Source organism: Hyunsoonleella ulvae (assembly GCF_016827605.1).
Lineage (GTDB): Bacteria > Bacteroidota > Bacteroidia > Flavobacteriales > Flavobacteriaceae > Jejuia > Jejuia ulvae.
The window spans coordinates 1-57671 of sequence record NZ_JAEPJQ010000003.1 but is presented as its reverse complement, the minus strand read 5'-3'; the positions used below and the strand labels follow the sequence as shown (position 1 = coordinate 57671).

Sequence of the window (57671 nt, the reverse complement as noted above, 5' to 3'; positions counted from 1 at the left end):
AAACTGCCATATGCTTTATAAATTTTAAATCGTTAAGCTATGTTTAATCACTTTTTTGATAAAAATTTTAATATCAAAATACCAGAATAGCTTGTGTAATTGAGATTTTACAAAAATATTGTGCGCGAAAATACCATTTTCTATCAAATAATAAAAGGAGAAACAAGCAATAATTGCATGTGCTGGCTAATATGCAATATATGTCTAATCTTCGTTTATAAGTTTTACTTCAACCAAATCAATTTTGGTATTGGATACCTCTAAAATTGTAAATTCAAAAGCATCTATTTCTATAACTTCATCCTTTTCGGGAATTCCTTCAGTATGGTATACTATCAATCCTCCTAGGGTTTCGTAATTTTCATCTTCTGGAAGGTTAATTTTATAGGTTTCATTAATATGGTCTACTTCCATTCTTGCTGAAAAACGATAGGTTTCATCATCAATCTTCTGTTCTTCCAACACTACGGTATCATGCTCGTCTTCTATTTCTCCAAATAATTCTTCTACAATATCTTCCACTGTCATAATACCTGATGTGCCTCCATATTCATCTAAAACAACTGCTATACTTTTTCGTTTTTTTGTTAAAATATTTAATACATCGCTCACTAAAACGGTACCTGGAACAAATTCCACAGGCAAGAGTATAGATTTTATAGTTTTTGGCTTCTTAAAAAGCTCAAATGAATGTACATACCCTAAAATATCATCTATGGAATCTTTATATACCAATATTTTAGAACAGCCTGTTTCGGTAAACAAACCGTTTAGGGATTTTACAGTATCATTGATATCAACAGCTATAATTTCTGTTCTGGGCACCATAACTTCCCGAGCTTTTACCTCTGAAAACTCTAGTGCATTCTGAAAAATTTGAATCTCTGAATCTACCTCATCATGTGCTTCAACTGATTCCATTTGTTCGCTAATATAATTTCCCAGTTCTACCTTTGAAAAGGCCATTTGGATATTATCGCCTTCGGTTTTAAAGAAATATTTTAGTACTAAATCTGATATCCAAATCACGAAATCTGAAACCCAGGTAAACAACACATAAAAGATGTAGGCAGGAATCGCTAGAAATTTTATAAGCGTATTGGCATAAATCTGAAAAAATACTTTTGGTAAAAATTCTGCGGTTATCAATATAACAAACGTTGAAATAACAGTTTGGGACAATAAGCTTAAATCCGTTAGTAGGTAATTCGCAAATGCAGACTGTGTTGGCAACATGGATTGAAACCATTTTACCAAAACATCTCCCATAAAAAACCCATAAATTACCAATGCGATGTTGTTCCCAATAAGCATCGTGGTAATAAATTTTGATGGCTTAGCTGTTAAGCGTCTTAAAACCGTGGCAAGCACACCTTCTTGCTTTTTCTCTAACTCTATATGAATTTTATTGGAAGATATGTAGGCAATCTCCATTCCTGAAAAGAAGGCCGAAAGCAATAAAGACACAACAATAATAACAACGTAAAGCGTCATTTACTTGCCTCTGTTTTCAAATTTTTTCATAAACTTTCTTCTAAAGAAGAACATGAAAATTGCAGTAATCCCTAATAAAATAGACGGGTATGCAATTTCGCCATTTGCAGTGTATTTAGAAATAGCATCATAAATAAATAATGCTGCAAAAACTAAGTATACAAATTGGAAGAACTTAGCGTATTTCATAAACGTATTGATAATTATTGTACAAAGATACTTAAAATAGCGGCGCTAATAAGAGAAGAGGAATCCAAAAAAAATTATTCATCAACTGTAATGAGGCCTGTAATCTCTAAAACCTCTGCATTTGTGAATTTTGAATTAGAATCGAAACCATTACCATGTATTAAATCTTGGCCTGTTCTAAAGGTAACTGGGCTATTGGTAAACAACCATTCTTTGCTTTCATCGTAATACAATTGCTCTGCAAATAATGTATCATTGCTATGGGTCGTAATTTTTACATTTCCTTGTAAATCGATGATATTAGTTTTTTTGTAAAAAACAGCATAGTCTGAGATGATCACACTTTTTTTACCGTCTTCAATAACTTCTAGATTAACACCTTCTGTAAACTCATTATAGGGAAATTTCATATTACCATAGTCGTACATTTTGGGGCTTTTCAAAATCGCTTTGATTTTACCTGAATCGGTGTATTTTAAATTAATATTCTCGGCAACACCAATGGGTTCGTTCTCTGAAATCCCTATATTCTGAACATCCTTGAGATTGTTTGTACATGAGATGAGCGTTATAAAAAATAACCCCATTGCAAATACCTGCTTATATGAATACCATGTGACCATTGAGAGGAAACTAAAAATTATCATATGAAAAAAACATAGTCATAGCAATTGCTATGACTATGTTTAATCTCTTGTATGTAAAAGGGCACTCCCGCATTAAATATTTGGTACTTTTACAGAACCTCCAATCCAACAACCAATGGTTATGGTTTGTCCGCTATTACCCTCAGTAAAAATTTCTGATTTTTGAGGTGCCTTTGCTTCATAGTTAGCTGCACTTTGCGATGCCGCTTTACTTAGAGTAGGATCTACACGAGATGCTTTTCTAGCCTCTTGTGCAGCATACCAGTACACTGCTCTTTTATTAAAGTTTGTTGATCCACAATCCTTAGCACTCGCAGCATACATCGCTGCTATAGACAAGTGTGGGCGTCCGTTTGATGGATTGAGTTTTAAAGCATTTCTAAAGTAACTTCTTGCTTGCCCATATCTTCCTTTCTTCTTTAATATCAACCCGATTCTGTTAGCTAATTTTGCTTTTTTAAAGGTATCTTCCTCTAAATCGTAAGCTTCTTTTAGATAGCCTTCAGCCTCTGATGTTTTTCCATTTTTAAGAAGAATGGTAGCTACGAAATATTTTGTATCTGCTGATGGTGCTGTTTCATCATAAGCTTTTACCAGTTTTTCGTATAATGGATCGTCTGTACATTCCTTATAAAACATTCTGCTTACTGCACGTTTTAGCCATATAGCATCGGTAGCATGTGCTTCAAAATCTTTGGTGTATAAAGGAATTAAGTTAGCACAATTTGCACGATCTCCTAATTGTGTATCTACACTACCAGATATTTGATCGAAAGCATTTAAAACCTGACCATAGTACTTTTTATATCTTGCATCTTTAGATGTAAGTGGTGTACCTGCTTCTTCTTTTTCTACAAGTTTATTTAACTTTTGGGAAGCAATTTGAACTTCCTCTTCAATCTTTTCAACTACATCATCGTATTTATTGAATAAGTCCTTTGCTGGCTTTTTACCTGCATCATATAACTTTACCATTAAATAGAAGTATGTGTAAAGACTTTTAGGGTTTTTAAAGGTTTCTTTATCAGCTGTGTAAGCAGCGTCAAAACAATCATACAATTCTTCATCTGTCTTACCTAAAACAGATTTATTATCAAACATTAATTGACAAGCTTTTGCTGCATATTCTCCTTCAGGAGTTTTAGATGCAAAATGGGTCCTTCTATCTTTCCATAACTTTATTAAGTCATTTATATAACCCACTTTTTCATCACCTGAGGTATTATCTAACTTGTAGTCTAAAATTTTCTCTCCATACACGTATATGGCACGGCTAAATTGAGGGGTATTGCTCCATAATTCTGTAAAAGGGGTATAAGCCGCCTCATAATTCTTAGCTTTGGCATATTCTGTCATTATAGACAATTTAGCCATATTCTCTTCTTGCGTCTGTCCATTCACACCGCTTACTCCTAACATTAAGAAAGCGAATAAAAAAGTTAAAAATGTAATTTTTGTTTTCATGATAATCCTGTTACTCTGTTAATCATATTTTCGTTTTTGAAACCATCTATCGTTCAAAGATAAACTAATCTGAAAATTTATAAAGTTCTCTTGAATTAGGTTGTCATTGGTGGTACCTCTTCTTCCAATCTCAAATCCTACATTTGCATTAGAACCAAATTCCCCGACTGGTATACCTACTCCAAAAGATATGCCAAACTCTTTAATTTGTTGTTTGCTTCCGTTATTGAATATAACCAGCCCTGTATCTTCTGATCTAAAACCAGCCCTGTAAACCAGTCGTTTAAAGTAGCCAGAAAAGGCATTGTACTCTGGTATGTAAAAGCCTCCAACAGAATACCGGTAACCATCATCATAGATTGTAGCCCCAGAAGTATAAAATGGATTGTTGAAGTCTCTTAGTTGCTGTGATTCATATTCTGCCCCTACAAACCATTTTCTGGGCTTCCCTACACCTGCTCCAAATGAAAATTTTGAGGGTAATACTAAATCTGTTTCTAATAAGCCTAGGGGCTCAAGATCTACTTGTATGGTATTTAATACTACTTCTTGACCTGAAGTACCAACGTTAACAGTAGAAAGCGCCCTTCTATTTTGAGAAGTGATATTGCTTTCTGGTGTATACGTGAATGCTGTTGTTAGCTCTAATGATTTGTTCAGCTTTGTTTTATAGTACACTCCAAAATCTAAGTTTAAGCCGCTTAAATCAGAACGGTTATTTTCTCTAGATTGGGAAAATAAGGGTACTCCATCATTATCAAAACGAAATTCTATGGCACTATTTTGAATGTTTCCAAAATTGTATTGCGCATTAACACCAACACTTAAATTATCTAATATACTATAACCAAACCCTAAAAAGGCTTTATTTAAACCGCCTTCTCCATTAAATCTACTTGTTGTGAGTCCCTCAGCATTCTCTGTTTCTAGCCTGTAACCTACTGCAGTATAAGGCAACAAGCCTAAGCCTACACCAAACTTTCCAACTGGTAGGTTTAATGCAAAATAATCAAAAGTTGTAGAGGATACATTTGCAGTACCAGAATCGCTTTTTAGGTTTGTAGACGAGTAAGTACCTCCAACGGTATACTTTACAGGTCTGCTTTTATTATTAAACGTTAACAAATTTGGCCCCGTGAATGTAGCTGGATTTCGTAAATTCATGTGGATACTATCCGTGTAGATACTAATCCCTCCCATACTTCTATTTTCTACAGTCCCCCTAAATTTTAAACTACCTATTCCATAAAACGAATAAGGAGAGGCTGTACCCTCTTGGGCATAAGACGAGAAAGTGAAAATAGCAACAAAAACTACTAAAAGTTTTTTTATCATTAGTTTGTATTAAATTCTAATATATAATTTAGCCCTTCCAACAGAAAATTAGAGTTGGCAAATATGCTACTTTTTAATTGTTCTGACAAGAAATTAGCATCTCCTCCTGTTAAAATAACTGTTAAATCTGGATATTTGTCTTTATAGGCACTTATAAAGCCATCTATTTCATTTACAACACCGTTAACTACTCCAGAATGTATGGAGCTGTTTGTTGATGTTCCCAAAAAATGTTTTGGTATTTTAGTTTCTAACAACGGTAAATTTGCCGTTAAATTATTTAACCCTTTATAGCGTATTCGTAATCCTGGAGAAATAGCACCTCCTAAATATTCGTTTTTATCAGTAATAAAATCATACGTTATGCAGGTTCCTGCATCAATAATCAATACATTGTTATCTGGATAGTGGTACACTGATGCACTTACCAAGGCAATTCTATCTATACCAAGGGTTTTAGGAGTATCATAACTGTTTTTAAAGGGAACTTTTGTTTTATGGGTAAGTTCTAACACATTAAAATTTTTACTAATGGCATCTATTTGTTTGCTTTTTAATCGCCCTACTGATGATACAATACCTTGCTTTAGCTCAGGATAACTTTCTTTTAGTTTATTTACTACCTCAACCACTCCTGATAGCTTTGTTGTTTCCCTAAAAACAAGTTTATCTTTTTCAAAACCAGCAAGTTTCACAAAAGTATTCCCAACATCTATAATTAAATTCATCGCCTTAGAAAAACGTAAAACTACAAAACCACATTTACTTAAATCTTAAAAAACTTATAATTGTTGGGATAAAAAATAGCACACTTTTTATTATTTTTATTTTGGTGGATAATAAAATTGAATTTATATTTGCAACCGCTTTGGCGAGGTACCTTAGCTCAGTTGGTAGAGCAAAGGACTGAAAATCCTTGTGTCCCTGGTTCGATTCCTGGAGGTACCACAACAAAATCCCGAAACATTTTTGTTTACGGGATTTTTTGTTTTTAGTAATGAACTTCAATTACAAAACCCAGCTACATAAAATTTCCATGATTAATTCTTAGCTTTGTAATTCTTACCTAAGAAGGTTAATTTAAGACTTAAAATGCCCAAACGCATTACATTAAAACATATTGCCAATACCTTTGGGGTGTCTATCGCCACAGTGTCTAAAGCATTAAGTGATAGCTATGAAATTAGCACCAGTACCAAAGAAAAAATTGTAGCCTATGCCAGGGAGAATAATTATAAGTCTAAAAGCATAGACCTTAGTTTACTGCACAAAAAAACAAAAACCATTGGGGTAATTATTCCCAATATTATGAATAGTTTTTTTGCAAAAGTATTTGTAGGTATTGAGACCAAAGCCACAGAACATGGCTACCATCTTATATCGTGTATCTCTAACGAATCTTATGAAAAAGAAGTAAAAACACTGGAATTATTAAAAAGCGATACTCTTGATGGTATTATTATCTCGTTAGCAGAAGAAACTCAAGTAAAACAACAATATGCCCATTTACAAAATGCGATAAATGAGGGTGTACCTATAGTAATGTTTGATAGAGTTTCTGATACCATTACTTGCGATAAAGTAATTGTTAACGATATGGAAAGTGCTTTTGAAGCTACCGAACACCTTATTAAAACAGGATGTAAGCGTGTAGCCTTAATTTCTGTAATTGACAATTTAAGCGTTGGGAAACTTAGGGTTGAGGGTTATAAAAAAGCTTTAGAAACATCTAACATCCCCATTGAAGAAAAGCTTATTGTGAGGATTGGAAAATTTGAAGATTTTGATACCGCCTTAAAAATTGTGCTCGCCGATAAAACTATTGATGGCTTGTTGTGTTTAGAAGAGAGTGCAGCAGTAAATGCACTGCGTATTGTAAAGCACATGCGTTATAAAATACCAGAGGAAATGGCTATTGCTTGCTTTACAAATGGAAAACTATTACAACATGTAACACCCTCTATTTCTGCCATAAGCCAACATGGTAAATTTATTGGTAAAACGGCTACAGATATTTTAATAGACCGTATTGAAAATGAAGACCAAAACAAACCTTTTGTTACCAAAGTGGTAAAAACTAGCTTAATTGCCAGAGAGAGCACAAAACCACTTTAAAACCTTAGGCTTCAGGATTTTTTTCTCGGATATTCTTATACATCTTAAAACCTAGCATAATTAAGATCCCTAGAACAACAATACCTATAACGCCCCAAATCCAATTAATTGCACTTTTTAGGATGACTAAAAAAATAACTGCAAACAGGATAAAAGTGGCGCCCTCATTCCAAATACGCATATAGCTGGATGATTTTTTTACTTCATCCCTTTGTAATTGTTTATAGTATTGATGCGTTTTTAAGTGATACGCAAATAACAAAACAATAAAACCCAATTTAACTTGCATCCATGGCATGTAAAACAATGTAGGGTTGATATAAAATAGGGTTAAACCAAAAATTAACGCTAGTATCGCTGATGGCCAAGTGATGATAAACCACAAGCGCTTAGCCATGAGTTTTAATTGCTTTCCTAAAATTTCTTTTTCGGGAGATGGCTTATGAAACGCTTCTATTTGGTACACAAAAAGTCGTGGGATATAAAACAAGCCAGCAAACCACGTAATTACAAATATGAGGTGAAATGCTTTTAGGTAGAAATATGTCATTAAAACCTAATTATTAACATTTTTGTAGAAGTCTTTTTATTTTCTAAGATGTGAACACAACGTTTGAGATTTTTTCTAGTGTCTCTTTAACACGCTTCTGATTCTCTACTTTAAACTCTTCCAAATCTTCATCAATACCATTAAATATTTTTTCAGTTATTTCGTCATCTAGAATTTTTACAGTTGCTTCAACCTCTAGTTCTTTAATCAGACTCTCGTAGTATTCTTTGATAGATTTACTCATTGATTATCTAAGATTATTACTGTAGTTTTTAAATGGTTGCAAAGGTACATTAATTTGTACAATTTCATTTAAGTTTTCTGAAAAGTAGTAATTTCCTATGAAACCTGCAATTAATCCATGATGTTTAGTTTCAGTAGCATCAACTATTAACAGTCCGTTTATCAAATTATTCTTTATTAAATCTCTATTACTTAATTCAGCAACCCAGACAAATTTCGGCATAGGTACTCTTAAAATCAATTCTTTGGGCAAACTGTCAATTAAGCTGTTCAAACTAACATAATCCTTATATGATCTAGATGAAGCAAGAAACACTTTAAGAATAACCTCTTCATCTTTTAACAAATCTAAATTATGTATATACTGCTTAATTAAAGATTTAACATATGCTCTAGCTGCATCAGCATCTAAGTATATTTTAGAATAAAGAGGAACAATAAAACTTGTAATTTCACATTCTTTAAAACCTTCATCACTATAAAAACCACCAGGATTTTCTAATTGAGTAATTTGATAAGGAGGGTAATTATCGTCAATAAAAACATATTCCAAGTTCATTTTTTCAATATCTAATAAACTCACTCCCTTCCCTATTTCTTCAGAATTATTTAATTCATCTACATCATTATCAGTAAATCTTGCTCTACCAATAATACATTGAGCATGTCCTATTGTATTTGATTGAATAGCTGAAATTACAGGGATTCCAGATTCTATATACATTCTTAATAAAATTAAAAATAAATCTTTACCATAAACTTCTCTGTGATACAATTTAACACCGAAACCTAACTCTCTTAAAGCATATGATATTTGGTCTGCTCTTAATCCTTTTGAAGGTAGTAACCTTTCAAACGAATGTTGTGAAAGAATAGCTCCAATTTTAGAGGGTAATGTAGGTGTATATTCTGGATATCTAATTCCAAAATATTCCATGACGGACCAGATGGTAGTTTCAGCACATGCGATAGTCTCCGTATTTTGAGAAGAATGGGGAAAACCAGAAACACTCAATTTTAAACCGTTAGCTGTTGTACTAGTTAACACACTACATATTTTAAAATTATTTGTAATAATCGCTTTAGGAGAAACAATTGACCTTCCCATGATATGAGGAAATGTAGGTCTAATGACCACAAAACCCAAATAAGAATTATTAATATCATCATATCTTTCAGGGTCTCTAAAATCACTTATTTTTAATTCTCTATCAAAAAAAGAGACTCTGATACAATCTCTTTTATATTCTTGATTTTTTGAAGCATAGTAGTGGTAATAGGAATCTCTATAAACCTTATCTACATAGGGAAATTCAATTAACCCAAAGATATCATTCCTAAAATGAGATATATAATTATTAAAAACACTAAGGCTTCTAGCTATTTGAACAAGAGATAAATTATACACATCTTTAAATATATCATTCAAAAATGATGATACATCCGTGATTTTTTTTATTTCTGTTTGAATAAAGTTAGGCATCAAAAATAAATGTAAGAATTTACAAAAATATTAAAAATTAATTCTTTGCAAATAGATCTATAAGTTTTACATTAGTTCTTAATATACACTACCCAAAATCAAATAAAAATGTTATCCAGCCTCTGACAATAGATTTAACTTTACTTCTCGACGCAAAAAAATAGTTGTTACAATAGTTGACAATACATCAGCAATAGGAAAAGACATCCAAACCCCATGTTCTCCATAGAAGTTAGGTAAGATTAAAATGAGTGGAATAAAGAAAAAACCTTGTCGTGTAAGTGTTAATAATAATGCTGGAATTGCTTTACCCACAGCTTGAAAATAGGCTGCACCAATAAGCTGTATTGCTATAATAGGAGTTGCAGCAAACACCCAACGCATAGCAGGAGGAGTTTCTAAAAGTACATTTGTATCTGAAGTAAATAGTCGCGTTATCTCTTCTGGAAACACCATTAACATTATAAATACTAGCGTTGCTAAACCTGATGCGTATAAAATTGCTGTAGAAATTGTTTCTTTTACTCTCTCAAACTTTGAAGCACCATAGTTAAATCCTGCAATTGGCAAAAACCCCTGTGTAATACCATACACAGGAAATAAGGCAAACATGAGCATACGACCAACTATAGCATAAGCTGTAACTGAAGTTTCTCCTCCTAAATCGAATAGAATATTATTCATAAATAAATAAGTAATACTAACCACAGCTTGCCTTGATAGCGTAACAAAACCCAATGAACCTATCTCTGACACAATACCTTTCTGTAATCCAAAATGGCATTTTAATAATTTTAATTCTGAATGTTTTGATAAGAAAAACCAAATAATAAAAGCAAAACATAAAAGGTAAGAGCCTGTTGTAGCCCATGCTGCTCCCATCATCCCCCAATCTAACACATTAATAAAAATATAATCTAGAAGTAAATTTCCAACAGAAGGTATCATCATTGCATACATTGCAAATTTAGGTTTACCTTCAGCTCTTATTACCGTATTTCCCATCATACAAAGCGCTAAAAAAGGCACTCCATATAATACAATTCTATAATATACAGTTGCTGGTTCTAAAATATTACCCTTACCACCAAAGGCTGGAATAATACTATTAATAAACCATAATCCTAGCATTACCATAGTAATGGTAACCAGTAGTGTTAGTGTAATTTGATTACCAAAAGTGATTCGCGCTTTTTTGATATTATCAGCACCTAATGCCCTTGATATTATTGAAGAACCTCCAATACCTATAGCCATTCCTAAAGCAGCAATAAAAAAAGAAACTGGGAGTACAACATTTATAGCTGCAATAGCAGTAGCGCCTATCCATTGCCCAACAAAAATAGTGTCTACTAAAATATTTAGAGACATTACTAGAATACCAATAGATGCTGGAACAGCTTGTTTTATTAAAAGTTTACCAATGGGTTGTGTGCCTAAGTCTTGTGATGAAACTTTAGCCATTAAACGGTTAAGGGTTTTTCAACAGTTTCCCACTCCTCTGCTATATTAGCTATAACTTGGGCGAAATCCTCACGATCATTCAAACAAGGAATAACCGTAAATTCTTTTCCTCCAACCTCATGGAATATTTCTTCGCCTTCCATGGCAATTTCTTCTAAGGTCTCCAAACAATCACTAACAAAGGCAGGAGTCACAATAGCCATTTTCTTTACACCTTCCTTTCCCATACGCTCTATAGTACGATCTGTATAGGGTTGTAGCCAAGGATCAAAACCTAACCTAGATTGAAACGTTGTAGAGTAAGTCCCGTTTTTTAATTTTAATTTTTTAGCAATATTTACTGTGGTAATTTCACATTGGTGTCGGTAGCAAAACTCATGCTGTTTACTTCCTTTTTTAAAGCAACATTTACCATCCATTTTACAATTGCCGTTGGTAATATCACTTTTTCGAATGTGTCGCTCCGGCACACCATGGTAGCTAAACAAAATATGTTCGTAGTCTAGCCCATCAAGCTTTTCGGCAATACTTTTAGAAAGTACATTTATATAATCCTCCCGACCATAAAATGCAGGTGTTCTCGTAATAGTTACTTGAGGAAAATAGTTTGCAACAAGCTCATCAACCTTTACATCAATAGTCTCAGTAGTAGCCATTGCAAATTGCGGATACAACGGAATTGTTTTTATTTCTGTACACCCTTTATCGACCAATTCTTGAAGCCCTTTTTTAATAGTCATACTGCCGTACCGCATGGCTAAAGCTACAGGATACTCTAACTTATCTTGTACTTTTGCTTGCAGTTTTTCAGAAAGTACAATTAACGGTGAACCTTCCTTCCACCATATTTTTTTATAGGCTTTTGCAGATGCTTTTGGTCGCGTGTTTAAAATAATGCCTTTAACCAGCAAAGTTCTGGCCCACAATGGCACATCAATAACACGTTCGTCCATTAAAAACTCGCCTAAATATTTTTTTACATCTTTGGGTTCCGGACTATCGGGAGAACCTAAATTTACCAAAAGAATACCTTTCATTTTTCTCTTTCTTTACAATTTTTACTGGATGTTACGCCTCTAATCTTTTTCTGAAAGTCTACTTCTTACTGCTTCTGGTATCATGGTATTAACTAGAGCTTCCATATTTTTTTCATTTGCTAAAAATTTCCATCCATCATATTGCGGGTCTTTAATAGCAAACATACTGGCATCATGGCTAATAACTAAAGACGTTGTTGCAGTATCAATTGTTATATTTTCAGCACCAAATTGTGTTGCCAAAGTGCTCTTCATTAGATCTAAATGAGACTTTCGCTCTTCTTCAGATTTATCTTTTTCAGTTAAAAACGTCATGCGCATCTCGCTTTTGTAGTACACTAATGCATAATTTACACCTTCAACTTCCTCTACCTGGCTTACACTTGTTACTTCATTAGAAAGAAACTCGACTTTTAGTTGTGGCGAATCAAACATCTGTAGCATTCCCGTTTTCATTTGTTCCTTTGACGCCATATCAAATACTTTCGGATACATATAATCCAAAATACCATCAAGGTCCATTTCGGTCATATAATCATAGTAAATTTGAGCTTCCTTTTTGATGTCCTCACTATGGGATTGCGAAAACGATGAAACTGTAAATAAAAACGCAAGTACTACTATTGTTAAAAATCTCATAAAGTATTTATTCACAACAAAAATACGACACAAATTTTACAATAGCCTTATGAATTACACGTTCGCTCATTGAAAAAATCTATTAACTCATTTACATTACCCGACAGGCTTTTTATTTCTATATTTAACAATTCAATAATTTAAGATGAAAAACATACCACTACTTTTATTAGTTTCTTTAATCTATTGTTTCTCCTTTTCCCAAGAAAAAAGTCTGCTTTGGGAAATCTCAGGAAATGGATTAGAACACCCATCGTACATATATGGCACTATGCATGTAAGTAGTAAAGTGGCTTTTAGATTAGATGATGTGTTTTATGAAGCATTGAATAAAAGTGAGTGTGTCGCTTTGGAATCCGACCCCACACAATGGTTAAAGTACATGCACGAAGACTTTGGGTTTAATTATGATTTTGATAGTTTTTTATATGGAAACAATTTCTACACCAACTTATTTAGGTTATCGCCATTAGACCCCATGCAAATGCGAAGCGTTATTAGGTTTGACAATTACCTGATAAATAGCTATCTATATAGAAAAAACTCTTATGTTGATGATTTTGAAGAAGAAACGTATCTAGATATGTTTATTTATCAAGCTGGCAAAAAGAACAACAAACAAGTAATAGGGCTAGAAGACTTTAGAGAATCGCGCTACCTTACCACAAAAGCGAGCTATAACATGAACAAGCGTAAACCAGATGACTGGTTTATAAAACTTATGGAGAAGAAAAACATGTTTATGTTTCAGGAAGATGTGTACCGTGATCGTGATATTGAATTATTAGACTCTATAGGAGCCGCCACAAACACGAATTATTACAGGGAACACATGCTGTTTAAACGCAACGAAAACATGGTTAATGTTCTAGACTCTTTAATGCATAAAAAAATAGTGTTTTCTGGTGTAGGTGCTGCGCATTTAGGTGGAAAAAAGGGAATGCTAAATATGTTAAAAAATAGAGGCTATACGATAAAACCCTTGGTATCCAAACAAACCAAATATGCTAGGGATGAAAAGGACAAACTTGAGCAAACGTTTACCATGCCCAAAATGGCCTTGCACTCTACCTCTGATGGCTTTATAAGTATTAAAAGCTTTGATGCTTTAAGAGAGTTTAATGCTGAAGGTATAAAATATTATGTAGCTCCAGATATGACCAACGGTGCTTACCTAACTATAAACCGATTAAACACCTTTGAGTATCTGCCAAATAAGGATAGTAAGGTTGACTTAAATTTTATTAAAAACCTCCTTTATGAAGATGTCCCGGGAACCATTATAAAGAAAGAAGAATTTAAAACACCGTATCCTGGCGTTAGCATTTTAAATAAAACTAAAAAAGGAGATTATCAAAAATACCACATATATAAAACCCCTCTAGAAATTATAGTAATAAAATTTGGAGGCAAAAAAGACTTTGTGTTATTACATGAGGCAGAAATTTTTAGCTCCCTACGTTTCAAGCCCATAAGTTACAACACGACGATATTTAAAGAACCCTATGGGAAATACACTTTTAAATGTCCTGAGAATTACATTACAGCAAATTTAGAGCATACAGGTAAAAAATTAATACAAGCACGAGGTAAAAATAATGCGTTTTACTTTTTTCAAGAATCCCCCAAACATGATGTGGAATATATTGAAGAAGATGCTTTTGAGGCGAAATACATCCATACCAGTTTTTATAAAAACTTAGACATAAAAGACGTTACAGTTGAAATGAAAAAGGATGTTTATCATAGTGCAATATCATCTGTGGTTATAGATTCCACATCAAAAGACAAGCTCTGGTTAAAATCTGTAGTAAAAGATGGCAGCTACTACATTATGGGATATTATGGAAACGAAAAGGACAAGGCTACCTCCTATTTTGAATCGTTAAAATTTGAAAAGGCTAACTATAGCAATTTTAAAAAAGTTACTGATACTTCCCTATTTTTTACGGTAAACTCCCCTGTAAAATCACCCTTAGCATTCAACGAACTTTATGATAATTTTAAACGTAAAAAAACCTATGAAGAAACGATAAAAAACACCGTTTATACCACTAAAGCCAATGAACAAATTACCATAAAAAGAACTAAGTTTCACGATTTAAAAATGTTTAAGAATACAGATAGCCTTTGGAACCAATTACACAAAAAACCTGGCTTCTTAGCACTTGCACCCAAATCATTTGATGCAAAAAATTTAAAACCTGTAGACAAAAAACGTTACAGTGAAAACGATTATAATTACTACACTTATAAACTTAGGGATTCCCTTAGCTCTAAAGAAATTCTCTTAAAGTATATTCATAAAAAAGGGGTTCTATATCAATTGGCAGCACTTACAGATTCTATAAGCAAACCTTCAAAATTCTTAACAGAATTCTATGATACATTTACACCAATGGACACCTTACTTGGAAAAGATATTTTTGAAGATAAAACCAACGTTTTTTTTAAGGCACTAAAAGCGGATGACAGTATTGCTTTAAATGGTTATAATGAGTTAGAATTTTCTAAACAACATAGTAGTGAAATTATTACCCTAATAGAACATTTTGATTTTCCTGAAAACAAAACCCAAATTAAAAACCATTTAATTCGCCAGCTTATAACAAACGATAAAAGTGAAAAAGTTACCCAGTTTGCCAAAACCTTATATTTGCAATCTTACTCACAACCAGCCATACAAAACATTATTCTCAATGCCTTTTTTCAACGAAAAGACAAAGCTTCCTTTATGTTTGTTTTGGAATTGTTAAATGACGATTTACCCTTAGGTTCTAAAACCCCTTATTTTTCTTCTTACAGTAAAACAACCGATTCTTTAAAATCAGTAAAAGTATTGTTTCCAGAATTATTAAATTTTTCAAGTATTGAAGAATACAAAGCACCTATATATAGACTTCTTGCAAATTCGCTAGACAGTAATCTTGTAAAACCAAACGTTTATAAAAAATTTAAAAAACAAATTATTAATGATGCTAAAATTCAAGTAAAACGCAGCCTGGGCAATAAACAGCGGTATTCTTACAGCTTTAAAAATATGTCGTCATTAGAAAATTATGTGAAATTATTATTCCCTTACAGGCATGAAAAAAATGTAGATGTGTTCTACCAACGCCTCTTAGAAACTGAGGATTGGGAAAGTCTTACAACATACTATGCCTTGTTAAAAAAGAACAAAGAAGTAATTTCTAATCCATTAAAAGATAAAACGCTTTTAAATGATGCTGCGCAATACAAACTAATACCAAAGCTTAAAATCTATAATGTTTTAAGTGACACAGAAATTAATGTTGTGGATTTACAAGCCTATGCAAAATCTAAGTTGTTTGCCAATAGTTTTTTTAAGCCTTCTGAAAACACCATTACACTCTTAGAAGAAAAACGTTTTAATACTGATAATGACAAACCTATTCGCTTATTTCTCTATAAACGTACCGACAAACGACAGAATGAACAAAACGAATTTTTACATGTTATTGCCTTTGAAGATCCTAAGAACAACATGTATAAACTTAAGCCCTACTACACAGGATTAAAGCGTGGGATTTCAATATCGGGTTACAAAACTGAGAAAGACATTATTGAAGATATCATGCTACAAATAAAACACAAAACGAGACAACGTATAAAAATAAATATGTACTAACTTAGATAGTGTTAGCACATATTCATTTTTTAAAGTACCTACTTTGTTTGCTATGCCGCTTTCTGTATAATATCAACTTCTTTCTGTAAATCTTCCAAACGCTTTTGCTCATCTTTAGCAGCCTGCTCTTCAGCAGGAGAAAACTTTACTAATAAACCTAAGAAACCTACGATAGCCACTACAAAACCAAAGGCAAAAAATGCCTCCTGCAAGCTAGAACCACTTCTTAGTAAATACTGCGCATATAATACCGCACCCACATTTCCACCAGCACCTACAATACCAGATACCGCCCCTAAAGCTTTTCTATTAATAAAAGGTACTACAGAATATGTGGCGCCTTCTGCCATTTGTACAAATAAAGAGAAAAACACCATAGAAGTTACAGCCAATGTTAAAGAATTCATTTGGGAGAATAATAGTAATGCTAAACCTTCAGCAACCACCACATATACTAATATTTTTACCCTTCCATTCAACCCAGAGTTTTTACCAAATTTATCAGCAATCCAACCACCTGTAGAACGGGCAAACAAATTCATAGCACCAAAAAATAGCACAATAAATCCAGCAGCCTCCTGACTTAAGCTAAACTTTTCTTGATAATACGTAGATGCTTTTCCAGTAACGAATAACTCCATTCCAAAACAACCTGCATACATTAAAAATAAAATCCACACACGCTTATCTGAAGCCGCAGTTAAGAACAAACCTTTCTCACCTTTTTTAGTTTGTGGTCTTTCATCTGGTAGATCTGCATAATTTCCTTTAGGACAATCTGTAGTGTATTTCCAATACAAAAAGGCAACGAATAACATTATAATTGCAGGGACATACATAGCAATTCTCCAAGACTCTGTAGCCTCTGCTAAACCAAATGCCGCTACTCCAGCAGCAATTAATGGCATGGTAGCATTTGTAACACCACCACCAAGATTACCCCAACCAGCTGTAGTAGCATTGGCGATACCAATCACATTAGGTGCGAACATTACAGAAGTATGATATTGCGTAATTACGAACGACGCTCCAATAACACCAATAGCAAGCCTAGAAATTAAATAAGTTTCCCACGTATTAGCGAAAGAAGAACCTGCAACAGCTATGGCTCCAAAAACCAATAAATATACGTAGCTTTTTCGAGGACCTATTTTATCACATAAAGAACCTATAAGCAATCGTGCAAAAATAGTAACCCCAACTGATGCTATAAAGGCTAAAGTGGTTTGTGCCTTAGTTAATTCCAAATCTACAGCTATGGTAGATTTCATTAAAGGTGCATGGGAAAACCAACCAAAGAAACATAAGAAGAATGCAATCCAACTTAAATGAAAGGTTCGCATTTGAACCGTTTTAAAATCTGTGAGTTTAATTTTAGTAGCCTTACTTGTACTTAGTGCATCCATGTTTTATGTTTTTAATTTAAGTATTAATACGTATTTAAATACTTAGATTTGGCAAACATAGATGTTTTTCACAGTTAAAATACTGTAATTTAACAGCTTATTTTATGTTTTTTCGCAGGTTTTAAAATAGTTACTTATTCTAGTTTAGAAAAAGAAAAATGGCAGCCCTATTTACGAGCTGTTTTCCTGTTGTAATAGCTGATTGAAGGCTTAGAATTTGGATTACAATCTTGAAAAATACCACAAGAAGTACCTAGCTTTGCGAGCGACTTAGTTTGAGTAAATTTTGATAGGGCTTCTATCTCAGGGGTTAAGAATTTCATAATATTTTAGGTTTGGGGTTTAGTCAAAAGTAATAAAAAAAACTTACACACCTCTAACTCAATGACATGACATACTTTTTAGGGGTTGTACCATACTTCTTTTTAAACGCTGCTATAAAATGACTTGAGGTGCTGTAACCTACTTTAAGCCCAACTTCATTTACATTATTTTCCCCAGTTTCCAGTAATTTCCTGGCGACTTCCATCTTATAGTCAAATAAAAAACTAAAAACAGAATCCCCATAAATTTGCTTAAATCCTTCTTTCAACTTTTTAATATTTAACCCTATTTCATCAGCCAATTCTTGTAAAGTTGGCGGCTCTGCCATTCTAGCTACTATAATATCTTTTGCTTTTCGTATTTTAATAACATTGGCTTCATCTACTAAAAACGGACACTGCTCTACGTCTGCATCTTCGCTTCTGTTAAAATATAAACTCAATAGCTCATAAGCTTTCCCTTTAAAATACAACGACTTTATTGATGTATTTAAACTAAAATTTATTAATTGATTTAGAACAATTGCCATGGATGGTGTAATAGCACCATCTTTATAATATTTCTTATCCTTATTTTCAGAATTCAAAAACGAGATATAATCTGCTTCTTGAGAAAATAAACTGTGGAATTTTTTAATAGATATTAAAATAGAAACGATCCACGAATTAGGTAAAACTTTTAAATCTATCGGTAATTCACGTTGCGGGTTATAAAGCAATAAAGAGTTTTCTTCATGTATATCTAAGCTATAACGCCCTTGATTAAATACAAATGTAGTACCACCTTTGATACAAAAATGAAATTGAATAAATGTGCTATCTATGTCTTTAGCAACGTGTTGGATCTCACTGTCGTCATTTTTGTATGTTAATATTAAAAAACCAGCTTCAACTAGTGTTTCATTAAAAGTACTTTTAGCGATACTTTTTAAGTCATTTTTTTCGTTCATTTTTTCTTTTTTATTTAGAATTGTTCTAAATTAAAACAATCGAAACTGCCAAATTCACTACTAAAATATGACATTTATCATATTTTTTGTCGAAATGAGCTCAAAAAACCACAAACGATATTAAAAGTTCTTTGAGCGTTATTTTTTCTTGAGCAATCGGTCTACTTTTGTTTAGCAATTTCAAATCAGGTAATGCAAAAATACAACATTAGTAAAGGTAGTTCTTTTTATGCTGTTGGTTTAAGTTACAAAAAAGCCGATGCAGATACAAGAGGTCGTTTTAGTTTAGATAACGATGCTAAACACGCATTGCTTAACCAAGCTAAAGCTAATGGAGTAGAAAGCCTTATTGTAACTTCTACCTGTAATAGAACTGAACTTTACGGTTTTGCGCAACATCCCTACCAACTTATAGAGTTGCTTTGTGATAACACTAACGGTACTGTAGAAGAATTTCGAGACGTAGCTTATATCTATAAAAATAAGGAAGCCATTGCACACATGTTTCGTGTAGGTTCTGGATTGGACAGTCAAATTCTAGGCGACTTTGAAATTATAAGTCAGCTAAAAACCAGTACTAAACTATCCAGAAAATATGGTTTGTTAAATCATTTTTCAGAACGTTTGGTCAATGCTGTAATCCAAGCAAGTAAACGTATAAAAACAGAAACGAATATCTCTTCTGGTGCTACATCAGTATCCTTTGCGTCTGTACAATACATCTTTAAAAATGTCCCTGATGTTTCAAACAAAGACATTCTACTCTTTGGAACTGGTAAAATAGGTAGAAACACCTGTGAGAATTTGGTAAAGCACACACAAAACGAACATATTACCTTAATAAATAGGACAAAAGATAAAGCTGAACGAATTGCTGGTAAATTTAATTTGGTAGTGAAAGATTATGCTAATCTACAAGAGGAAATCAGCACATCTGATATTCTAATTGTAGCTACAGGTGCGCACCGCCCTACGATTGATAAGCACATCATCCAAACCAAAAAACCGCTTTTAATTCTAGATTTATCTATCCCGAAAAATGTAGATGAAAATGTAAAGGAGTTAGACAATGTCTCTTTAATACATTTAGATCATTTATCGAAAATTACAGATGAAACCTTAGAAAAACGAAAAGCCCATATTCCTCTAGCAGAAGAGATTATAGAAGAAGTAAAAGCTGAATTTAATAGTTGGCTAGAAACAAGAAAGTTTGCACCTACTATAAAAGCCCTAAAACATAAACTCACAGATTTTGCATCTGCAGAATTGGATACACAACGCAAAAAAATATCTGATTTTAACGAAGAACAAGCCACGTTAATCAGTAATAAAATCATTCAAAAAATTACCAATCATTTTGCACATCATTTAAAAGATGATGCTATTTCTACAGATGATAGCCTGGATCTTATTAAAAAAGTATTTCAGTTAGAAGAACCACAAAAAACAAATGTTTGATTCTCTTTAAACCTCAAAATGACGAATATAAATCGTTTCTTTTTCGCTTACTCGTCGTTAAAAAAATTAACCGTAGCTAAGGCTATGCTTATTATTTTTGCCTTGACTAATCAAAAAATAATTCAATTTATTCATCCATAATTTTGAAATCTAAAGAGAATAGAACCATAAGAATTGGTACACGCGATAGCGAATTGGCGTTATGGCAAGCCAAAATAGTACAAAGTTTACTTGAAAATCAAGGACATAAAACCGAATTAGTTCCTGTAAAATCCACTGGAGATTTGGTGTTAGACAAACCGCTTTACGAATTAGGCATCACAGGTATTTTTACACGTACTTTAGATATCGCTATGTTAAACCATGATATAGATATTGCAGTACATTCCCTTAAAGATGTGCCTACAATATTGCCAAAGGGCATTATACAAGCTGCCGTTTTAAAACGTGGTAATGTAAATGACACACTGGTTTTTAAGGATAACGAAGAGTTTTTAAGCGCTAAAGAAGCTGTAATTGCTACAGGGAGTTTACGCCGAAAAGCGCAATGGCTAAACCGTTACCCAACACACACCATTACAGATTTACGAGGCAACGTTAATTCCCGTTTACAAAAACTTCAAGATAACGACTGGAATGGTGCTATTTTCGCCGCTGCAGGCATTGGTAGAATTGGTATTAGACCAGATGAAGCTATAAATTTAGACTGGATGATTCCTGCACCTGCACAAGGTGCTATTATGATTACAGCTTTAGATGAAGACGAATTCGTAAAAGAAGCTTGTGCCCCGTTAAACCACGAAGAAACTGAAATTTGTACTACTATAGAGCGCAAATTTTTAAATCGTTTAGAAGGCGGTTGTACCGCACCCATAGGCGCTTTAGCTAGAATCAAAGATGAAGAAGTAGTCTTTAAAGGTATTCTTTTAAGTAAAGATGGTTCAAAAAAAATACAAGTAGAGCGTTCTGAAAAATTAGGTGAACATGAGGATTTAGCTGTCTTTTGCGCTGATTATATTATAGAACGTGGCGGTAAACGTTTAATGGATGAGATTAAATACTCCAATAAAGTTACCAATGTGGTTTCTACAAAAAAGCTAACCCAAGACCAACTAAAACTGTTTCATGAAAAAGTAGTTGCAAAAAGTGATGATTTTATAAAAATAAGTCTGAACCGTATTCGTCCACAAATTTTAAAATCAGAGATTGAAAACGTTATCATCACTAGTAAAAATGCCGTAGAAGCCTTAATAACAAATTATTCCGCTACAGAATTACAGTTTAAAAACATTTATTGTGTAGGGCGACGAACCAAGCGCTTGATAGAACGTAAAATAGGTCCTGTGAAGCATGCTGCTAAAAACGCAAAAGCACTAGCAGACTATTTAGTGGAGTATATTGAAGGTACTGAAGTCACTTATTTTTGCAGTGATATTAGATTAGATGCATTACCTACTATTTTAAGCGAAAACAATATAGAAGTAAATGAAGTAGAAGCTTACCAAACTAAATATGATGGTAGTAAAGTGGAAAATTCTGTAGAGAGCGCTATGTTTTACAGTCCATCAACAGTAGAAAGTTTTGTTCGCAGTAATAAAAGTGATGTTATTGCATTTTGTATTGGAGAAACCACAGCAAAAGAAGCTAAACAGCATTTTAAAGATGTTAGGGTGGCAAAAGCACCTACTGTAGAGAGTGTAATTGAGTTGGTAAATCAGTATTACGTGTGATGGCTTTTAGCCATTGGCTCTTAGCTATTGGCACCACTGTCGCGAATAAATAATTCTGAAAGCTAAAGGCAGAGAGCCAAAAGCTAGATAAATGAGAGATTTTAAAAAACTTGAAATTTGGAAGAACGGAATTGAGCTTGTAAAACAGGTCTATCAATTATCTGAGAAATTACCTTCAGAGGAGAAGTTTGGTTTAAGAAGTCAAATCACAAGAGCTTCAATTTCAGTGCCATCTAATATTGCAGAAGGATGTAGTCGAAATAGTGAAATAGAATTTAAACGATTTTTAGAAATTGCAATGGGTTCTCTATTTGAAGTTGAAACACAATTAATAATAGCCCAAGAATTAAAATTCATAGAAGAAAAAGAACTTGAAATCAGTTTTAGCTTAATTCAAAAAGAAGCAAAAATGGTAAATAGTTTAATAAATAAAATCAAAAATAGCTGATAACCCTGAGCTAAAAGCTAAAGGCTAACAGCCAAAAGCCAGTTATGATAAAAAACGATTTATTTTTAAGAGCATTAAAAGGAGAAACAGTAGACCGTCCACCAGTGTGGATGATGCGTCAAGCGGGGCGCTACTTGCCAGAATTCATGGAAATTAAAGCAAAGTACGACTTCTTTACGCGTTGCCAAACCCCAGAATTAGCCAGTGAAATTACCGTACAACCTATTCGCAGATACGGTATGGATGCCGCCATTTTATTTAGTGACATTTTGGTTATTCCACAAGCCATGAATATCGAGGTGCAGATGAAACCTAATTTTGGTCCGTATTTACCAAACCCCGTGCGCTCTCAAAAAGATGTAGATAATGTAATTGTTCCAGATGTAACAATAGAGCTAGATTACGTATACCAAGCCATAAAAGCCACCAAAGAAAAGCTTAATAATGAAATTCCATTAATTGGTTTTGCAGGTTCGCCTTGGACGATTCTTTGTTATTGTGTGCAAGGACAAGGCAGTAAAAACTTTGATAAAGCTAAAGAGTTTTGCTTTACAAACCCTGTTGCGGCACACGAATTGCTTCAAAAAATTACAGATACTACAATTGCCTATTTAAAAGAAAAAGTAAAAGCAGGTTGTAATGCAGTACAAGTTTTCGATTCTTGGGGAGGTATGTTATCGCCTACCGATTATCAAGAATTTTCGTGGCAATATATTAATCAAATAATTGATGCTTTAAAAGACGACGCTCCAGTTATTGCTTTTGGAAAAGGCTGTTGGTTTGCATTAGGCGAAATGGCTAAATCTGGTGCTTCGGCATTGGGTGTAGACTGGACTTGTTCTGCAAGAAACGCTCGTTATTTAACAGGAGGCAACATCACATTGCAAGGTAATTTTGATCCCACACGTTTGTTCTCTCCACCCGCAGAAATTAAAAAAATGGTACACCAAATGATTAACGGATTTGGGAAGGATAAATACATTGTAAACCTAGGCCATGGTATTTTGCCAAATATAGGTTTAGATAATGCCAAAGCATTTATTGATGCTGTTAAAGAATACGGAAGCTAAAATACTTTGGGCGTTTCCACGCCACGGGCGTGGTCGGGCTTGCCTGCCGGCAGGCTTTCGGGAGTCGCTCCTCCTCTGTCGGGGAGCTTCAACAAACCCCTCAATCCCTAACGCAGAGCTTAGGTTTAATAACCTAATTTTAGTTTTAAAAGGCTTATTTTTACATAAACAACCTTAATACGTTATGCCAAATAAATTTCAGCAACTATCCAAAAAGTATACATTACTAAAAAGAGGATGGTCGCCACAGCAAAATTTATTCTATGGTTTTTCCACTTATATAATCCTAGGGTTTTTATTGCTATGTCTTCCAATAGTTCAAAAACAAAGCGCACCAGTATTAGACCATTTATTTATTTCAACATCAGCAGTATCAACAACGGGCTTAGTAACCATTTCAATTTTTGATACGTATAATTTTTTCGGTCAGTTTATCATCATGATACTCATTCAATTAGGCGGTATAGGCTATTTAAGCTTTACAACCTTTATGTTATTATCTACAACCCGGAGAATGACCATCTGGCACAAAAAAATACTCTCTACCGAATTTACATTACCAAAAACCATCAAAATAAATGACTTTTTAAAATCTGTGATACTGTTTACATTTATTATGGAACTCATTGGTGCTATTCTGTTTTTTATAGCTTTTAAAAGTGAAGGAACCCCATTTTGGGAAACATTATGGTCCTCTATATTTCATAGCGTAAGTACGTTTTGCACCGCAGGATTTAGTCTCTTCAATAGTGGATTTACAGAATATGTAGATAATCATTTTGTGAATTTTATTATTTCAATGTTGGCTATTAGTGGTTCTTTGGGTTTTATAGTGATTACCGATTTTGGCATGTTCATTAGAAAGAAATCCCATAAGCTAAGCTTCACAACAAAAATTATCCTTTATGGGTTTTTATTACTGCTAACCTTTGGAACTGTATTTTTCTACTTTCTAGAGCCATCCATAGCTAATTTACCAAACGAATCCAGGTTTCTCGCTTCATTTTTTCAAACTATGACAGCAATGACCACTGTAGGTTTTAATACTGTAGATTTTGGCATGTTTTCTCAAGCCATGATGCTTATTTGCATATTTTTAATGTACATCGGCGCATCGCCTTCAGGTACTGCAGGAGGTATAAAAATCACAACACTAACTGCCGTTTTTGCTATCTTAAAAAGCCAGTTAAAAGGCAGTAAACATATCACGTTTTTAGGGCGTATTATCCCTTACGAAAGACTGTATATTGCTACTTCGGCTTTCATCTTTTACACCATTATTATTTTACTAGGCACGTTTTTGATCACACTTACCAACGACTTAAAATTTGAGGAAATTCTATTTGAAGTAGCCTCAGCATTAGGCACAGTTGGTATAAGCACTGGTATTACAAGCGATATTAATACCTTTGGAAAAATAGTTGTAATTGTATTAATGTTTATAGGGCGACTTGGTGTACTAACTTTTGGTTTGGCCATTTGGGCACGAAGTAAAAGCGAAAAGGATTCCCCAACTTTAAAAGGCGATATTGCGGTTTAACAATGATAAAAAACATTATCTCAGGAATTAAAGCATATTTCGGTGCTTTTGGTTTAATTTCCAGACTAAGGCTTTGGAAGTACTTTGCTATTCCTATGCTAATTAGTTTTTTTACGGCTGTTGCAATTTTTACCTCAGCATATGGATTATCAGATAATATAGGAGGGTTTATTTCAAAAATCTGGATTTGGGAGTGGGGTAAAGATACCTTTTCATCTATAAGCAATTTTATTGGCGGATTAATCGTAGTAGTTATAGGTGTCATCCTTTATAAACACATCATCATGGCATTATCCGCGCCATTTATGAGTCCCGTTTCAGAAAAAATAGAAGCTCATTTTACAGGTAATCCACCACATTCTCATAGAGATACCTCATTTATGCAACAGTTGATACGTGGCATAAAAATCAATGGTAGAAACCTTCTTATGGAATTAGTTATAACCATTCCTATTTTACTCTTAAAGTTTATTCCTATAATCAACATTTTTTCAACGGTTTTGTTATTTATGGTGCAAGCCTATTATGCTGGTTTTGGTAATATGGATTACACCTTGGAGCGCCATTATCAATATAAAGAAAGTGTTCAGTTTGTCCGTAGAAATAGGGGGTTGGCTATAGGTAACGGTATTGTTTTTATACTGTTTTTATTAATTCCAGTAATTGGTGTAATTTTAGTGTTGCCATTATCGGTCACAGCAGCATCAACCAGAACGGTTGAAGTGCTTAAACTTAAAAACAAACCTGTAAATGTATCTTAATTTAGAGCAATATTATATAGCTCCAATTAACTTAAAGGACGCATGGGCTGTTTGCAACTTTTGTGTAGCTAATGAAGATCGTTTAAAGCGTTACTTTCCAAAAACTTTAGAGCAAAACCTAACCCCAGAGTTATCAAAAATTTTCGTTGAAAAAAAAACAAAGCGATTTGGCACAAAAGAAGAGTTTTTGTTTACTATCAAAGAGACTAAACATCATAAATTAGTAGGATTAGTTTATATCAAAGCTATAGATTGGATTAAAAAACAAGGCGAATTTGCTTATGCTATAGATTATAATATAGAGGGTAAAGGTTTGATGACAAAATCTATAGAAAAATTATCAGATTATGCTTTTGAAATTTTGGGTTTAGAAACTTTACAAATCATCGTTCATAAAAATAATATAGGAAGTTTAAAAGTTGCTGAAAACTGTAATTTTACACACATAAAAACACTTAAAAATGAGTATACACCTCCTAACGAAACACCTATGGATATGGAGTTGTATGAACTATATAAGGAAATTGAATAATGAATTAAGGTATATCCTGCAAGGTTTTAAAAACCTTGTAGGTATAAAAAAAATAAAATGCTAGAAAAGCTAGAAAAAGACAATTACTATCATATCTTCAACAGAGGGATAGACAGTCATGATATTTTTTTAACTGAAGATAATATGTCTTATTTTCTAAAGTTAATGGACAAGCACTTATCCTTTAAAGTCGAAATCATTGCTTACTGTTTAATGAACAATCATTTTCATTTCGTAGTTAAAATTATTCAGGATGAAAAAGAGGCTACTCAAGCTTTATCCAATCTATTTAATTCCTACGCTAAAGCTTTCAATAAACAACAAAGAAGAACGGGGAGTTTGTTTGAAAAGCATTTCAAAAGGAAAAAAATTGTCGACGAGACTTATTTGAAAAATTCAGTACTCTATGTACATAAAAACCCTGAAATTCATGGTGTAGTTAAAGACTTTAAAGAGTATTATTTCTCGTCTTATAATTCTTATTTCACTGAGTTTCCTTCAAAACTATCTCTTGAAAGAAACTATATTTTAAATCTTTTTGAAAATCTAGCAAATTTTAAGTTTGCTCATCAATCAGACCTACAAGGTTTCCAAAACCTTGCAGGTCAAGAAGAAAGCTCTAGTCACAACCTGCAAGGTCTCAAAGACCTTGTAGGTTTGAATTCTATAACATCTATGAAAGACAAATTCTACCAATACATACAAGATTTACAAGATAGCATTACCTCCAAGCTAGAAGCTATTGATGGTAAAGCTAAATTTCAGCAAGATATTTGGAAACGACCAGAAGGTGGTGGCGGACGTACACGTGTTATAGAAAACGGTACTATTTTTGAAAAAGGCGGTGTAAATATCTCAGGCGTTCATGGAAAACTGCCAAAATCTATGCAAGCCTATTTTAAGGTTGGCGATGTTGATTTTTTTGCCTGCGGGTTAAGCTTGGTAATACATCCTAAAAGTCCAATGGTGCCTACAGTACACGCCAATTGGCGTTATTTTGAAATGTATGATGCCAATGGAAAAATTATTGACCAGTGGTTTGGTGGTGGTCAAGATTTAACACCATATTATTTATTTGAAGAGGACGCAACACACTTCCATCAAACCTGTAAAACAGCTTGCGATAATCACAATCCTGAGTTTTATACAACCTATAAAAAACGTTGCGATGAGTATTTCTACAATGCCCACAGAAACGAAGGCCGAGGTATTGGGGGCCTCTTTTTTGACTATTGTAAAGCCACGAAAGGTATGACTATGGAAAATTGGTATAACTTTGTAACCGAAGTTGGTAATAGCTTTTTAGAAGCTTATGTGCCCATAGTTGAAAAACGCAAGGATTTGCCATACACTAAGACGCATCGTGATTGGCAAGAGATACGTCGTGGTCGATACGTAGAGTTTAATTTAGTGCATGATAAAGGAACGCTATTCGGACTAAAAACCAACGGGCGTATAGAAAGTATTTTAATGAGTTTACCGCCTCATGTACAATGGGTGTACGATCATCATCCTAAAGCAGGTAGCGAAGAAGAAAAATTAATAGACGTATTGAAAAACCCTAAAGAGTGGGTAGAAGCCCCCTAGCCCCAAAAGGGGAACTCTTATTGTTATGAGAACAAGTTTAGCTGACAAAATAACAACTAGTTTCAATTCTTTTAATAAAGAGGCGAAACTCTTAAACCCTATTTACCCCTAATAGGCATTCCCCCTTTGGGGGCTAGGGGGATTTTATGTATCCACTAAGAAGAAACCGAAGATTAAGAACCAACGAAGCCATTCGCGCTTTAGTTCGTGAAACCATAATAACACCAAACGATTTTTTAGTCCCACTTTTTGCGGTAGAAGGTAAGGGCGTAAAAGATGAAATTCCATCTATGCCAAATTACTTTCGGTATAGTTTAGATTTGCTAGAAAACGAAGTAAAAGAGCTCTGGAAACTAGGTTTAAAATCGGTATTGTTATTTGTAAAAGTGCCTGATAACTTAAAAGATAACGCAGGTAAAGAAGCCTTAAACCCTAACGGATTGATGCAACGCGCTATAAAAACCGTTAAAAACGCGTGCCCTGATATGTTGGTAATGACGGATGTGGCTTTAGACCCATACTCAGTTTACGGACATGATGGTATTATTGAAAACGGACAAATAGTTAATGATGAAACTGCAGAATTTCTAGCTGAAATGAGTATTTCTCATGCTACTGCTGGGGCTGATTTTGTAGCACCTAGTGATATGATGGATGGCCGTATTTTAACCATTCGTGAAGCTTTAGAAGACGAAGGCTTTACCAACACAGGAATTATGAGTTATTCGGCTAAATACGCCTCGGCATTTTATGGCCCTTTCAGGGATGCTTTAGATTCTGCGCCTGTAGATGTTCAAAATATTCCAAAGAACAAAAAAACGTATCAAATGGATTATGGTAACCGCTTTGAAGCCATCAGAGAAACCGAAATGGATATTGATGAAGGAGCTGACATTGTGATGGTAAAACCAGGAATTTCGTATTTAGATATTCTAAGAGAGATAAAAAACGAAGTGGATGTACCTGTAGCCGTATACCAAGTTTCTGGCGAATACGCCATGATTAAAGCTGCTGCCGAAAAAGGCTGGCTAGATCACGACCAAATTATGCTGGAAACCACAACAGCTTTTAAACGTGCTGGGGCAGATATTATAGCATCATATTTTGCTAAAGATGTTGTGAAATTGATCTCTTAATTGTTTTCCAATCGCTTTTCTACAGTATAGGAAGTTTCATAATGCCCTATCTTTCCGTCAGGTGTAATGGCTTCAACGATAATTAATTTATCGCCAATAGTATCATCATTATAGAATTCCAGTTGTGCTTCTCCCTTTTCGTTAGTATAGATTGAAGGCATCCAATGTATTACCGAACGTAAATCTGGAATGTCCCAATCCTCTGGTTTTAATGTTTCATATTTGGGCGCATAGAATTCGCGTTGGGTTGAAAATCCAGCTATGGTTCCTTTAAACACCCCTTTAGGGGTTCCTAGCACTGCAATGCCATTACTGCCATAGGTGTATATGCTAATAATTCCAACAAGAGCTAATGCTCTTACCTTTGCTAGCTCAACAGGGTCATGGCGAGGAAATGCCTCTTGATAATACTGTAAAACACTACCATTAGGTCGTCTTAAAATCTCAACACTTTTTATGTTTTCCACTGCTAAAAAAGGCAATAACGGATAATCTATACCTTCAACAACTTCTCCATCAATAAATACAAAAGCAACATTAGTTTCTGCAATTTTGGGGACTTCAAGAGACTTAACTATAGTATCTGCAGGAGTAACCGCTGGGTCGTGAGTCCCAATACCAAATGCTTGAGCTGGGAAACTTACATTTTCAAAATAAACATCATCAGGGAATTTAGTTCTAAGCAGGTCGTATAATCCAGACATCCAGCCTTCTTCTTCTTCAACCAGTTCTTCGTTATCAATTACTACATCTGGTGCCCCATGTAACTTAAATAATTTTTCACGCTCTGGTGTTACATTATATCCTGTTAACTCTACTGTGCCTAGCTCTATTGTATCATCAGAAAGGTTAAAACCTCCTGATGCACGTCTATCTTCTGTCTTTTTCTTCAAAAATGCTGTAACGATAGTATCAGGTAATGTTATAACTTCTTCTCTCTCATAAGCTATCTCTGGTATTGGGATGGCTTTGTCTAGCTCAAAACTAATTTGTTTAGCCTTTCCCTTCTTATTTGTAGATTGTATCAAGATATCTAGCGCATCAGCATAATGATTACCTAAATTAAATACAAAATTCCCTATGCTATCAGTAGTTAGCATATAAAGCCCTTGAGGTTCTCCTGAGGTAAGCATGGTTAAATTTACTTTTTTCTTAGGTGGTCTTTTATCATTAAAGGCAGATCTTACTTTACCCGAAACACTCAAAGCTGTCTCTGGCTGTATATCAAAATTATAACTGGTATCACTTTTACTAAATACATAATTACGCCAACCCTTTGTTAACATCAAAGCATCCAAGTCTCGCTTTCTATACATATTATTTGTATCAAAATAAATACCTGGCTTCTCTATAAAACCCTTTAACTCTGAATGTAACAAGAAATAAGATAAGATGTTGGGATGCTCACTTCCATTTGGGTTTAGTTTGGCCTTGTCTATGACTAGTGCAGAAAAATTGGTTACAATTGCCTGATTTTCCTTATCAGTAAAATCCAAATGTAATATGGTCTTATCCCGCTGCGCATAAATTGTCTTGTCTTCTTTTACTGCTATATTTAATATGCTCTTTTCATCTAAATTGAAAAATAAACGTTCACTTATTGGTACTTTACTATTGTTAAAAAGCGTAACACTTATAATACCATTGGGTAATTGTGCTTTTTTAATTAAAGCCTTATGAATCCCTTGTTCTAATATAAATTTATGTTGCTGAATTAATACTCCTTTACTTTTTACTTCAACATAAAGACTGTCCGTTGTTTTTATCTTGCTTTTTATACTTAAACTTAGGTGCTTACTGGTTTCTGAGACACTTAAAAGATAGCCAAGTGGCACTACCTTAGGTAACGGGTATTTATACACAACTCCGTTAGCTCTTATTATTTTACCATAGTAATTTTTTTGCTTATCTGGTTTAAAATATACGAATCCCATACCCAATTTATTAGTGGTAAAATGGGTAACTGTACTATCGCTTTCATCAACTATGTGCCCACTAATTACTTCGCCTAGGCCTTTGTAATTAATAGATTTGTAGGCTATCTTGTTTGTAAACCCATCTAGCATTTTTCCGCCTTCAGGGAAAAATTGAACGTCTAAAAAATCCTTATTTAGAGCAATGGTTTTGGAGTAGGTACTTTCAGTCTTACGCTTTCGGTTTTTTAATTTGGTATCTTCTAACTGTACCTTTAGTTCCACCTTAATTAAATCTTTGGGAACACTATATTCTAATGCATATTGTTTATCTACTCTTTTTACTTCTACAGAATCCTTTAGATCTCCTGATAGAATGTATATTTTTAAATCTTTATTATAACCGTCCTTAATACGTTCTGGGTGTATTTTTACAGCTATTTTTAATTGGTCATTATTTGTTTCGCTTAATACAATATCGGTTATAACATCTTGTTTCTCTATAGGTTGTATAGAAAACACATCTATATATTGCTTGAAAATAAAGTCCGCCCCAAAATTTCTATTCCATTTAGTATAGGCTCTTATCAAATACCTGCCAGAGGGTAGCTTTTCATCTAAATCAAAAAAACTTTCTGCTATACCGTTTTCTAACTTAAGCTTTTTAGTGCTCAATACATTTTCATCAAAATCTATAAGCTCTACATGTAAAATACCGCTTCGCTTTGATGGAACATTTAAGGTATTGGTAACAATAGCTTTAAACCAAACAGTCTCTCCTGTTGCACAAATAGTATTGCTAAGTTGAAGATATATTTTTTCTGCGTAGGTCTTTTTGTCAACTTGTTTATTGGCAATAGGTGTATTGGTTTGCGATTGAGATATACCAGTAAAACATAGTACAAAAATGAAAAAGAAGCACTTATATTTCCAATAAAAGGTATTGGAAATAGTGCTTTCAAGATATAACTTCATCATATAACAAACGTTCAATTAATTGTTTTCTTTACGTTCATCAACCGTATAACGACTCTTAAAATAGCCTATTTTACCATCAGGCGTAATAGCCTCTATGATGATGAGTTTATCTCCAATAGTATCATCATTATAGAACTCCAGTTGTGCTTCTCCCTTTTCGTCAGTATACATTGAAGGCACCCAATGTATTACCGAACGTAAATCTGGAATGTCCCAATCCTCTGGTTTTAATGTCTCGTATTTAGGTGCATAAAATTCGCGTTGAGTTGAAAAGCCAGCTATTGATCCTTTATAAATCCCTTTTGGAACTTCTAGAGCAGCAATACCATTACCGCCATAGGTGTATATACTAACAACCCCAATATAAGACGATGCTAATTTTTGCCTAGTTATTGGACTCATCCATGGAAATGCCTCCATAAGATGATTCATAAATGTGCCTTTTGGCCTTTTTAAGATTTCAACACTCTTTACATTTTCAACAGGTAAAATAGGTAAAAAAGAATAGTCTACTCCTGGAACCACTTCTCCATCAATGTAAAATAAAGTAAGATCCGTTCCATAGATATGAGCTATGTCAAAACTTTTTCCTTCTCGTTCTACAGTTTTCATAAAAATATCGTCACGGAATTTAAAAAAAAGAAGGTCATAAAGTCCAGACATCCATTTTTCCTCCTCTCCTACCATTTCATCGTTATCAATAACTATGTCTGGTGGTCCATGCAGCTTGAATATTTTTTCTCTTTCTGGTGTTACGTTATAACCTGTAAGTTCTACCGCATCCAGTTCCACGGTGCTTTTATCCAAATTAAAACCTGCCAATGCTTGCCTTTCCTCTGTTTTTATCTCCAAAAACGTATTTATAATACTATCTGGAAGTTCTATTATTTCACGTGTTTCATAGTCAACCTTGGGAGATGGCAATGGTGGGTCTAGTGCAATTTGATACTCTTTTGCTTTTCCTTTTTTATTTGTTGATTTTATCACTATGTCCAGTTTGTCTCCATAAGGATCAAATAAATCAAAATTAAAACAACCCGTACTATCCACTTCTTTAATATACGCTCCAGGTGGTTTACCCGATGTCAGTAAATTTAAACTTACATTATTTTTAGGGGCTTTATTTTTATTCCATATAGAACGTACTTTCCCAGAAATTCGTAATGCAGTCTCGGGTTGTACATCAAAACTCTCATTAGCGTCTTTTTTACTGAAAACGTAATTACTCCAACCCTGTGTTAACATTAAAGCTTCTAAATCACGCTTTCTATAGATATTAGATGTATCAAAATATTGATTAGGGTTTTCAATGTATCCCTTTAGCTCTGAGTTTAATAAAAAATAAGATAAAATATTACCTCTTAATTGGTCTGTTTGCTCAAACTGATTCTCATCTATTACTAAAGCAGATAAATTTGCCTCAAGTGGATGACCGTTGGCATTGGTAATACTAAGCTTAAGTTCTGTTTTATCTCTCTGACTGTAATATTGCTGTTCGGTTTCTTTGGCAATATTTAAATTGTTAGCTTCATTAAGATGAAAAAATAAACGCTCGCACAACGGTGTTTTATTCTCATTTAACAATGTAACATTAAGAATACCTTGGGGTAATTTATGTTTAGATATCGAGGTGTTATATGGTGCATCAGATAATGTTAATAGAAATTCCTTTAATATTATACCTTTGGATTTAAGCTGTATCCAATAATTATCGGTGGTTTTAACCTTGGAAGTTACATTTATATTCATGTAATTCGCTGTTTCTGTTACACCTAAAACATACCCTTCGGCATGCACGGCTGGAATTTCATATTTATGAACTACATCTTGTTTGGAATTAATTTTACAATAATATGTTTTATGTAATTTAGGTGTAAAAAACACATAACCCATACCCAGATTATTGGTTTTAATTGGCATTATAATACTATCCTTTTCATCAACAATAACTCCATTTATCTTTTTACCTAAACCTTTATAGTTTAGCGCTTTAAAAGCAAGTTTACCCGTTAAATCATCAATTAACTTTCCACCTTCTGGGAAAAATTGTAGGTCTATATAATCTCTATCAATTGCAATAGTTTTGTTGTATGTTTTCTCTACTCTGGTTTTAAAGTTTTTTAACTTAGTGTCTTCTAACTTCATCCTTAGGTTTACAGCTATAGCATCTTTTTGAAGCTGATATTGTAGCTTATAAGCACCTTTTTTTGATCTAACCTCAACGGAATCCACAAATTCATCTGCTTTAATATAAACCAATAAATCTTTCTTATAATCTGTTTTTATAAACTCTGGAAAAAATTGAGCGGAAATTTCATATTGCTCAGTGCCAATCTTTGATAGTGTTACGTTTTGAATAGGAGATGCTCCTTGCTCTCTATTGGGCCGAAAAAGGTTTATATATTGTTTAGAAATAAAATCGTCGCCAAAGTTTTTGTTCCACTCTGTATAAGCTCTTACTAAATAACGTCCTGATGGATATTTTTCATTTAGCTGAAAAAAATTATCAGCAATACCGTTTTCAAGCTTAAGCTTTTTAGTAGCTATAACATGTTTATCAAAATCGATAAGTTCCACATGCAAAACGCCACTTAGTTTAGTAGGTGTATTTTTAGCATCAGTTACAATGGCCTTAAACCAAACTGTTTCGTTAGTGGTAAAGACTGTATTATTAAGTTGAAGATAAATTTTTTCGGCAAAAGTGTTTCTAGTAACGTTTTGGAGTTTTATGGTGTCTTTTGATTGTGACCTTAGAGACGTAACCAAACAAAAAAAGAGTAGAAAAAAGATTGATTTTCGTATCAAAATAGAGGGTGTTAAGACATTTCTTTCAATATACAGCTTATTTGACAATTCAACAAGAGTGTTACATCCTTATTAGTTAAATTGATTTTGTAAATTAGCCCGAAACTAAAACTTAGCCATGGCCTTACTGATATTCTACGGCATTATTTCTATATTCTTTTCTTTTCTATGCTCTATACTAGAAGCAGTTTTATTAAGTGTTACACCAACATTTATTAATTTAAAAAAACAAGAAGGTAAAACCTATGCCATAGAACTTGAAATCCTTAAAAAAGATGTTGACCGCCCATTAATTGCAATATTAACCTTGAATACGATAGCCCATACTGTTGGTGCTATTTTAGTTGGTGTACAGGCAAAAGTGGCTTACGCTGAAATGTATGGTTCAGAAACAAAAAGTATTTTGGGATTCGAGTATACTGAAGATGTTATGGTGGGCGTCGTCTCTACAATCATGACCATATTAATCTTAGTTGCCTCTGAAATTATTCCGAAAACTATTGGAGCTACCTATTGGAAAGGTTTAGCCAATTTCACAGCAAAAGCATTAAAAATACTCATTTTTCCATTAAAATGGACAGGCATTTTATGGCTACTCCAACTCACAACTAAATTAATTGGAGGTAAGGGGCACGGTAGTGTATTAAGTCGCGAGGGATTTATGGCAATGACGGATATTGCGCATGAAGAGGGTGTTTTTCAAGAAAACGAAAGTAAAATTATTAAAAACCTTCTAACCTTTAAAGAAGTGTTTGCCAAAGATGTAATGACACCAAGAACTGTAATGCAAACCGAAGATGAAACTACGACCGTTGAAGACTTTTTTAAGCGTAATTTAAACCTGCGTTTTTCCAGAATTCCTGTATATGCCGATGATTCAGATAACATTACGGGGCTTGTTTTAAAGGATGAAATTTTTAAAGAAATGGCTTTGGGGAAGGGTTCAAAAAAACTTTCAGGTTTAAAACGTGATATTATTGTTGTTAACCGGGGTTTACCAATTCCCACATTGTTTGAAAAGTTAGTGGAAAGCAGAAACCATATGGCGCTTGTTGTAGATGAGTATGGCTCTGTTAGTGGTTTGGTAACCATGGAAGATGTTATTGAAACACTATTAGGAATGGAAATTATGGACGAGAGTGATAATGTATCAGACCTGCAACACCTGGCTAGAAAAAGTTGGGAAGCTCGCGCTAAAAAGCTTGGTATTATTGAGGAATAAAACAAGATACTAGAAATTAGCATCACCTATAAACAGAAGGGCCTACATTAAAATAAACACTGTAGACCCTTTCTGTAGGAATAAACTAAAATTAATAGCCAATATTTTAGTTACTGGTCTTTCGTTCCCTCCCAAGTACCTGTTAAATTTAAACTGGGATTTCTCCAAGTTCCTGAAGAAGTAGTTGCTCTAAATTTTCCTGTAAATGATGCGCCGTTTTCTGCTGAGCCAACAACGGCATCTAAATTACCATCGTCATCAATAGTGCCATTGAGTGCTAAATTTCGTTGTAAGTCGTTAGAAAATGCGGTGCCTGTTACTGTTCCGTCTGTACCTACAACTACCGAATAATCACCAGAATCTCCACCATCGAAAGTTCCAGACCACGAACCTGCAATAAGAATAAGACTAAACTCTTCTTCTGTATCATTATCGTCACTTCCTGAGCAACCAAAAAGGGTTAACCCTACTAGTAAGAATAGATAGAGTACTGTTTTTGTTGTCTTCATATCATGTAATATTTGTTTTATATACATCGATACATATTTAAAATGTCATCAAAAAAAATATCGTTTTTTATATTTTGTATCTTCAACAAAAAAATAATGGAAGAATGCATCATTAGTTCGCCCTTGGGTTTTACAAAAATTATGGGTAACGAATTAGGAATTTCTTCTGTTTCCATTCTTAATTCTGAAGAAGAAGTTACTGACGTTATTCCTGTAGTTCTTGAAGATTGTGTTACCCAGCTTAACGAATATTTTGATGGCTCTAGAAAAGCGTTTGATTTAAAATTAAATCCTACAGGTACTGAATTTCAGCTTAAAGTCTGGAAACAGTTAGAGAAAATTCCTTTTGGGAAAACACTATCGTATCTTGAGCTTTCTAAAGCACTGGGCGATGTTAAAGCTATTCGTGCTGTTGCCAATGCCAATGGTAAAAATCCGCTTTGGATAATTGTACCTTGTCATCGTGTTATAGGAAGCGATGGGTCGTTAACTGGTTATGCAGGCGGATTGCAACGTAAACAATGGCTTTTAGAACATGAGAGCCCTTATAAACAACAATCCCTTTTTTAAGTGACCCTTAACTTAGCAAACATCTCCTTAATTGTAATTCTGGTAATGGCTTTTACGGGCATGCCCGCGCTAAGGATAGTAGTGGAAAGCCCACAGTGAGGCACGAACGAGGACTTGCAACGGATAGCCTGACCCGACCTTAGGAGGGGTAGCGCCCAAAAAATAATATGTATTAGTATGTATAAGACTTTAAGTAATATAGCCAAACACTTTTTTACTGATGCCCAAATCTATAAATATGGCTTTAATTGGTCGCCTATGTATCGTAGGACTACTGCTAAAATTATAGAAGTTTCTGAAGATTTGCATTTTGTGAAGATTAAAATTCCTTTAAGCTGGAAAAACAGAAATTATGTTGGGACAATTTTTGGTGGAAGCATGCTTGGTGCAACAGACCCTATTTATATGATACAGCTTATGGCCATTTTGGGAAACGATTATATTGTATGGGATAAAGCCGCAACCATAAAGTATAAGAGACCTGCCAGAGAAACTGTGTTTTGTGATTTTGTATTCTCTGAGGTAGAAATTGAAACTATAAAAAAAGATATTGCTAAAAAAGGGGAAATAGATGTTGTGAAAACACCAAATATCCTAAAAAAAGACGGTGCTGTTATTGCTGAATTAAGCAAAACTATTTACGTTGCCGATAAAGGTTTTTACAAGAAAAAACGCCAGCGAAAAGCTAAGTTTAAAAACCAATAAGAATTTTCATATCTTAGTTACAACTTCAAAAACTAAATATGCGATTCCTAAGAAAATTCATAAAATGGTTAGTAATACTAATAGGCTTACTAATTGTTATCCTTTACATTACGGACACTGATTACCTTATTAAGGCTGTAAGAACTATTTATTTAAAAGGGCATACTACTGCTTATCTAGAGGATTATAAATATTTTGATAATAGATCTATTAATAATGGTACCCCGCAACCTTGGCCTTTACATAAAGACTACAATACAGCAAAAGAAACTGCAACGCTAAACCTAATAAACAAGGACAATGGTACGATTGCTTATGTAATTATAAAAAACGATAGTATTTGGTTTGAAAATTATTATGATGGGTTTAATGAAGATTCACAGTCCAACTCGTTTTCTATGGCCAAAAGCTATGTTTCTGGTCTTATGGGTAAAGCTATAGCCGAAGGGTATATAAAAGGCTTAGACCAACCAGTATGTGATTTTTTACCATCATTTAGCGAAGGTTTGGCAGCAAAAATGACGGTTGGCCACTTATCTTCTATGGCGTCTGGTACCACTTGGGATGAACGGTACTATTCGCCTTTTTCTATAGTAACACGCGCCTATTTTGATGATGATTTAGAAAAGGTAATGTTGGGATTAAAAATGGAAAAAGAACCGGGTAAAAGTTTTAAATATTCTAGTGGCGACACACAAATGTTGGCCATGGTTATTGAAAAAGCTACTGGTAAAAAACTGTATGATTATTTAACCGAAAGTTTTTGGAAACCTCTGGGTTGCGAAAACCCAACACTATGGCAGGTAGATAGCGAAGCTCATGATTTGGTAAAGGCGTATTGTTGTATTGCCAGTAATGCCAAAGATTTTGCTCGTTTTGGAAAGCTTTACAAGGACCATGGCAAGTGGAATGGTAAACAAATTTTAGATTCTACTTTTGTTGCTAAATCCTTAAAACCTGTATATCCTGATGGTGCTGTATACGGTTATGGTTGGTGGCTTAAATCTATTGGAGATAAAGACTTTTTTATGATGCGTGGCCATTTAGGGCAATATGTTATTGTTGAACCTAATGACAACCTTATAATTGTAAGATTAGGGCATTCTAAAGGTGTAAATAATGTCGTTGGGCAATTTACTTCTGATATTGATATTTATATAGAAGAAGCCTACAAAATGCTGTCTCAATGATTTCGAAATTAAACCTTGAAGACATCTTATTTCTGGACATTGAAACTGTTCCTGAAACCCAAAGTTTTTCTGATTTAGATACAACAAAACAAACACTTTGGGAACAAAAATCGCAATACCAACGTAAAGATGAATTTACTCCTGAAGCGTTCTACGATAGAGCAGGAATTTGGGCGGAATTCGGAAAAATTATTTGCATTTCGGTGGGTTATTTTAAATTTCAAGGACAAAGACGTATGTTTAGGGTAACCTCGTTTTATGGCGATGAGATTACTATTTTAAAGGATTTTAAAAACTTATTAATAACACATTTTAGTCAAAACAAGCATCTGTTATGTGCCCATAATGGTAAGGAATTCGATTTTCCTTACATTGCTCGCCGTATGATTATCAATGCCATTGAATTACCTTATAAACTCAACCTTTTTGGTAAAAAACCCTGGGAAGTACCTCACTTGGACACCTTAGAACTATGGAAATTTGGCGATTATAAAACATACACATCTTTAAAGCTTTTAACTAATGTTTTAGGTATTCCATCTCCAAAGGACGATATTGATGGTAGTGAAGTTTATGGTGTGTATTATGAGGAAGGTAATATTGACCGAATTATTGATTATTGTGAAAAGGACACCATTGCTGTAGCACAGATTTTTCTTAGATTACGAGGCGATAATCTATTAAACAGTGATGAAATTATACAGGTATAAGAAAGCCCAGATTTAAAAGATCAAATCTGGACTTTCATTAAAAAATATTAATTCTTAGGCTATTCTTTGATAAACCTCTTAATCAACAATTCATCTCCATCATTAACTTCAAGTAGATACATTCCACTCTCAATTCTATCAACATTAATTTTACCTGTGGATGTCCCTTCAATAACAATTTGTCCTAGCATATTCATAACTTTATAGCTAAAGTTAGAAACTCCGGGAACTTCAACATTTAAGAATGCGTCTTTAACCGGGTTAGGATATACTTTAAATTCCTCGAAATCTGCAATACTCTTTTCTATACCTGTTTTGGTAGTACTACCTAAATTCACAAGACTATTACCACTTCCTGTGGCAGATCCAAATCCAGTAATTGTAACTTGATCTACAAAAATTTGGTCATTGTTTCCTGAAGCATCACATTGAAATCTAAATCCAGAATTTGAAGCAAAATTATACACAGATGCTGGAATAACGACAGTTGCATTATAAAATGTATTGTTATTGATGTCTATTCCACTAGCCCAAGTCTCAACAGTGATCCATGAAGATCCATTAAAATAGCGTAACCAAAAATCCTCATTACTTTCCATACTAGTTACGTAAAAGTAAAAATCTACTTGTACCTCAGCAAATGATGTTAAATCTACATTTGAATATGTCATCGATGATGCTGTTCCAGAATTATCACGGATTCTAATCGAGAAACTACCTTCATACGACCTTGAGTCTGATACTCGCGCACAGTCAGTTCCTCCGTCGATCCAACCATCAAGCGCTGTTTCAAAAAAGCCTTGGTGTATAACCACATCTGTAGGTATACTATTTACATTTACCGTTCTGCTTACTTGTGCGGCGGCATTGCCCGCTGCATCGCTTACATCATAGGTCACTATGTACGTACCAGCAGTATTGGTGTCCACCACATCGCCACCGATGACGATGTTCGCCGTGATGTCACCATCTATATTATCGCTTGCCGTGGCGCCTTCTTCTGTATAGGTATCGCCTACATTCAAATCTATCGTGGCATTGCCGTTAAGGGTAATTACTGGAGCGGTAGTATCTGGTATCACGTTTACCGTTCTGGTTACCTGTGTGGCTGCGTTGCCCGCTGCATCGCTTACATCATAGGTCACTATATACGTGCCAGCTGTATTGGTGTCCACTACATCGCCACCGATGACGATGTTCGCCGTGATGTCCCCATCTATATTATCGCTTGCCGTGGCGCCTTCTTCTGTATAGGTATCGCCTACATTCAAATCTATCGTGGCATTGCCGTTAAGGGTAATTACTGGAGCGGTAGTATCTGGTATCACGTTTACCGTTCTGGTTACCTGTGTCGCCGTGTTGCCCGCTGCGTCGCTTACATCATAGGTTACTATGTACGTACCAGCTGTATTGGTGTCCACTACATCGCCACCAATGACGATGTTTGCGGTTATGTCCCCATCTAAATCATCTGTCGCCGTGGCGCCTTCTTCCGTGTAGGTATCGCCTACGTTTAAATCTATCGTAGCATTGCCGTTTAGGGTAATTACTGGAGCGGTGGTATCTGGTATTACGTTTACCGTTCTGGTTACTTGTGTTGCCGCGTTGCCCGCTTCATCGCTCACATCATAGGTCACTATGTACGTGCCCGCTGTATTGGTGTCCACTACATCGCCACCGATAACGATGTTTGCCGTGATGTCCCCATCTATATTATCGCTTGCTGTAGCTCCCTCCTCTGTATAAATACCGCCAATATTTAAATCTAACGTGGCACTGCCATTGAGTGTAATTACTGGAGCAGTGGTATCTGGTATCACGTTTACCGTTCTGGTTACTTGTGTTGCCGCGTTGCCCGCTTCATCGCTCACATCATAGGTCACTATGTACGTGCCCGCTGTATTGGTGTCCACTACATCGCCACCGATAACGATGTTTGCCGTGATGTCCCCATCTATATTATCGCTTGCTGTAGCTCCCTCCTCTGTATAAATACCGCCAATATTTAAATCTAACGTGGCACTGCCATTGAGTGTAATTACTGGAGCAGTGGTATCTGGTATCACGTTTACCGTTCTGGTTACCTGTGTGGCTGCGTTGCCAGCTGCATCGCTTACATCATAGGTCACTATATACGTGCCAGCAGTATTGGTGTCCACTACATCGCCGCCAATGACGATGTTCGCCGTGATGTTACCATCTATATTATCGGTTGCCGTGGCGCCTTCTTCTGTGTAGGTGTCCCCTACGTTTAAATCAACAGTGGCACTGCCATTTAGGGTTATGACCGGAGCGGTGGTATCTGGTATCACGTTTACCGTCCTGGTTACTTGTGTGGCAGCGTTGCCAGCTGCATCGCTCACATCATAGGTTACTATGTACGTGCCAGCAGTATTCGTGTCCACCACATCGCCACCGATAACGATGTTCGCTGTGATGTCCCCATCAATATTATCGCTCGCAGTCGCGCCTTCTTCTGTGTAAGTATCCCCTACGTTTAAATCTATCGTAGCATTGCCGTTTAGGGTAATTACTGGAGCGGTGGTATCTTCCTCTACTGCAGTAAGATTAACATCATCAATAGCAACATCAGCTCTCCAAGTGTCTCCTGTTAACCTATTAAATCTCAATTGAACACTTCCTCCAACATAACTACCTAGGTCTATATTTACCAACAACCACGTATCTCCTTGATTTACTGTTTGATTCCAGAGGCTTACCCAAGATACTCCATCATCATTACTTATTTCTAAATCAACACTTCCCATATCTGCAACACCAAACATATGATATTGAAAACTGAAATTTGCTGCACTAGCACTTGACAAATCAAAACAAGGGGAAGTAATGATCGCTCTCTTACTAGGGTACCCAGTATTATTACCTGATGCTTCAACATATATGTAACTACTACCTTCAACAGCCCCAGATGGTCCCGTGTTGTTCGATTGTGTATTTCCTGAATTTACCAACCAATCTAAATCATCGGCCGATGACTGACTCCAATCTCCAATACTACCTTCAAATCCCTGTGCATAAGGATACGTAGTTATACCTCCTGAACATCCTGGCACTGCTTCTATAACATTTACCGTTCTAGTTACTTGGGTTGCTGCATTTCCTGCTACGTCACTTACATCATAAGTTATTACATAGCTCCCTAAGGTATTACTATCTACAGTATCCCCTCCGACCACAATATTGCTTGTTATATCACCATCTATGTTATCTGTAGCAGTTGCTCCCTCATCATTATAGGTATTTCCTATTATAACATCAACTGCAGCATCTCCATTTAAAGTTATTACTGGAGGTGTAGTATCTACTCCGTCAAATACTGTAACGCTAATAGCATCAATGGCTATATCAGCTTGCCATGTACTACCCACAAACCTATTAAATCTTAACTGAACACTTCCTCCTACATAAGCATCTAAGTTAACATCAACAGGTAACCATGAGTTACCTTGATTTCCAGATTGGCTCCAAAGACTCGTCCAATTAGTACCATTATCGTTGCTAATCTCTAAATCTATTGTCCCCATATCTGCAGCTCCAAACATATGGTATTGAAAACTAAAAGTAGCTTGAACCATTCCTGACAGATCTAAACAAGGCGAGCTTATAATTGCGCGTTTGTCAGGGAAGCCAGTTCCTTCTGTTGAGGCTTCAACATAGATATAACTAGAGCCTTCTATTGCAGCTGATGGCCCCGTATCTGCAGATGGTGTGGTTCCTGAGTTTACTAACCAGTCTAAATCATCTGCTGATGACTGACTCCAATCCCCAATTGATCCTTCAAACCCTTCAGCATAAGGAAATACATTAATGGTTGTACCTGTACAAGCGACAAAATCATTCGTAGTAAAATTAGTAGATGCACTGTAACTTGATGTATTTGTTCCACAAAGGCTTCTTACTTGCACCTCATAATCAGTGCTCGCCACCAAACCTGTTAAATCTGTTGTGGGTACAGTTAGCCCATTAACATCTGTCCAATTAGAATTACCAATATCACGATATCTTAAATCATAAGTTGCAGAAGGAATGTTATCCCAAGTAATAGTAGCAGCTGTTACCGTAACATTATCTGCAGTAACTGAAGTTGGTACAGATAACACACAAGGAGTTTGAATGCTAATTACCCTAAAATCATCAAAAGAAAATCCATCAAAGGTGGTTGTTAAATCATCCTCTCTATTTAAGCTATCACTTTTAAGCCTAAAACGAATTTGCACATTACTCTGTCCCAACAAAAATGTGTTTTCAGTGGCATTGATATAAATCTCTTCCATTACCCATTTGTCCATAGTATCACCATCGTAAACAATATCTCCGTTTGTGGACTGGTGATTCCTAAAGGTAGAGGTGTTTTTGTTCAAATGAAAGTTTGTATCAAAACCAGCTGCTGGTTTATTATAATTACCGCATAAGGCTGTCCAACTACCTCCTCCATTGGTACTTGCCTCTATTTGTACCAAATCATAATTACGCTCCAAATCCCATTTTGCATAATACTGAACCAATGCTTGCGATGTCACTGATAAATCGATTGTTGAATTTAATGTAATGGTTTTATTCTCATTATCACTGTAAGCACCTGATGGCGAATCAGTAATTGCAGCAGAACCAGAATAGGCATCTGTTGTTGTTCCCCAGCTACCTCCTGAGGTTGTCCAATTAGAGGTTCCTGTAACATCTGGATCATCCGCAAATAACACACTTGCTTGATAATACTTAACGTAGTTAGCCTGGTAGAGCACAAAATCATTATTACTTAAGGTAACTTGAAATTCAATTTCATCATTAGGTTGTATGCCGGCATCTAAAGTGTAAGGTACTGTTAAATTTCTTTGCTCTAATTTAGTCCACCCTGTTTGTGTTGATGGCGATGTTATTGAGGTAATGTTCGAGGACACAGGTGCAACTGTTAATGTAATATCATCATAGGTTTTACCTAAGTACTCCACCCCAAAGGTTAAATCTCCAGAAGTTGAGGAAATTGCACTAAGATTAAGGTCGTGTAATTTTGCAAATTTCCCAGAATATAGCACAGAAAGGAAATTCATGCGCATGGCATTTTGAGCAATTGGTGTAATTTGTGAAGGTGCTGGCCAAAAGTCATCTCCATTTTCAGGAGCAAAAGCCAAAATATCTTTTCCTGAACCAGAACTGGTTTGTCCTCCCGAAGTCACTGCAGGGCCACCAAGCATCCAATCGTTTGCATCTCCGTTTGCAGATGTTAGTGTATTTGGTGCAGATCCATAAATATATCTATTGTAATGTGTTAAATCATGACATATTTTAGCGTATTCATCCTCGCGACCAGAATCCGCAGCTGTGAGGCTTCCATTATAAGACGATGTTACTATCGAATTTAATCCAGAATGATGATTTACCCCCACTTTAAAATCATGAAGCGCCACGAAATCTTGAACTATTTGGGTTTCAGGCTCTGAACCTGCAGACGGCCCTCTGTACGTATTACTACTCTCAGTTGGAGATGACCCAGAATTGTCGATACCCCAATAGTAGTTGAAGTTTCTATTCAAATCAATGCCCCTAACATTATTTGACGTCCCTGTTGTACCGTTATCTGCAACACCTGGCCTAAGATTTTTTCGTTGTAAACCTCCTCCGTTAGGTGCAATAACTTCATTCCAACGCAATCCATCAGGATTAATTATCGGTATAAAGTACAGCTCTTGATTATCAACCACATTCTTGATGAAAGGGTCACTGTTATAATTTTCAAGTATGTACCACATAAAGTACATAATATTCATTAAGCTATTAACTTCTCTGGCATGAATCATACCTGTTATTAAAGTTTCTGGCTCATTAGATTCATCGACATCTGGATTATCAGATATCCTAACATAATATACGGTTTGTCCTGGCCATGTAGTACCCCCGGTAGAGTTACCATGAGTAGTCTGACCAGAAGGAGAAGCATCTGTTTTTACAGATATAAGATTTGGATACAAGCTACGCATCAAATCTAATTGAGCTAGGGTTTCGCTTACTGTTAAGCAACCTCCCATACTCCCTAATTGAAAGTTTGTGGGCACTGGCCAGTTTATTTCCTCGCATTCGTCATGTTGTGTAGGATTACCAACTAAGATATTCTGTAAACTCAAACTTTTTTGAGTGGTAGAACCACCAATCTGTTTTTTTGGTTTTTTCTTTAAACTTCTTAAAGTGTTTTTTGCTATTGGTAACTCAAAGGTATTTCTATCACTATAGTATTTGGTTAAATCATCTATTAAAACTTGATAATAGATACCGCTTTTTTGTAGCTCTAATAATTCCGCATAACTAAGTTCTAATTCTAAGTTATTGTTGATAAATCTAGGGCCACATGTTAAATCTATACCTGCTTTCTGAATTTTCTGTAATGTAAATTGAGAAGGGTTGGCAATTGAAATTCTTTTTGGAGTTTGCTTTTCTTGTGAGCAAATAAAAAGCACATTGAAAAGCACTAATAAGGTAAAGGTAATTTTTCTCATAGGGGGTTGGTTAAAAATTAATTTTCATGTTTAAAGTACTATTTTTTTTCAAAAAAACAATCTCTTTATTCATTGATTTAAAGGGATTTAATCATTTTATGGGAAAGCCATATTCTTGATTAAGAAAAAACCTACATTAGCATGTCTGCTCACACAAACTATAGTATAAAACTTCTATTTAGTATATTTGAAAATACTGTTCTTGATGCATGACACCTATTTTATCTGTAAAACACCTCTCCATTGCTTTTAACAATACACACGTTATCCATAATATTTCGTATGATTTAAATGAAAATGAAATATTAGGTATTGTGGGAGAATCTGGTTCTGGAAAATCTGTTTCCTCTTTAGCTATTTTAGGGTTACTCCCTAAACGGATTTCCAAAATTTCGAATGGAAGTATTATTTATAATGCTATTGATATAACACAGCTTACCAATAAAGCGTTTCAAAATATAAGAGGCCTCAAAATAGCAATGATTTTTCAAGAGCCTATGAGTTCTTTAAATCCATCTATGACCTGTGGCAAACAAGTATTAGAAATCTTATTGCAACACACAAACCTATCTAAAAAAGAGGCTAAGATTGAAACATTGTCTTTATTTGAAAAAGTTAGACTTCCAGATATTGAACGTGTTTTTAAAGCTTATCCTCATGAGATTTCTGGAGGGCAAAAACAACGGGTAATGATTGCCATGGCCATTGCTTGTAAACCAGATATTTTAATTGCTGATGAACCCACTACAGCTTTAGATGTTACTGTTCAAAAAGAAATTATTAGTCTCTTAAAAGAGCTACAGGCAGAGACCAAAATGAGCATCATATTCATTACCCACGATTTGGCTTTGATTTCAGAGATAGCTGATAGGGTTTTGGTTATGTATAAGGGTAAGATTGTTGAAACAGGAAGTATTGAAGATATTTTTAAACATCCTAAAAACGATTACACTAGAGCACTAATCAATTCCAGACCTTCTTTAAATGAGCGCTTAAAAGTATTACCAACTATTAAAGATGTTTTGAATGATACTTTAAAGTCTGAAATTATATTACCCTCAGACCGCAAAAAAGCGCATGAGCAATTGTACAGCCAACCCCCCTTATTAGAAGTTATAGATGTAGAAAAAGAATATGTATCTAAATCAGGATGGTTTTCTAAACCAGAATCCTTTAAGGCTGTTAATGGTGTAAGCTTTAAATTGTACGAAGGGGAAACCTTAGGTTTGGTAGGCGAGTCTGGTTGTGGAAAATCTACTTTAGGTAATGCTATTTTACAATTGGATAAAGCAACATCGGGTATTATTAATTATAAAGGCGTAGATATAACCAAGCTATCTTCTACTGAAACCAGGGCGTTGAGAAAAGATATTCAAATAATATTTCAAGATCCTTTTGCTTCATTAAATCCCAGAATCTCCGTAGGCAAAGCGATACTAGAACCTATGCAGGTTCATAAACTTTACGCAACAGATGATGAGCGTAAGGCCAAAGTGATTGAAATTTTAGAACGTGTTGGTTTATCCGAAGCCCACGTTAACAGATATCCCCATGAATTTTCTGGTGGTCAGCGTCAACGTATCGGTATTGCTAGAACCATTGCTTTGCAACCAAAATTAATTGTTTGTGATGAATCTGTGTCTGCCTTGGATATTTCTGTGCAAGCACAAGTTTTAAACCTCCTTAATGAGCTTAAAACTGATTTTGGATTTACCTATATTTTCATATCACATGATTTGGCAGTGGTAAAGTACATGGCAGATCAGCTCTTGGTTATGAACAAGGGAAAAATTGAAGAACTAGGAGATGCAGATCGTATTTATGCTAACCCTAAAAAGGCTTACACAAAAAAGTTAATTGATGCGATTCCAAAAGGGATGTAAAAAGAAAATCTTGCTTAAAATCTAAATAGCAGTAGATTCTATGCAAGATTAATAACATTTAAGCTTATCCCTCTTTTTCGATTAAAGCATAAATATTTTCTTGGTTAAGTAAAGAAATCCTTTTACAAACCGTATTTGTTCGCTCAAAGTTTCCTTAAATTTACTTTCCCTTTTCGTAGGTTGTTCAGATAGATCTGTTGCCATATCATGAGAATTTTAAGTTTATGATAGATTTGAGAAAAATCTATTTTTTAATCTGGTTGATTTGGGACAACTAATATCTTATTTTTTTTCAAAAAACACGATTAAAAACATAAAAAATCGACGAAATGCAATTCTAGTTTGTCTTTTATCGATAAAACCCATATCACTAAATCTTAATCATAAATGTTTTAACTATTTATTAACTCATATAAGCTCTATATTTGAGGACGAAAATTTATTAAGATTTATATGAAAAAGCTTTGGGAAGGATCTCATTTGTTTAAAAAGGAAAGCCATGTACAACACTATTGTAATTGGCTACAAGAAAATCACAACCTAAAGTTTAAAGATTACGATGAGTTATGGGAATGGTCTACCAATAATATTGAAGACTTCTGGGAAAGTATCTGGCACTATTTTAAGATAATATCGCATACCCCATATACAAAAGTATTATCATCTTATAATATGCCAAGCTGTAAATGGTTTGAAGGTGCCTCTATAAATTACGCAGAACATATTTTTAGGACATCTAAACCAGACCAAACAGCTATTTATTTTAGTAATGAAAGTGGTCTTCAAGAAGAAATATCTTGGAAAACTCTTGAAGCTAAAGTAGCTTCTATGGTTATGTATTTTAAATCCCTAGGTGTTACCCAAGGTGATCGTGTTGTAGCTTTTCTGCCAAATGTTCCTGAAGCTACTATAGCCTTTCTTGCTGCAAATGCAATTGGTGCAGTGTGGTCTAGCACCTCTCCAGATTTCGGGACTGAAAGTGTAGTAAATCGTTTTGCCCAAATACAACCCAAAGTGCTCATTGCTGTAGATGGCTATCTTTATAATGGAAAACCTTATAGTAAAACAGACACCGTTAAAGACATAGTTTCTGAACTCCCTACATTAAAAAAGGTTATCATCTTGCCTTATTTAGATAATAATACGCTGGAGCGTTTTTCTGAAGATTACATTGACATAAATACCATCTTTAAAAAGGATGGTGGTAAACTGGAATTTCAACCTGTAGATTTTAACCACCCTATATGGGTGCTATATTCCTCAGGAACCACAGGTTTGCCTAAAGCGATTGTACACTCTCACGGTGGTATTTTATTAGAGCATTATAAGTACATGGCATTTCACAACGATACAAAATCTGGTGAACTCTATTTTTGGTTTACAACAACGGGGTGGATGATGTGGAATTTTTTACAATCGGCCTTGTTGATGGGAGCTTCTATTGTGTTATATGATGGCTCTCCAACCTATCCAAAATTTGATGCGCTTTGGAGCCTTTCAGATAAACTTAAACTTCATCATTTTGGTACTAGTGCACCTTTTTTAGTAGCTAATATGAAAAAGCAGCTAGATTTAAAAGCAGCTCATGATTTGTCGTCTATCCGTTCTATTAGTTCTACAGGTGCTCCATTACCAGCTGAAGCTTTCGATTATGTGTACAATAATATAAAATCTGATGTTTGGTTATGTTCTATGGCTGGAGGTACTGATGTATGTACCGCCTTTGTTGGAGGTACGCCTCTTAATAGTGTGCATTCTGGAGAAATTCAATGTAGAGCTTTAGGTGTATCGCTACATGCCTTAGATGATAATGGTAAACCAATTAAAGATGTTTTAGGTGAGATGGTTATTGACAAACCCATGCCCTCCATGCCTATTTACTTTTGGAATGATGAAAACAATGCAAGATACAAGTCTTCTTATTTTGAGGATTATCCGGGGAAATGGCGCCATGGCGATTTTATTAAAATAAACTCTAAAACAGGAGGTTTGGTAATTTATGGACGCTCTGACGCCACATTAAATAGGCATGGTATTAGAATTGGTACAAGTGAAATATATAGTGCTGTTAATAAAATTTCAGCTGTAGAGGACTCCTTAATTATAAATTTAGAATTGGATGAAGGCAAGCATTACATGCCTTTATTTGTTAAGCTTAAATCTGGTTTTGAATTATCAGAAAACATAAAGTCAAATATCAATAATCAACTAAAAACAGACTATTCTCCACGACATGTTCCTGATGAAATTATTGAAGTTAAAGACATCCCTTATACTATAAGTGGTAAAAAAATGGAAGCTCCTATTAAGAAGATTTTATTAAAAATGCCTATTGAAACCTCAATAAATTTAGACGCCATGCGCAACCCAGAATCTGTTAATTTCTTTATTGAGTTTGCTAAACGTATCTGATTTTTAGTGTAATATTCTTTTTTCCTTATCATCATTTCATTAAAAATACCTCAATGAGGTATTTGAAATCACTTTTCATAATATGACTTTTACAAAAAAATGTAATATGTCAAAATTTTTATTACTTCTATTTGCTCTATTTACCATTAATCAATGTGGAGATTATGCTGAGCCAGGTCAAGACGAAGAAACTTCTACAACTACAGGAAAATCAACTGGTAAACGCCAGCACAAACCATGGTAACCAGTTAACAACAACTCAAAATTAACTACTTATGAAGACATCTATTTTAAAATTTGCAATCGTACTTTTTGGCCTTATTCTATTCTCTAATTGTGAGAATGATGATAATGACAATACGAAATCAGAAATCTGTAATAACGGTATTGATGATGATAACGATGGGTTTACAGATTGTACAGATAATGATTGTGTATGCGAAATTTGCGATAACGGAATAGATGATGATGGAGATGGATTCTTAGACGATGAAGACGACGACTGTACGCCTTAGTCTCCATTTAATAACACTGAATATTCTCTTGCCAATTCATAAATGGAATGGCAATTCAATTTTTTCATTGCTGATTTTCTGTGTGTTCGTACAGTATGATAGCTGATATGCAATTCTTCAGCAATGGCTTTATTGGTTTTATTTTGAAGCAACAGATTGATGACTTGCCTTTCTCTATCTGTTAAATCATGAATATACGAATGCTTTACACCTAACTTTGGGTATACTATTATATTCTTCTTTTTATCATAAATATTGAAGCGGAATTTCCCAATGTAATTGGAGTTTTTAAGTTGTGTTTGCAATACAACAACACCAAATAATTTTCCTGAAGCATTAAACAGATGTCTAACCACTTGGTGCAGCACCCAATTTACAGGTTCTCTTTTTGATTTATAGGCAAACTCACGATTAACGATAAAGTTATTATAAAATTCTTGCGACTTATTTTTAAAAAAATTACGCTGTTTAAGTGTAGAGCTTATCAATAAAGGCACATGCTGAAGTATTGCTCTGGATAATACATACGATGCTCCCTTTTCAAAATATAAAGGTTTGGGTATACCCGTTACACGCTCTATATCTTCATCAACATATATAAACCCATTTTTCTCCATATCAAAAACAGTAAGCGCAGAAACACCGATACCGTTTTTAAACACCTCAAGGTTTTCAGTAAGTTTCTCTGTTAACTGTGTTTTAAATGATTCTGGAGTAACACCAATAATACTACTCCATATCGTTTTGAAGTTTTGAAATGAGTCTGTTTGCAAAGTATTGATTAATAAATATTTGAGTACTTTATCATTAACCAAAGTCTAAATCTTCGGGAATGTCATCATCTTTTAAATCATTACCATCTATCACTGTTTTCCCAGTAGCTTTAGAGCAATCTACTGTTATGGATAAGCTTTCTGGAGCCTCAAACTCTTCTTTGGAAATATTTAAATTTTCATCAGCATAACAGCTTTTCATATAAATACCCCAAATTGGCAGTGCCATCACACCCCCTTGACCATATCCTATACCACTAAAATGTATAGATCTTTCTTCTCCACCAACCCAAACTCCAGTTACTAAATTAGGTACCATGCCCATAAACCAACCATCACTTTGGTTTTGCGTAGTCCCTGTTTTTCCAGCAATAGAATTAGTAAACTCATAAGGATAGCCAGTTACAACTTTCTTATAGACAGCAAAATTTTTCTTGTAATTATGACGTAAGCCAGATCCTGAGCCACTTTGAGTAACACCTTCCATAAGTTTAACTGCAACATAAGCCGTTTCTTCACTTAAAACATCTCGAGTCTCTGGTTTAAATTGGTATAAAATCGTACCATTTTTATCTTCAATACTAGTAACCATTACAGGTTTGGTGTATACCCCTTTATTAGCGAAAGCAGAATATGCTCCCACCATTTCATAAACGCTAACATCTGGTGTACCTAAAGCAATTGACGGTACTGGAGGAATTTCAGACTCTACACCCAATTTCACGGCTAAATCTGCAACAGTTTGTGGCCCAACCTTATCAATTAAACGTGCAGTAACTGTATTAACAGAATTAGCTAATGCGTTTTTTAAACTGCGATTACCACCATAATTATGATTTGAATTTTTAGGACACCACTCTTCAGGATTACCATATTTATTAGCTTCTATACAAAACGGTGTGTCTGGAAACTCATCGCATGGCGAAAAATGCAATTGATCTATTGCGGAGGTATACACAAAAGGCTTAAAGGTAGACCCTATTTGTCGTTTACCCTGTTTTACCATATCGTATTGAAAATGCTTATAATCCATACCACCTACCCATGCTTTTACATGTCCTGTACGTGGATCCATAGACATCATACCTGTTCTCAAGAACGATTTGTAATAACGCATAGAATCAATGGGCTTCATAATGGTGTCTATTTCTGATGGCTTTCCATCCTTCCATGCAAAAACCGACATTGCTACTGGCTTTTGAAAAGATGCGATAATCTCTTCATTTGATTTTTTTAAATCGTATTTCATGTGTCGCCAACGCTCTGATTGACGCATAGAACGATTCATCAAATCTTTTATCTCTTTATTATCTAACTCTAAAAAAGGTGCCGTTGGATTTCGTTTTGGTGTATTCTGTGCAAAAAATTCGGCCTGCAACCTTGGCATATGTTGCTGTACTGCATCCTCTGCATACTGTTGCATACGGGAATCTATTGTGGTGTAAATGGTTAAACCATCGTTGTACAAACTCCATTTAGTGCCATCTGGTTTTGGGTTTTTCTTAATCCAGTCTTTCATAAATGTTGCTAGATATCCTCTAAAATAAGTAGCAATTCCGTCACGATGTGATTGTGGCGTATATTTTAAATCGAGTTCTGTTTTTTGAAGCGAATCTTTTAATGCTTCATTTATATAACCATACTTACACATTTGCGCTAGCACAACATTTCTTCTATCCTTGACTCTCTCAGGATACTTTCTGGGATTAAAATAAGAAGCGTTTTTAAACATCCCAACTAACATTGCCGACTCTTTTAAACTTAATTCGTTCGGTTCTTTATCAAAATAAATGCTAGAAGCACTTCTGATACCATCAGCATTATTTAAAAAATCATAGATATTAAAGTACTGAGCTATAATTTCTTTTTTAGTGTACTGACGTTCTAAACGTGTAGCTATAATCCATTCCTTAACTTTTTGAAAAACTCTTTCAAATTTACTGCTAGAGACCTTAACTGTAAAAAGTTGTTTTGCCAATTGTTGTGATATTGTGCTAGCACCACCACCTTTACCAAGCTTAGCTATAGCACGTAATGTCCCTCTAGCATCAATACCAGAATGTTCATGAAAACGTACATCTTCAGTAGCTATTAATGCATCAACTAAATGTTCTGGTAATTCTTCATAACCAACAGGTGTTCTATTATCATTAAAATAAAACTTACCTAATGTTTTACCATCAGAAGAAATAATCTCAGTAGCTAAATTAGTTTTTGGATTTTCTAAAACCGTGTGATCAGGCATTTCTCCAAGTACACCCCAAGACGCTAATAAAAACACTAGAATTAATCCAAAAATCCCCCCTAAAAACACCATCCAAAACCATCTTATATATTTTGAAAAGCTTTCTACTGGGGCTGTTTCTTTTTTTGCTTTTGCCATTTCTTTTTAAATATTAAAGACACTCTACTTTAAGCCTATAAAAACTGGGGCAAAAAACTAAGTGTGACAATTGATACTTTTATTTACTTATTGTGGCTTTTCTACTCTAAAACCAACATCAGTGATACCTTCTAAATTGGTAACGCCATTTACTTTGCCTCTCTCTCTCATGGCATGTTGAATATGAACTTCATACTCGCCAAATTCATTAAAAACAACGCTTTCTTTATACCACAATTTATTTTCTTTTATATCGGAAACACCTGTACCTAATAACTTTCCTGAGGGTTCTGCCATACGGTATTCTAGAGTGTCCTTGATGGTTTTTCCATGAGGAAATGTCATCTCCACTATTAAAAATAAATTATTGTACTTATAGGCATTGGTATTTCTAAGGTTTATAAATAAATTGTATGGGTTAATAGTATCTGGTGGGTTAATTTTAAAACTTGCTACAGAGTCTTTGTGCCATGCATTAGGTACAGATTTGTAGGCATCAAAAACTCGGTTTTTGTCACAAGACAACATACACAACAACAATAGTATTACTAAGACACTATTTTTGATTGTTCTTAGCATTTTGCGGTTTTCTTTTATTGTTTCGTCTTCTTTTATTTTTGTTTGTGTTATTATTGTTGGTAGTTTCCTTTTTATTGCCTTGACTACTTTTAGTATTCCTCTGGTTACCCTTGCGCTTATTATTTCTACGTTTTTTATTACGTTTTGGACTATCAAAACGTGTTAAACTATCTTGTCCAACAACGTTTTCAAACGATGTTTTAGTATCTTCAACAAGATCTAGAGCGTATTCTTCAAGGCTTATTACTTTTTTATTCTGCTTATTTAGCTCAATGATTTCATTGGCCTGTACTACTGTTATTTTATGCCAATTCATCCACTCTCCCTCATATGCATACCACATATGTCCCTTAAAAATATCTGTTTTCTGGCATACAGCAGTTCCTTTCTCTGTCTGAAGTTTTATATCTGTTTTAGGAAAATCTTTTAAAGCATCTAAATACGTATCCAGCTCGTAGTTTAAGCAACATTTAAGCTTTCCACATTGCCCTGCAAGTTTCTGCGGATTTAATGATAATTGCTGGTAACGCGCTGCAGAAGTGCTTACCGAACGAAAATCTGTTAACCAGGTGGAACAACATAATTCACGTCCACAAGACCCTATACCACCAAGTCTGGAGGCTTCTTGACGAAATCCTACTTGGCGCATTTCTATACGTGTTCTAAACTCCCTTGCAAATACCTTAATGAGTTCCCTAAAATCTACACGCTCTTCAGCAGTGTAATAAAATGTGGCTTTGCTACCGTCTCCTTGAAACTCAATATCAGAAATTTTCATCTCAAGTCGTAAATCAATAGCAAATTGCCTTGCCTTTACTTTCATAGGCTCCTCTCTATCACGAGATTTTTGCCATATATCTATATCTTTTTGAGATGCTTTTCTGTAGATTTTTAAAATATCGTCCCCTTCTGGAGCTATGTTTTTACGTTTCATTTGAACACGTACTAACTCTCCTGTAAGGGTTACCATGCCTATATCATGACCTGTCTGGGCCTGTGTAGCTACAATATCTCCAATGCTTAAGGTTAAATTCTCGGTGTTTTTATAATAGTGTTTCCTACCGTTTTTATAACGAACTTCAATCCAGTTAAAAGGTGTTTCACCATTGGGAAGAGACATATTTGCTAACCAGTCAAAAACCGTTAGTTTATTACAACTGTCTGTTCCACAAGTACCATTATTTTTACAGCCCTTTGGAGAGCCGTCTTTAGTTGAGCAACTTGCGCAAGCCATATTTTATATATTGAATCCGTTAATAATTAAATTATTACGAATGGAGATTCATACCTGATTATTCATTAAAATGCAAAACAGCACTTAAAAATGTAAATATAGGATTATCTGGGTACTTAAAAAAGAGAGCGTAACAATCTCTAACAGTGATTCGCATAAATTCTTCTTGAGACCAAGCAGTTGCTTAACTCTTTAAAACCCATAAAACACCAATACGTTCTGTAATTTAGTCTTTTTCTTGTTTTAATGTTTCAAAAATATTCCTCAAATCCTTTTTGTAAGGCAAATGGTCGGCACGTCCTTTCTTAAAGATATCATTACTATTTCCTTGGCCTTTACGCAGAGCTTTTTGCTCCTCATAAGGTAAAGCATGTATCTCTTTACACGATGTTGAGCAACAGTTGTTCATCTCCTCCTTACAAGAATCACATTGAATAAATAATAAGTGACATGCATCGTTAGCACAATTGGTATGTACATCACAAGGGATGCCACATTGATGACATTGCGCAATTACATCGTCACTTATCTTTTCCGCCCTACGTTCATCAAACACAAAGTTCTTACCTATAAATTTATTTTCAAGATTGCTTTCTTTTACCTGTCTAGTATACTCAATAATACCACCTTCCAATTGAAACACATTCTTAAAACCTTTATGTTTAAAATAGGCACTTGCTTTCTCACAGCGTATACCTCCCGTACAGTACATTACTAAATTCTTATCTTCTTTGTGTTCTTTCAAATCGTCCTCAATAATATCTAGAGATTCTCTAAACGTATCAACATCAGGCGTAATCGCATTTTTAAAATGCCCTATTTCACTTTCGTAATGGTTGCGCATGTCTACCAAAACGGTATTCTCATCCTCAATAAGTGTGTTAAATCTATCAGCACCAACATGTACACCCTTATTGGTTACATCAAATGTATCATCATTTAATCCATCAGCTACAATTTTATGACGCACTTTTACTTTCAATTTTAAAAAAGACATGTTATCCTGTTCTACAGCAATATTTAAACGAATATCTTTCAAAAAATCAATGGTATCTAGATGTGTTTTAAATTCTTGAAAACGATCTGCAGGAAGCGATAATTGACCATTAATACCTTCGGTAGCTACATAAATTCTACCTAAAACGTCAAGGGAATTCCAAACTATAAAAAGTTGATCTCTAAATTCTTGAGGATTCTCAATTTTGGCATATTTGTAAAAAGAGAGTGTTAATCGATCCTTACCGGCTTTTTCGATTAATTCTGCTCTTTCTTTTGCACTTAATGTATTGTACAGTTGCATGCTATACTAATTTTAAGGTTAAGAAATATTTTAAAGGACAAAAGTACAATTTATTGCCAAGTATGCTAATTTCAACACATAATTTGTGCGTTACCTCAAGGGTCGGGCCTGCCTGTATTCTAAGGTTTATCCTAATTTTTATGCTGCAAATTTAAAGGTTTCCACATAAGGTGTTTGTCTTTTTGCTACAGCAAAGATTCTGCTAACAATTTTGTTTCTAATAATATTAAG

45 protein-coding genes and 1 tRNA gene (1 of these 46 running past the window's edge) are annotated in these 57671 nt (G+C 34.6%); 21 read left to right on the top strand and 25 right to left on the bottom strand.

The features are described 5' to 3' along the window. From JS605_RS09295 to JS605_RS09265, 7 genes are all read right to left on the bottom strand, one after another. Positions 1–10, bottom strand: partial view of a peptidylprolyl isomerase gene (locus tag JS605_RS09295; protein WP_203257447.1) — the 5' portion only. 2123 nt of this gene lie to the left of the window's left edge; 10 of the gene's 2133 nt are visible here — the first part of the coding sequence; the start codon lies at positions 8–10; its stop codon lies beyond the left edge, outside the window. 194 nt (positions 11–204) lie between these two features. Then, entirely contained in the window at positions 205–1494 is a 1290-nt protein-coding gene (locus JS605_RS09290) for a hemolysin family protein (protein WP_203257446.1), read from the bottom strand. Further along, complete coding sequence (locus tag JS605_RS09285) at positions 1495–1683, bottom strand: hypothetical protein (protein ID WP_203257445.1); 189 nt, start codon at positions 1681–1683, stop codon at positions 1495–1497. A gap of 74 nt (positions 1684–1757) precedes the next feature. Next, on the bottom strand, positions 1758–2306 hold the full coding sequence (gene lptC, locus JS605_RS09280) for an LPS export ABC transporter periplasmic protein LptC (protein WP_203257444.1): 549 nt from the start codon (positions 2304–2306) through the stop codon (positions 1758–1760). Between the two features lie 96 nt (positions 2307–2402). Next, positions 2403–3794, bottom strand: coding sequence for a tetratricopeptide repeat protein (locus JS605_RS09275; RefSeq protein WP_203257443.1), 1392 nt, complete (start codon positions 3792–3794; stop codon positions 2403–2405). Positions 3795–3812: 18 nt separating this feature from the next. Continuing rightward, positions 3813–5129, bottom strand: coding sequence for a hypothetical protein (locus JS605_RS09270; protein WP_203257442.1), 1317 nt, complete (start codon positions 5127–5129; stop codon positions 3813–3815). After that, positions 5129–5857, bottom strand: coding sequence for a type III pantothenate kinase (locus JS605_RS09265; RefSeq protein ID WP_203257441.1), 729 nt, complete (start codon positions 5855–5857; stop codon positions 5129–5131). Before JS605_RS09265 ends, JS605_RS09270 begins: the two co-directional genes overlap by 1 nt. Positions 5858–6004: 147 nt before the next feature. On the opposite strand from JS605_RS09265, the gene JS605_RS09260 reads away from it, so the two are divergent. Both JS605_RS09260 and JS605_RS09255 read left to right on the top strand, forming a co-directional pair. Continuing rightward, a tRNA-Phe gene (locus tag JS605_RS09260) sits at positions 6005–6077 on the top strand. 144 nt (positions 6078–6221) lie between these two features. Further along, positions 6222–7244: a LacI family DNA-binding transcriptional regulator gene (locus JS605_RS09255; RefSeq protein ID WP_203257440.1), complete on the top strand. Its 1023-nt coding sequence runs from the start codon at positions 6222–6224 to the stop codon at positions 7242–7244. Positions 7245–7248: 4 nt separating this feature from the next. Here the strand turns inward: JS605_RS09255 and JS605_RS09250 are convergent, their stop codons facing one another. The 6 genes from JS605_RS09250 to JS605_RS09225 all read right to left on the bottom strand — a co-directional run bounded on the left by JS605_RS09250 (position 7249) and on the right by JS605_RS09225 (position 12660). Further along, a complete protein-coding gene (locus JS605_RS09250) occupies positions 7249–7794 on the bottom strand; it encodes a CopD family protein (RefSeq protein ID WP_203257439.1) in 546 nt (181 codons plus the stop codon). Positions 7795–7837: 43 nt separating this feature from the next. Beyond that, positions 7838–8038, bottom strand: coding sequence for a hypothetical protein (locus tag JS605_RS09245; RefSeq protein WP_203257438.1), 201 nt, complete (start codon positions 8036–8038; stop codon positions 7838–7840). A gap of 3 nt (positions 8039–8041) precedes the next feature. Next, a complete protein-coding gene (locus JS605_RS09240; RefSeq protein ID WP_203257437.1) occupies positions 8042–9520 on the bottom strand; it encodes a hypothetical protein in 1479 nt (492 codons plus the stop codon). A 111-nt stretch (positions 9521–9631) separates the two neighbouring features. Next, on the bottom strand, positions 9632–10984 hold the full coding sequence (locus JS605_RS09235) for an MATE family efflux transporter (RefSeq protein WP_203257436.1): 1353 nt from the start codon (positions 10982–10984) through the stop codon (positions 9632–9634). Continuing rightward, complete coding sequence (gene hemH / locus JS605_RS09230; RefSeq protein ID WP_203257435.1) at positions 10984–12021, bottom strand: ferrochelatase; 1038 nt, start codon at positions 12019–12021, stop codon at positions 10984–10986. Before hemH ends, JS605_RS09235 begins: the two co-directional genes overlap by 1 nt. Positions 12022–12060: 39 nt before the next feature. Then, positions 12061–12660: a hypothetical protein gene (locus JS605_RS09225; protein WP_203257434.1), complete on the bottom strand. Its 600-nt coding sequence runs from the start codon at positions 12658–12660 to the stop codon at positions 12061–12063. A gap of 145 nt (positions 12661–12805) precedes the next feature. Here JS605_RS09225 and JS605_RS09220 point away from each other — a divergent pair, with 145 nt between their 5' ends. Beyond that, positions 12806–16309 (top strand): TraB/GumN family protein, encoded by a 3504-nt coding sequence (locus JS605_RS09220; RefSeq protein ID WP_203257433.1) that lies wholly within the window; start codon positions 12806–12808, stop codon positions 16307–16309. A 50-nt stretch (positions 16310–16359) separates the two neighbouring features. Here the strand turns inward: JS605_RS09220 and JS605_RS09215 are convergent, their stop codons facing one another. The 3 genes from JS605_RS09215 to JS605_RS09205 all read right to left on the bottom strand — a co-directional run bounded on the left by JS605_RS09215 (position 16360) and on the right by JS605_RS09205 (position 18988). Beyond that, the gene (locus JS605_RS09215) at positions 16360–17715 is read right to left on the bottom strand and encodes an MFS transporter (protein WP_203257432.1); all 1356 of its coding nucleotides are present in this window, start codon (positions 17713–17715) and stop codon (positions 16360–16362) included. A gap of 167 nt (positions 17716–17882) precedes the next feature. Further along, positions 17883–18038, bottom strand: coding sequence for a hypothetical protein (locus JS605_RS09210; RefSeq protein WP_203257431.1), 156 nt, complete (start codon positions 18036–18038; stop codon positions 17883–17885). A 53-nt stretch (positions 18039–18091) separates the two neighbouring features. After that, on the bottom strand, positions 18092–18988 hold the full coding sequence (locus tag JS605_RS09205) for an AraC family transcriptional regulator (RefSeq protein WP_203257430.1): 897 nt from the start codon (positions 18986–18988) through the stop codon (positions 18092–18094). A 192-nt stretch (positions 18989–19180) separates the two neighbouring features. On the opposite strand from JS605_RS09205, the gene hemA reads away from it, so the two are divergent. The 9 genes from hemA (at position 19181) to hemB (ending at position 29250) form a co-directional block, all read left to right on the top strand. Continuing rightward, the gene (gene hemA, locus JS605_RS09200; RefSeq protein ID WP_203257429.1) at positions 19181–20446 is read left to right on the top strand and encodes a glutamyl-tRNA reductase; all 1266 of its coding nucleotides are present in this window, start codon (positions 19181–19183) and stop codon (positions 20444–20446) included. 143 nt (positions 20447–20589) lie between these two features. Further along, positions 20590–22176 carry a hydroxymethylbilane synthase gene (gene hemC, locus JS605_RS09195; protein WP_203257428.1) on the top strand — a complete coding sequence of 529 codons (1587 nt, stop codon included), beginning with the start codon at positions 20590–20592 and terminating at the stop codon, positions 22174–22176. A gap of 91 nt (positions 22177–22267) precedes the next feature. Further along, on the top strand, positions 22268–22624 hold the full coding sequence (locus JS605_RS09190; RefSeq protein WP_203257427.1) for a four helix bundle protein: 357 nt from the start codon (positions 22268–22270) through the stop codon (positions 22622–22624). A gap of 44 nt (positions 22625–22668) precedes the next feature. Continuing rightward, positions 22669–23694 carry a uroporphyrinogen decarboxylase gene (gene hemE / locus JS605_RS09185; RefSeq protein ID WP_203257426.1) on the top strand — a complete coding sequence of 342 codons (1026 nt, stop codon included), beginning with the start codon at positions 22669–22671 and terminating at the stop codon, positions 23692–23694. A gap of 184 nt (positions 23695–23878) precedes the next feature. Further along, a complete protein-coding gene (locus JS605_RS09180) occupies positions 23879–25234 on the top strand; it encodes a TrkH family potassium uptake protein (protein WP_203257425.1) in 1356 nt (451 codons plus the stop codon). A 2-nt stretch (positions 25235–25236) separates the two neighbouring features. Beyond that, complete coding sequence (locus tag JS605_RS09175; protein ID WP_203257424.1) at positions 25237–25995, top strand: EI24 domain-containing protein; 759 nt, start codon at positions 25237–25239, stop codon at positions 25993–25995. Then, on the top strand, positions 25985–26527 hold the full coding sequence (locus tag JS605_RS09170; protein WP_203257423.1) for a GNAT family N-acetyltransferase: 543 nt from the start codon (positions 25985–25987) through the stop codon (positions 26525–26527). The genes JS605_RS09175 and JS605_RS09170 overlap by 11 nt, the downstream gene beginning before the upstream one ends. 675 nt (positions 26528–27202) lie before the next feature. Continuing rightward, entirely contained in the window at positions 27203–28114 is a 912-nt protein-coding gene (gene hemF, locus JS605_RS17525) for an oxygen-dependent coproporphyrinogen oxidase (protein WP_239000328.1), read from the top strand. Between the two features lie 146 nt (positions 28115–28260). Next, complete coding sequence (gene hemB, locus JS605_RS09160; protein ID WP_203257421.1) at positions 28261–29250, top strand: porphobilinogen synthase; 990 nt, start codon at positions 28261–28263, stop codon at positions 29248–29250. On the opposite strand, the gene JS605_RS09155 is transcribed toward hemB, so the two are convergent. Next, positions 29247–32141 (bottom strand): hypothetical protein, encoded by a 2895-nt coding sequence (locus tag JS605_RS09155; RefSeq protein ID WP_203257420.1) that lies wholly within the window; start codon positions 32139–32141, stop codon positions 29247–29249. The two genes, hemB and JS605_RS09155, sit on opposite strands and share 4 nt — an antisense overlap. Positions 32142–32156: 15 nt before the next feature. Further along, positions 32157–34946, bottom strand: a complete 2790-nt coding sequence (locus JS605_RS09150) for a hypothetical protein (protein WP_203257419.1) — start codon at positions 34944–34946, stop codon at positions 32157–32159. Positions 34947–35064: 118 nt separating this feature from the next. On the opposite strand from JS605_RS09150, the gene JS605_RS09145 reads away from it, so the two are divergent. After that, positions 35065–36168, top strand: coding sequence for a CNNM domain-containing protein (locus JS605_RS09145; RefSeq protein ID WP_203257418.1), 1104 nt, complete (start codon positions 35065–35067; stop codon positions 36166–36168). A 110-nt stretch (positions 36169–36278) separates the two neighbouring features. Here JS605_RS09145 and JS605_RS09140 read toward each other — a convergent pair whose 3' ends face one another. Beyond that, complete coding sequence (locus JS605_RS09140) at positions 36279–36677, bottom strand: hypothetical protein (RefSeq protein WP_203257417.1); 399 nt, start codon at positions 36675–36677, stop codon at positions 36279–36281. Positions 36678–36773: 96 nt separating this feature from the next. On the opposite strand from JS605_RS09140, the gene JS605_RS09135 reads away from it, so the two are divergent. From JS605_RS09135 to JS605_RS09120, 4 genes are all read left to right on the top strand, one after another. Then, positions 36774–37247, top strand: a complete 474-nt coding sequence (locus JS605_RS09135) for a methylated-DNA--[protein]-cysteine S-methyltransferase (protein ID WP_203257416.1) — start codon at positions 36774–36776, stop codon at positions 37245–37247. A 177-nt stretch (positions 37248–37424) separates the two neighbouring features. Continuing rightward, positions 37425–37952 carry a DUF4442 domain-containing protein gene (locus JS605_RS09130; protein ID WP_203257415.1) on the top strand — a complete coding sequence of 176 codons (528 nt, stop codon included), beginning with the start codon at positions 37425–37427 and terminating at the stop codon, positions 37950–37952. 38 nt (positions 37953–37990) lie between these two features. Then, a complete protein-coding gene (locus tag JS605_RS09125; RefSeq protein WP_203257414.1) occupies positions 37991–39142 on the top strand; it encodes a serine hydrolase domain-containing protein in 1152 nt (383 codons plus the stop codon). Continuing rightward, entirely contained in the window at positions 39139–39852 is a 714-nt protein-coding gene (locus JS605_RS09120) for a 3'-5' exonuclease (protein WP_203257413.1), read from the top strand. Before JS605_RS09125 ends, JS605_RS09120 begins: the two co-directional genes overlap by 4 nt. 59 nt (positions 39853–39911) lie before the next feature. Here JS605_RS09120 and JS605_RS09115 read toward each other — a convergent pair whose 3' ends face one another. Beyond that, the gene (locus JS605_RS09115) at positions 39912–46361 is read right to left on the bottom strand and encodes an immunoglobulin-like domain-containing protein (RefSeq protein ID WP_203257412.1); all 6450 of its coding nucleotides are present in this window, start codon (positions 46359–46361) and stop codon (positions 39912–39914) included. Between the two features lie 209 nt (positions 46362–46570). Here JS605_RS09115 and JS605_RS09110 point away from each other — a divergent pair, with 209 nt between their 5' ends. The 4 genes from JS605_RS09110 (at position 46571) to JS605_RS09095 (ending at position 51171) form a co-directional block, all read left to right on the top strand. Further along, positions 46571–48244, top strand: a complete 1674-nt coding sequence (locus JS605_RS09110) for an ABC transporter ATP-binding protein (RefSeq protein ID WP_203257411.1) — start codon at positions 46571–46573, stop codon at positions 48242–48244. A gap of 453 nt (positions 48245–48697) precedes the next feature. Continuing rightward, positions 48698–50656 carry an acetoacetate--CoA ligase gene (locus JS605_RS09105; RefSeq protein ID WP_203257410.1) on the top strand — a complete coding sequence of 653 codons (1959 nt, stop codon included), beginning with the start codon at positions 48698–48700 and terminating at the stop codon, positions 50654–50656. 106 nt (positions 50657–50762) lie between these two features. Continuing rightward, complete coding sequence (locus JS605_RS09100) at positions 50763–50900, top strand: hypothetical protein (protein WP_203257409.1); 138 nt, start codon at positions 50763–50765, stop codon at positions 50898–50900. Positions 50901–50931: 31 nt separating this feature from the next. Continuing rightward, positions 50932–51171, top strand: a complete 240-nt coding sequence (locus JS605_RS09095; protein ID WP_203257408.1) for a S8/S53 family peptidase — start codon at positions 50932–50934, stop codon at positions 51169–51171. Here the strand turns inward: JS605_RS09095 and JS605_RS09090 are convergent. The 5 genes from JS605_RS09090 to trhO form a co-directional block, all read right to left on the bottom strand. Further along, positions 51168–51944 carry a helix-turn-helix transcriptional regulator gene (locus JS605_RS09090; RefSeq protein ID WP_203257407.1) on the bottom strand — a complete coding sequence of 259 codons (777 nt, stop codon included), beginning with the start codon at positions 51942–51944 and terminating at the stop codon, positions 51168–51170. The two genes, JS605_RS09095 and JS605_RS09090, sit on opposite strands and share 4 nt — an antisense overlap. Before the next feature lie 34 nt (positions 51945–51978). Beyond that, a complete protein-coding gene (locus JS605_RS09085; RefSeq protein ID WP_203257406.1) occupies positions 51979–54327 on the bottom strand; it encodes a penicillin-binding protein 1A in 2349 nt (782 codons plus the stop codon). Between the two features lie 87 nt (positions 54328–54414). Continuing rightward, the gene (locus JS605_RS09080) at positions 54415–54906 is read right to left on the bottom strand and encodes a gliding motility lipoprotein GldH (protein WP_203257405.1); all 492 of its coding nucleotides are present in this window, start codon (positions 54904–54906) and stop codon (positions 54415–54417) included. Next, entirely contained in the window at positions 54884–56140 is a 1257-nt protein-coding gene (locus JS605_RS09075; protein WP_203257404.1) for a PSP1 domain-containing protein, read from the bottom strand. Before JS605_RS09075 ends, JS605_RS09080 begins: the two co-directional genes overlap by 23 nt. A 226-nt stretch (positions 56141–56366) precedes the next feature. Next, positions 56367–57440: an oxygen-dependent tRNA uridine(34) hydroxylase TrhO gene (gene trhO / locus JS605_RS09070; RefSeq protein WP_203257403.1), complete on the bottom strand. Its 1074-nt coding sequence runs from the start codon at positions 57438–57440 to the stop codon at positions 56367–56369. Positions 57441–57671 lie beyond the last annotated feature (231 nt).

Bases quoted from the DNA above. Each gene is read 5' to 3' on its own strand.
- hemB (WP_203257421.1), top strand. From the start codon at position 28,261: ATGTATCCACTAAGAAGAAACCGAAGATTAAGAACCAACGAAGCCATT.
- JS605_RS09125 (WP_203257414.1), top strand. From the start codon at position 37,991: ATGCGATTCCTAAGAAAATTCATAAAATGGTTAGTAATACTAATAGGC.
- JS605_RS09155 (WP_203257420.1), bottom strand. From the start codon at position 32,141: ATGATGAAGTTATATCTTGAAAGCACTATTTCCAATACCTTTTATTGG.
- trhO (WP_203257403.1), bottom strand. From the start codon at position 57,440: ATGCAACTGTACAATACATTAAGTGCAAAAGAAAGAGCAGAATTAATC.
- JS605_RS09240 (WP_203257437.1), bottom strand. From the start codon at position 9,520: ATGCCTAACTTTATTCAAACAGAAATAAAAAAAATCACGGATGTATCA.
- JS605_RS09145 (WP_203257418.1), top strand. From the start codon at position 35,065: ATGGCCTTACTGATATTCTACGGCATTATTTCTATATTCTTTTCTTTT.
- JS605_RS09115 (WP_203257412.1), bottom strand. From the start codon at position 46,361: ATGAGAAAAATTACCTTTACCTTATTAGTGCTTTTCAATGTGCTTTTT.
- JS605_RS09095 (WP_203257408.1), top strand. From the start codon at position 50,932: ATGAAGACATCTATTTTAAAATTTGCAATCGTACTTTTTGGCCTTATT.
- lptC (WP_203257444.1), bottom strand. From the start codon at position 2,306: ATGGTCACATGGTATTCATATAAGCAGGTATTTGCAATGGGGTTATTT.
- hemF (WP_239000328.1), top strand. From the start codon at position 27,203: ATGAAAGACAAATTCTACCAATACATACAAGATTTACAAGATAGCATT.
- JS605_RS09245 (WP_203257438.1), bottom strand. From the start codon at position 8,038: ATGAGTAAATCTATCAAAGAATACTACGAGAGTCTGATTAAAGAACTA.
- JS605_RS09250 (WP_203257439.1), bottom strand. From the start codon at position 7,794: ATGACATATTTCTACCTAAAAGCATTTCACCTCATATTTGTAATTACG.
- JS605_RS09205 (WP_203257430.1), bottom strand. From the start codon at position 18,988: ATGAACGAAAAAAATGACTTAAAAAGTATCGCTAAAAGTACTTTTAAT.
- hemE (WP_203257426.1), top strand. From the start codon at position 22,669: ATGATAAAAAACGATTTATTTTTAAGAGCATTAAAAGGAGAAACAGTA.
- JS605_RS09135 (WP_203257416.1), top strand. From the start codon at position 36,774: ATGGAAGAATGCATCATTAGTTCGCCCTTGGGTTTTACAAAAATTATG.
- JS605_RS09210 (WP_203257431.1), bottom strand. From the start codon at position 18,038: ATGAAATTCTTAACCCCTGAGATAGAAGCCCTATCAAAATTTACTCAA.
- JS605_RS09140 (WP_203257417.1), bottom strand. From the start codon at position 36,677: ATGAAGACAACAAAAACAGTACTCTATCTATTCTTACTAGTAGGGTTA.
- JS605_RS09275 (WP_203257443.1), bottom strand. From the start codon at position 3,794: ATGAAAACAAAAATTACATTTTTAACTTTTTTATTCGCTTTCTTAATG.
- JS605_RS09225 (WP_203257434.1), bottom strand. From the start codon at position 12,660: ATGAGATTTTTAACAATAGTAGTACTTGCGTTTTTATTTACAGTTTCA.
- JS605_RS09215 (WP_203257432.1), bottom strand. From the start codon at position 17,715: ATGGATGCACTAAGTACAAGTAAGGCTACTAAAATTAAACTCACAGAT.
- JS605_RS09170 (WP_203257423.1), top strand. From the start codon at position 25,985: ATGTATCTTAATTTAGAGCAATATTATATAGCTCCAATTAACTTAAAG.
- JS605_RS09120 (WP_203257413.1), top strand. From the start codon at position 39,139: ATGATTTCGAAATTAAACCTTGAAGACATCTTATTTCTGGACATTGAA.
- JS605_RS09265 (WP_203257441.1), bottom strand. From the start codon at position 5,857: ATGAATTTAATTATAGATGTTGGGAATACTTTTGTGAAACTTGCTGGT.
- JS605_RS09105 (WP_203257410.1), top strand. From the start codon at position 48,698: ATGAAAAAGCTTTGGGAAGGATCTCATTTGTTTAAAAAGGAAAGCCAT.
- JS605_RS09085 (WP_203257406.1), bottom strand. From the start codon at position 54,327: ATGGCAAAAGCAAAAAAAGAAACAGCCCCAGTAGAAAGCTTTTCAAAA.
- JS605_RS09235 (WP_203257436.1), bottom strand. From the start codon at position 10,984: ATGGCTAAAGTTTCATCACAAGACTTAGGCACACAACCCATTGGTAAA.
- JS605_RS09100 (WP_203257409.1), top strand. From the start codon at position 50,763: ATGTCAAAATTTTTATTACTTCTATTTGCTCTATTTACCATTAATCAA.
- JS605_RS09130 (WP_203257415.1), top strand. From the start codon at position 37,425: ATGTATAAGACTTTAAGTAATATAGCCAAACACTTTTTTACTGATGCC.
- JS605_RS09255 (WP_203257440.1), top strand. From the start codon at position 6,222: ATGCCCAAACGCATTACATTAAAACATATTGCCAATACCTTTGGGGTG.
- hemA (WP_203257429.1), top strand. From the start codon at position 19,181: ATGCAAAAATACAACATTAGTAAAGGTAGTTCTTTTTATGCTGTTGGT.
- JS605_RS09220 (WP_203257433.1), top strand. From the start codon at position 12,806: ATGAAAAACATACCACTACTTTTATTAGTTTCTTTAATCTATTGTTTC.
- JS605_RS09110 (WP_203257411.1), top strand. From the start codon at position 46,571: ATGACACCTATTTTATCTGTAAAACACCTCTCCATTGCTTTTAACAAT.
- JS605_RS09270 (WP_203257442.1), bottom strand. From the start codon at position 5,129: ATGATAAAAAAACTTTTAGTAGTTTTTGTTGCTATTTTCACTTTCTCG.
- JS605_RS09190 (WP_203257427.1), top strand. From the start codon at position 22,268: ATGAGAGATTTTAAAAAACTTGAAATTTGGAAGAACGGAATTGAGCTT.
- JS605_RS09175 (WP_203257424.1), top strand. From the start codon at position 25,237: ATGATAAAAAACATTATCTCAGGAATTAAAGCATATTTCGGTGCTTTT.
- JS605_RS09075 (WP_203257404.1), bottom strand. From the start codon at position 56,140: ATGGCTTGCGCAAGTTGCTCAACTAAAGACGGCTCTCCAAAGGGCTGT.
- hemH (WP_203257435.1), bottom strand. From the start codon at position 12,021: ATGAAAGGTATTCTTTTGGTAAATTTAGGTTCTCCCGATAGTCCGGAA.
- JS605_RS09290 (WP_203257446.1), bottom strand. From the start codon at position 1,494: ATGACGCTTTACGTTGTTATTATTGTTGTGTCTTTATTGCTTTCGGCC.
- JS605_RS09180 (WP_203257425.1), top strand. From the start codon at position 23,879: ATGCCAAATAAATTTCAGCAACTATCCAAAAAGTATACATTACTAAAA.
- JS605_RS09285 (WP_203257445.1), bottom strand. From the start codon at position 1,683: ATGAAATACGCTAAGTTCTTCCAATTTGTATACTTAGTTTTTGCAGCA.
- JS605_RS09080 (WP_203257405.1), bottom strand. From the start codon at position 54,906: ATGCTAAGAACAATCAAAAATAGTGTCTTAGTAATACTATTGTTGTTG.